The organism is Polynucleobacter difficilis, assembly GCF_003065365.1.
Lineage (GTDB): Bacteria > Pseudomonadota > Gammaproteobacteria > Burkholderiales > Burkholderiaceae > Polynucleobacter > Polynucleobacter difficilis.
Map to the genome: position 1 here is coordinate 340,491 of NZ_CP023276.1, position 57,060 is coordinate 397,550.

Consider the following 57,060-nt stretch of genomic DNA (forward strand, 5'->3'; position numbering starts at 1 on the left):
TTTCCAAATTCACCCAAATTACGCTGCGTACTGCATTGATCAAGGCGATAGCCTGCAGGATCGCTAAAGCCAGGGGCGTCGGCATGGCGCATGAAGAGAATGTGCCCGCCATCCGTCATTGGACTAGCTAAGTTAGCAAGCGCAGCGGTGCTGAGGCAAAGCGAGATGACTAGCATCGCCATCATGCGTTGGCAGAATTGGAATTGTGCTCGCATTACCATGGCAATTTTTCCCCTGAGTAACTGTAAAAGCTGCCCGATTCAGACAGCGGTAATTGATTGAGAACGGCCAGCATATCCCGCGCCGCATCGATGGCTGGTCGGCCAATTTGCTCGCCTTTAAAAGGCTTGGAGAGCCGTGAGTTGACGGTGCCGGGGTGAAGCGCAATTAATTTGGTATTAGGCTGTGTGCGTCGCAACTCAATCGCAGTCGTTTTGAGTAGCATGTTGAGTGCTGCTTTGGATGCGCGGTAGCTATACCAACCGCCCAAGCGATTGTCTTCAATACTGCCTACTTTGGCGGAGATCACGGCCATGATGGCATTCGCTTTAGCAAGCAGGCTGCTGAATTTGGAAAGTGTTACAGCGGGGCCAAAGGCATTGATCTTAAAGATGGCCTCCAACTGACCGAAACACAAATCAGCCCCCTTCTTTTCAGGGCTCCAAGTATCTGTGTGCAAGACGCCAATGGCATTGATGATCAGGTGAAATGGCCCGCTGGACGCCAAGGCCTCTGCAGCGATTGCAATTGATGCTTCGTCTGCGTAGTTAATGGCCGGACTGGATTGGCGATGAATGCCAATCGCGTGGCTGCAACGCGGATCAGACTGAAGTAGCTCTAAAAAAGCAGATCCAATCGTTCCGGATGAGCCGATGATCAGGGCGCGATACCCCTCGGGTAGTGATGGCATCATTTAGATCCAGCCCTGTTTCCAGATGGTAGCGTCTGTTAATTCACGCCAATCAATTTGCCGCACCTCTTTACTAAAGACGGCTTCAATTTCCACGTGCTGGATGGCTTCGTGCGGTAATTCCGGCAGAATAACTTTGCTTACCAAAAAATGCTTTTGCTTTTTTATGGGATGAACGGCAGTCCACTTCGTCAGTAATAACTTTTTGGGGCTGAGTGGATTTTTATTCGGCATGCTGGATCAAGAAACGCATCAAAGAACGGTGCACTGCATGGTTTGTGTGCCCAGACGGAGCGCTCCGGATCCGGGGGTAAACCGAACCACTGCCGCTTGCGTATTGGCCGGGCAGCGCACATCAAAATAACTGTCATGGCCTAAGCTACCGCAAAAACGCAAATCCGATTTACTTTTATTGGACGGATTGACCGCAAATCCCTGTGGTGGGTCCAAGGTCATCAGTGAGCGACTAAGCACCATACTTACTTTTGCTCCATCCGCCCCTGGAATGCAACTCCAGGTGGTGTAGTCGTTTTTATCGCAAGCCGCGAGGCCGCCCAGTAGGCAGGCTAGCAAACCAAGGCGAGCGATACGGAGGGCAGGGAGCTGCATGGCAGATTGAATGAAGTAGGGATCACACCATTCTAGTGAATAAGCTCTACACTTGCTTGATATGCCATTGCCAGATCATTTCTCCCCAACCCCAGCAGAGCTGAGCTCGGCCGACGTGTCGCGCATCATCGAAATGGCATGGGAGGACCGCACGCCTTTTGAGGCCATTTTGCGCACCTATGGCTTAGCAGAGCCTGCAGTCATTCGCCTCATGCGGACTAATTTAAAGTCTGGCTCTTTTCGTTTGTGGCGTGCTCGCGTGACGGGCCGCGCAACTAAACACAGCGCATTACGCAGCTCCGATGTTGATCGGGCCTATTGCCCTACGCAATACAAGCAGTCCCACGGACGATGAAACCCTTCACCCTTTTTTACGACGGTGCCTGCCCCTTATGCCAGGCAGAAATCCTTTTTTTGCAAAGCCGCAATCAAGCAGGCTTACTTCATTTTGTTGACATTAATTCCGCGCAATACGATCCGCAAACAGTGGGGGTATCGTGCGAAGAGGCTTTAGCAAGTATGTATGGACAGATCGAGGGCGAGCCACCCATCAACGGAGTGGCCGTGTTTGGTGAGGCCTATCGCCGTGCCAATTTACCGCGGATGGCTTGGATTTTTTCGCGCCGCTGGATGATGCCGATTCTAGGGCCCAGCTACCGTTTCTTTGCCAAGCACCGCCATGGCATTTCGGGGTTTTTTGGGCCACCTCTACTGCGCCTTGCAAAGGCCCGCTGCCCAAGCAAGCCCAATTCACACTAGTTTTATCGTAGTGCTCTCAGATTTGCTTGTATCGTAGTGGCATGAAAACCATTTTTCTTCGGCTGGCATGGGTTGCATTGGGGTCTGCTATTGCCATTACGGCCGCACTTTGGGTCACGGGCAATGCGACTACGCCACTGGTTTTGGCATCGCTGGGCGGATCCACTTTGTTTCTGTTTGGCTTAACCACATTACCTCCGGCACAGCCTCGCGCATTGTTTGGCGGCCACTTTATTGCAGCTGCTGTTGGTATTGCCGCATACCAGCTTGCCGGAGACGCGCTGTGGGTAATGGCACTTGCGGTAGTTGTTGCTATCGTGTTGATGTTGCTTACCAAAACCGTCCATCCACCTGCAGGTGCTAATCCGCTCATCATGATTCAGGCGCAAGCGGGACTCATGCATTTGGGCGCAGTAGTTATGCTGGGAGTACTCACCATTTTTATCGTGGCTTGCGTGTGGAGTCGCTTGGGAGTGGGGCAATCCAAATACCCTCTGCGCTGGAACCAACCATCCCCACCCAATAGCAATTGGGGCATTTGGACTGACTCGTAAATAGCAGACGTAACTGATTTACTATTCATAAGCCCATGACAGCCCACTCTACCGATCCCAAACACCACACAGCGCATTCACTCAAGGAGCGCATGTATGTAGTCATTTTTGAATCCGATACCAAGATGGGTTTGTTGTTTGATCGCGTTTTAATTTACGCCATCTTGCTCTCCGTATTGGTGGTCGTTCTCGATAGTGTGGCATCGATTTCAAAGCAGTTCCATGGTGAATTAGTCACGCTAGAGTGGATGTTCACCATACTCTTCAGTATTGAATACATTGCACGCCTCTATTGCGCGAAGTACCGCTGGCGTTACGCAACTAGCTTCTATGGCGTGATTGATTTTCTGGCGGTGGTCCCGACGTATCTCGCTCTTCTCTTCCCTGAGCTGCATGCACTCATTGATGTGCGCGTTTTGCGTTTGATTCGGATGTTCCGCATCTTTAAATTAACCGCATACATTTCGGAGTATCAGCATCTGGCCGAAGCCCTAACCGCCAGCAGGCGCAAGATCTTAGTTTTTTTATCGGTGGTCTTGATGGTGGTGACTGTGATGGGTTCCATCATGTACGTAGTGGAAGGGCCAAGCAATGGCTTTACGAGCATTCCGATTGCGGTGTATTGGGCAATCACGACGATGACAACTGTTGGATTTGGTGACATTACTCCGCACACCGATTTGGGCAAACTCATTTCTTCGGCGATGATGCTGATGGGTTGGGGTACATTGGCCGTGCCAACGGGGATTGTGACTGCGGAGTTTGCACATCGCCGTAATCAAGAATTTGTTGCCAAAAAAACCTGCGATGCCTGTTATACCGACGGTCACGAAACAACGAATCAATACTGCAGGCATTGCGGTACTCGTTTTCCGACCCCTGAAAACTAAAAAAGCCTTCTTATCTAAGAAGGCTTTTTCGTATTAAGTAGGCTCAGTACTTAGTTAACGCCAAGTAACTCCACATCAAATACCAATGTCGCGTTGGGCGGAATAACGCCTCCTGCACCGCGTGCACCGTAGCCCATCTCCGCAGGAATGATTAAGGTGCGCTTGCCGCCGACTTTCATGCCGGCAAAACCTTCATCCCAGCCTTTAATTACACGACCGCCACCCAAGGGAAATTCAAATACTTGGCCGCGATCGACTGAGCTATCAAATTTTTTGCCTTTTAAATCAGGGGCAGCTGGGTCATGCAGCCAGCCGGTGTAATGGACCGACACATCCGATCCGGCGGTTGCTTCAGCGCCGCTGCCGACAACAGTGTCAATTTTTTGGAATTCGCTCACAGTATTTGCCTTTGTAGAAGAGGGGTTAGAAGGGGGTGGCGATGAGTCACCCGAGTGCGGCATCAAGAATGCCACAGCCAGGCCTCCGGCCAGAATCAATAAGCCGAGTTTGAGAGGGGTATTCATGGAATGGGCAGCCTAGTTTGTGTGAGGGATGATCAAAATGCACTAATTTAGTGCATTAGTAGGGAAAATGGAGTTCATTCAGCAATATGCCATCTCAGTATATAAAACCAGCGTCTTTTCCGCAAAGGCGATGCTTTAAAATGGGTTGTTAGCATGTCGAATTTTTTATTGTGCGCTTGCAGCATTGATGGCGTGAGGCATGCATCGGGCGGGTCAAAAATCATGCTCATTTGCGTTATCCAATTTAAGGAATAGTCATGGCATCAGGAAATTCAAAGATCATTTATACCTTCACAGACGAAGCCCCTGCGCTTGCAACCTGTGCATTTTTGCCGGTCATTAGTGCGTTTGCAAAATCAGCTGGCATTGATATTGTTAAAAGTGACATCTCTGTAGCGGCTCGAATCTTGGCTGAGTTTCCAGAATGCCTAACCGAGGCACAGCGTGTGCCTAATAATTTGGCCGAGCTGGGAAAGATGACTCTGCAGCCCGATACCAACATCATTAAGTTACCCAACATTAGTGCGTCTGTACCGCAGTTGCAAGATGCCATTAAGGAGTTGCAAGGCAAGGGCTATGCCATTCCTGATTTTCCAGATGATCCTAAGAATGAGGAAGAAAAAGCCATTCGGGCGCGCTATTCCAAATGCCTGGGAAGTGCCGTGAACCCTGTATTGCGCGAGGGTAATTCCGATCGCCGCGCGCCTGCCGCAGTCAAGCGCTATGCACGTAACAATCCGCACTCCATGGGTGTCTGGAGCCAAGCTTCGCGTACCCACGTATCGCATATGCATGGTGGTGATTTTTATTCAAACGAAAAATCCATGACGATGGCGAAGGCCTGCGACGTCAAAATGGACCTCGTCACCAAGAGTGGCAAGGCCATTGTCCTGAAGCCAAAAATCAGTCTGCAAGAAGGCGAAGTGATCGATAGCATGTACATGAGTAAAAAGGCCTTGTGCGCTTTTTACGAAGCAGAGATGGAAGATGCTTATAAGACTGGGCTTATGTTTTCGCTGCACGTGAAGGCAACGATGATGAAGATTTCACACCCCATCGTTTTTGGCCATGCCGTCAAAATCTTCTACAAAGACGCTTTTGCAAAACATGAAAAACTCTTTGCAGAGCTAGGTGTGAATGCCAACAATGGCCTGAGCAGCGTTTACGACAAGATTGCTAGCTTACCTGCAACCAAGCGCGACGAAATTTTAAAAGATTTGCATGCATGCCATGAGCACCGTCCTGCTTTGGCAATGGTGGATTCGGCTAAGGGCATTTCGAATCTGCATTCACCAAGCGATGTGATTGTCGATGCATCCATGCCAGCCATGATTCGCATCGGCGGCAAGATGTGGGGGGCAGATGGCCGGCCGCAAGATACCAAAGCGGTAATTCCCGAAAGTACCTTTGCTCGCATCTACCAAGAAATTATTAATTTCTGCAAAACCCACGGCAACTTTGATCCAAAAACAATGGGTACAGTACCGAACGTTGGCTTAATGGCACAACAAGCAGAAGAGTACGGCTCGCACGATAAAACCTTTGAAATCGTGGAAGCCGGTACGGCCCGTATCGTCGCCGATGATGGCACTGTTTTGCTCGAGCAGAATGTAGAAGAGGGCGATATTTGGCGCATGTGCCAAGTAAAAGATGCGCCGATTCGGGATTGGGTCAAGTTGGCGGTGAATCGTGCCCGTTTGTCAAATACTCCGGCTGTATTCTGGCTGGATGAGTATCGCCCACATGAGGCCGAGTTAATTAAAAAAGTAAAGACCTACTTGAAGGATTACGACCTCAACGGTCTTGATATTCAGATCATGTCGCAAACACGGGCGATGCGTTACACCCTCGAGCGCGTGATCCGCGGCAAGGATACGATTTCCGTGACCGGCAATATCTTGCGTGACTACCTCACGGACTTGTTCCCTATTTTGGAATTAGGCACCAGCGCCAAGATGTTATCGATTGTTCCCTTGATGGCTGGCGGCGGGCTGTTTGAAACGGGTGCGGGCGGCTCGGCTCCAAAGCACGTCAAACAATTGGTTGAAGAAAATCATTTACGTTGGGATTCCTTAGGTGAGTTTATGGCTCTAGCCGTTTCGCTCGAAGACATCGGCGATAAAACCGGCAACCAAAAAGCTAAAATTTTGGCACGTACCTTGGATGAGGCAACTGGCGCTCTGCTCGAGAATCGCAAGTCGCCGTCCACCAAAACAGGTGAGCTTGATAACCGCGGCAGTCAGTTTTACTTATCGATGTATTGGGCTCAAGCATTGGCCCAGCAAACCGAAGATAAAGCGCTGCAGGCCCACTTTGCACCCATCGCAAAAGCACTTGAGGCGCAAGAAAAAACCATCGTGGATGAGCTTAATAGCGTTCAAGGTAAGTCGGTTGACATCGGCGGATATTATTTTGCAGAGCCGGCGAAGTGTGATGCAGTAATGCGTCCCAGCAAAACCTTCAACGCCATTATTGAGTCTGCATAGCCTCACTCTTTTTTCTATTTAGTCGAAGCGAATGGCAAATACCCAGTGGTTTGCCATTCGTTAAAACGCAATTGGCAGTGCAGTTAATCCCAGATTTTTTATGGGTATTGCGGTTTTTGGTGCAAAGCCGCAAATTGCCTAAGTTTATGTTTTAATTCTTATAACGAAGCACTGGGGAGTAGCTAGCTCAGCAATGAGTCCCGTTTTACCGTCATTTCGTTTGGACCTTTTTTGATGAGGCTCCAAGCCGGTATCGGGGTGGACATAGTCCAAGGCAAGACCATTTGTTTTTGAATGGTTAATGGTTTTTTATTTCTCAGGTACAGGATGCGTATTCGATATTTCCGAATTGGTAGATTGATGGCTTGCATGCCCCTAGCGGCATCACTTTTCATCGGCGCATCAAACGTAACTGCTCAGCCCAAATCAGATTTGCCGCCGCCAAGCCAAAAGGCAGTGGCCGCGGCTCCTGGCACCATCTATACCCTAGAGCAATTAATTCAGCTGGCATTGGAATCCAATCCCCGTATATTGGCTGCGCGCGACCAAGCAGCTGCTGCCACTGGGCAATTGCGCGCCGCCAAAGCCGTGCCAAACCCCCAATTTGAGTACAACACGGGACAACAGCGCTCGGCTACTGGACCATTGACTACCGGCAATGTCTCTTCTTGGTCGGTGACTCAGCCACTGGATATGCCTTATACCCGCTTCCCCCGTGTGGATGCGGCAGAGGCCAATGCTCGCGGTGCCCAAGCTACGCGCGTTGCCTTTGAGGTGGAAGCCATTGCGAATGTGCAAATGCGTTATTACGAGTTGCTCCGCAGAGAAGCTGAGGCACGGGCAGCAAATGAAGACTTAGACCTAACGAAACAAATTCGGGATCGCATGCAACTGCGCTATGACGTGGGTGAGACCGCACGCTTTGAATTGATCCGCGCGCAGACGGAATTTTTGAATGCGCAAATGAATGCCGAATCGAGTAAGCTGCGCATCGAGCAAGCACGTGGATTGCTGCGTCAAACGGTGGGGCATCAACTTACCGCTGATTTTGCATTGGCAGCGCACAGCCAAAAAGCGAACGAGTTACCACCACTCGAGACACTGCTGAACGAAGTACGCAATCAAAGTCCGGAACTACAAAAAGCGAAAGCGCAAGTAGAGTCAACCCAATCCCGGCTCAGCTTTGAAAAAAACGCACGCCTGCCGAACTTGGCTGTAAAAGCGCAGCAATACAATGACCCAAATTTCACCGATCGATTGTATGGATTGGTGGTGACTATTCCCATTTGGGATTTTAGGGGCGGTCAAATTGCCGAGGCGGAAGCCAATGCATCGAAAGCCAAAAATGAATTCAATGCCCAAACGCAAAGCCTAGAGCAGCAAATGCAATCGGCTTATAAGCTCTATCTGATTGCCAGCTACCAGGTGCAAATCTTAGATCAAGAGGTAGTGCAGTTAGCTGCCAGCGCTCGCCGCATTGCAGAAATTTCCTATCGTTTTGGAGAGCGTGGGATGCTCGAGTACCTCGATGCGCAGCGTACCTTTCGTGCGGCGCGTAATGACTTAATTAAAGCCCGTTTTGATCTGGCATCGATCACGACGGAGATTCAGCGTTTACGTGCGAGCCCAGAGTGGGTCGCCAAACTCGAAGGTGATAAATAATGAATCCCCAGTTACTGATTCTTCTCAAGCAAATTAGAGATCAGTTGATCGTCTTAAAAAATCGCCTCTTGCAATATGCTGAAGAAGCGTATGACAGCGTGCGGGCGACGCAAAAGCAGTTGTATGTCCAAGCATTTGATTGGATGGCGGTGCGCGTTCCAGCCTTGACGGATACCTATTTACAAGCACCACAATGGTTTAAAAAGGGACTGTTTGTATTGCCGTGGTTGATTATTGTCTTCTCAACGCTCAACTATTTCGATGTATTTGATCCTAAGCCAGCCGTCAAATCCGTTCAGGACCCCAATATTGTTTATGTGAATGACGATTTGCGCAGCATGATTAAAGACGGCAAGGCAGAGCTCGGGCAATTTACCGAAGAGGTGCGGGTCTCCGGGCGTATTGATTTTAATGAATCCTTTTTAGCGCGCATTGGTGCCAACGTAACCGGACGGGTCTCGGAAATCTTAGGTTTTCCAGGTCAAATGGTGAAGCAAGGTGATTTGCTGGCCAAGATTACATCGACTGAGTTAACGCAATCCCAATTAGCCTATTTGCAGGCCAGAAGCGGTAGTCAGCTTGCCGAACAGGCCGCCAATCGAGCACGTATTCTATATAAAGAAGACGTTATTGCACTCGCCGAGTTGCAGCGCCGCGAAGCCGAGGCGACCAGTGCCAAAGCTCAATTTGGCGCAGCCAACGATCAGTTACGAGTGCAAGGCATGGATCAAGCCAGCATTGATCGCTTGGCCAAAACCAGCGTAATTAAGTCCGTGAATAACGTGCTGGCTACCATCGACGGGGAGATCGTTGAGCGCAAGATCACCAAAGGCCAGGTGGTACAGCCTGCTGAGGCCTTGTTTACGGTTGCAGACCTGGACGCCTTGTGGGCGATTGCGGAAGTGCCGGAGAGTGCTGCGTACTTAATCCGTAAGGGCCAAAAATCATCCATCATCGTTCCTGCTTTACGCAACCAAACCATTGAGGGCGTTATCTCGCACGTTGATTCCATCGTGAATCCAACAACCCGAACCGTTTTAGTGCGCATGGATGTTCCCAATCAAAGCGGCCAAGTTAAACCTGGGATGTTGGCGACCATGTTGATTGATAGTCAGCCCCGTGAACGTTTACTTGTTCCTTTAGAGGCGATTGTTCGCGAAGACAACTCTGACTATGTCTATGTACGCGAAGACGATGATCGCTATCGCATGGTTCAAGTTAAGCTTGGTCCAGAGGGCAAGGGCTTTAGGCCTGTGCAGTCGGGGCTTAAAGAAGGTGCTGAGATCGTGATTCAAGGGGCTTATCACCTCAATACTGAGCGCAAGAAGCAGCTTTCTGGTGGTTAATGTACCCAATTTCCTTGCCACTTCTATTTAGGTAAATAAACCCACGCCATGATTGAAAAAATAGTCCGCCTTGCACTACAGCAGCGTCTATTGATCCTGATTATTTCGGTGGTGCTGCTGATTGCCGGTTTGATTGCAACTAAGCGCTTGTCCGTTGACGCCTTCCCGGATGTGACCAACGTGCAGGTGCAGATTGCAAGTGAGGCCCCAGGCCGATCGCCAGAAGAGGTGGAGCGTTTTGTCACGATTCCGATTGAGCTCAGCATGACCGGTTTACCGGGTTTGGTGGAGATGCGCTCCCTTAATCGCAATGGCATCTCCATTGTGACCCTCGTGTTTACCGAAAAAACCGATGTCTATTTTGCAAGGCAATTAGTTTTAGAGCGTTTGATCGAGGCTGCTTCGCGCATGCCGATCGGTGTCGTTCCGGTTTTGGCGCCCCTATCCACTGGTTTGGGCGAGGTCTATCAATACACCATCAATCACCCCACCGATGGCAATAAAGAAATTGGCGCGGATGAACTGGCTGACCGCAGGACAATTCAGGATTGGATCGTTCGGCCGATGTTGCGTTCCATTCCAGGGGTTGCGGAAATTAATACCCAAGGGGGCTATGCCAAGGAATACCAAGTATTGGTTAATCCCGAACGCTTGCGCCATTATCAAATTAGCCTGCAGGATGTCTACGAGGCTTTAGCTCGTAACAATGCCAATTCTGGTGGTGGACAGTTGCCGACTTATTCAGAGCGCTATCTAATTCGAGGGGTAGGTTTAATTGCTAAGCCCGAAGACATTGGCAAGATCATTCTGAAAGAGGTTAGGGGTACACCGGTTTATGTTCGCAATGTGGCGGATGTAACCATCGGCAGCGAGGTCAGACAAGGGGCTGCAATCCTCAATGGCACGACCGAAAGTGTTGCTGGAATTATGCAAATGATTCGTGGGGGCAATGCGCGTGAAGTGGTGAGCCGAATTAAGTTAAAGGTCCGTGAAATTAATGAGGGAAAACTGTTGCCAGACGGTTTGCAGATCATCCCTTTTTATGACCGCACCGATCTGATTGATGCTGCGATGTTTAACGTAGCCAAGGTATTGATTGAGGGCATCATCCTGGTGATTGTCTTGCTCTTTTTGTTCTTGGGTGATGTGCGCTCGTCGATCATCGTAGTCGCGACTTTAATTCTCACTCCGCTCCTGACTTTTCTAGTCATGAATCGCTATGGCATTTCGGCAAACTTGATGTCGCTTGGAGGCCTTGCCATTGCGGTGGGCATTATGGTGGATGGCTCGGTGGTGGTGGTTGAAAACACCTTTGCCAAATTAGGCGCCCGCCTGAAGTCAGGTGAATCCAAAAACCGTATCATCTTAGAAGCGGCAACTGAAGTGGGCAAGCCCGTCCTGTTCGGTGTTGGCATCATCATTTTGGTATTTATGCCATTGCTCTCTTTAGAGGGAATGGAGGGCAAGATGTTTGCGCCGATGGCCATCACGATTGCGATTGCCTTAACCATTTCTTTGATTCTGTCTTTTACGCTTTCGCCGGTCTTATGCTCCTACATCTTGAAGGGCGGCGGCGAAGAAGATACCCGTATTGTTAGAACCCTCAGAACACCGTATACCAAGTGGCTTCATTGGTGCTTGGATAATCCGAAATTAGTCGTGAAGCGCGCTATTATTTTGCTGCTGACGAGTTTTGTTGCATTTACGATGCTCGGTAAATCCTTTATTCCAGTGATGCAAGAGGGCTCGATTACGCCTTTAATCGCTAAGTCGCCGAATATTTCCTTGGATGAGTCCATTAAGCTGGAATTTGAAGCGATGAAGCGCATCATGACCGTCCCCGGTGTTGAGCGCGTTGTGTCGCGCTTGGGCCGCGGTGAGTCACCCGCCGATCCTGGTCAGCCGTTTGAGTCCGATCCGATTGTCACGCTCAAACCATTAGGCGATCGGGACTTGAGTCAGGAAGAGATTGCGAACCAAATTCGGGAGAAGTTAAAAACCTTGCCCGGTGTTGAGCTATCGATTTCCCAGCCCATTGCCGCGCGGGTTGATGAGATGGTTTCGGGCGTGCGCTCTCAGGTTGCGATCAAGATCTTCGGCCAAGACCTTGCGGAGCTTAAAAAGCTCGGCGATCAAATCAGCCAAGTGCTCAGTAATATGAAGGGCAGTACCGACTTGCGGATAGAGAAGACGTCAGGCCAGAACTACCTCAATATTAAGATCGATCGGGATGCAATTGCGCGCTACGGTATTAATGTTTCAGATGTCAATGAAGTCATCGAAACCGCGATTGGCGGTAAGCAAGCCTCTATTGTGTATGAGGGTGAGCGCCGCTTCCCCTTGATGCTGCGCTACCCTGCGCCCTACCGCGACAACGTGGAAGCAATTTCTGGAATCATTTTGCATTCACCCAATGGTGCACAAGTGCTGCTACGTGATTTGGCAGAGATCAGTTTGATTGATGGCCCTGCGCAAATTTCGCGGGAGAGCGGTAAACGTCGCCTCGTGATTGGTGTGAACGTAGAAGGCCGAGATCTCGGCGGTTTTGTGCAAGAGGCCCAAGAGGAAATCGCCAAGAAAGTATCGCTACCAGAGGGATATAGCTTGCAATGGGGTGGTCAATTTGAAAATATGGAACGGGCGATGGCGCGTTTAATGATCATTATCCCAATTACGATTGCGGCGATTTTCTTCCTTCTTTTCATGTTGTTTAATTCGATCCGCTTGGCTGGCTTGATTATTTTGGTTCTCCCCTTTGCATCGATCGGCGGAATTTTTGGCTTGCTCATTAGTGGCGAGTATTTATCGGTACCAGCAGCGGTTGGATTTATCAATTTGTGGGGTATCGCCGTATTAAATGGTGTGGTTCTGATCTCCTTTATTAAGCAGCTGCGAGAAGAGGGACGTTCGATGCAAGATGCCTTAATTGAGGGGTGTGAGCATCGCTTCCGGCCGGTGATGATGACAGCATCCGTTGCGATGCTGGCGTTGGTGCCGATGCTATTCTCGGGCGGCCCGGGTTCAGAGGTGACTCGGCCCTTGGCAGTGGTGGTTATTTCAGGTTTAATTACCTCAACTGCCCTAACATTATTGGTATTACCGGTCTTGTACCGCACATTTGAAGAAAAAGAGATAGAAGCATGATCGAAATTAAAGCCGTCTTTCGCCCTGGTCGATTGCCTGCCTTGCGCAATGCCTTGATGGATACACCAGGCTTTCCTGGGATGACCGTAACCCGAGTGGAAGGCTGCAGTGCACCAGGAAGTACTGCTAAATCATCGATCAAAGAAGAGTTAACCGACTATTCGGCAAAAGTGCGGATTGAAATTGTCTGTAGCGATGACGTAGCTGATCGCCTGATGGATCGCATTGTCGAGGTTTGCCAAACCGGACAAATTGGTGATGGGGTTGTATGGAAAACCGATGTGGATAAGGTTTTCTTTATTGCCAAGAACTACGGTACAACGTAATCCATTTTCGCTGTACTGAAATAAAAAAAGCCTCGCAATTAGCGAGGCTTTTTACTGCCCTGCAGGGGCATTCGAGTGCGGCTGTTATTTGATTAAGACCACTGGCTGTTTTGCACCAGAAACAATCTTTTGGGCAATCGAGCCCATGATCATGTCGATAAAGCCGCTACGGCCTTTGGAGCCCATCACAATCATATCCATTTTCTCTTTATTCGCTAGAGCAAGAATTTCATCAGAAATATTGCCACGCTTAATCACAATCGTGTATTTGATGCCAGCTGCATCCAATGCTTTTTGTGCCGGCTTGAGCTCTTTTTCACTGATTTCACGCAGGTAATCATCGACCACGCTCTTGGCCACAAATTGCTTGACGTGGTTAAGACCAACATCGTCATGCACATTGATCAGGGTAACAACGCACTTGCTTTTCAGATCGGCTGATAACTTAGCAACATATTTGCAAGCATTGATGGCAGATTTTGAGCCGTCTACGGGTAATAGGATTTTCATGATTCCTCCTTGTGGATGATTGCGCGCTCTTGTTTTAGTAACAATTGCTACCAATTAAGTTTAGCACTCACATCACCAAAATTCTTACTTAAAAAGTCCTTGTGACTTGATGCAAATCAAATCCGGTTGGGATTTTTAATCGTTTGTTTGGCGCAGGATCTTTGCTTACTTAATTAGGGCCAAGGTATTTTTAAAGTTAGGGTGCTTGCAGGTCTTTAGCCACTCAAATGCCAACATTTCAACGGTCTTGAGTGTGGCGCCCGATTCTTTTAGGCGCATAGTGGCTATGGTTTTATCGAGGGACTGGCGTGAGCCGATGGCATCAACCGCAATCGAGACTGCAAAACCCTGTTCAAGTAGTCCAAGTGCAGTTTGCATGAGGCAAACGTGGGCCTCGCAGCCAACCAATACCAATTGCTTACGATCTGTGGGGATATGGCTGATGAGTCCATCGCTGCAGCCATCAAAGTGAAATTTCGTCACTGTTGTTTGGCAGAGTGCCTTTAATTGAGGGTGGTTTTCCCCAAGGCCTGTTGGGTTTTCTTCGGTGCCAATGATGGGTATACCCAGTTGCTGGGCAATTTTGGCCAGCCGGATACATTGGCTGAGTACGTGTGCATGGTCCTCAATCGCCGGCATGAGCTTGGACTGCATATCGATGATGAGTAATACACTTTGATCGGGAGAGGCAAGCATAGCGGTTGTACCTGATTGTGGTAATTTAATGTGTACATTTTCATTCTATCCCCACTTCTATAAGGAGTACACCTGCATGCACTCACTCATTCAATACACGCGTCCCGATGGCCAATCCGTGAATGCCTATCTTGCTGAGCCAGAACAGGGGTCGAATAGACCTGGGGTAGTTGTGATTCAGGAGTGGTGGGGCCTGGATGATCAGATTAAAGCCGTAGCCGATCAATTGGCTGCAGCCGGATACCGCGCCTTAGTGCCTGATTTGTATCGCGGTAAGTTGGCCTTAGAGGCGAAAGAGGCGGAGCACTTGATGGGGGACCTGAACTTTGGTGATGTTGCCTCGCAAGATATTCGAGGGGCAGTGCAGTTCCTCAAGAAAACCGGCAGCCCCAAAGTTGCCGTCACCGGCTTTTGCATGGGTGGGGCGCTAACCCTATTATCCGCAGTCCACGTACCTGAATTGGATGCAAGTGTGGTTTGGTATGGCTATCCTCCACTCGAATACATTGATGCCAGCAAAATTCAGAAACCACTTCAGGGCCACTGGGCTTTGCACGATGAATTTTTCCCGATCACTGGCGTTGATCAACTGGAAGTTAATCTCAAAGCAGCGAATACACCGTACACCTTCTATCGCTATGACGCAAAGCATGCCTTCACAAATCCGGAAGCGGATGCGCGGCATCTACCCCCTTTGCAATACAACGCTGCAGCCACTAAAGAAGCATGGCAACGTACCCATGCGTTTTTAAAGGCGCATCTAGGGTAATGATTAAGCTCTTAGCGATTCATGAGGTGAAAAATCCACGGTATCGCAATCGCGCCCAAGATGCCGTGCATGCCCATCGCTAGACTGGCATAGGCACCTGCTTCAGGGCTCACACTAAAAGCCCGCGAGGCGCCAATGCCGTGGGATGCAACTCCAATGGCAAAGCCGCGCTGCCACCACGATTTCATTCCTAGTCCATCCAGTATGAAGCGTGCCAATACCGCACCCAGAATGCCAGTCACCACCGCAAATACGGCAGTGAGCGTCGGTGAAATACCTATTTGCTCAGCGATACCCATAGCGATTGGCGCGGTGACCGATTTCGAATAGAGTCCACCAACCAGTGTATGATCGGCGCCTAACGCAGTTGCAATCCCAACTGCACTCAAAATGGAAACAAGGCCACCGCAGACCAATGAAATGATCAGCGGCAGTGCGCGGCTTTGCAAATGCTGGATGCCACGGTAAATCGGAATGGCCAACGAGACCGTGGCTGAGCCAAGTAAGAAGTGGACAAACTGCGCACCCTCAAAATAAGTCCGATACGGCATTTGCAGTAACTCGATGGCAACTGAAACTAGTATCACGGCGATGGCTACCGGATTCGCAATGGGATTTTGAGCGCTGCGCTGATATAGCCACAAACCAATTTGATAGGCGGCCAATGTAATAAATAGAGCGATTAAGGGACTGCCGGAGAGGTAGACCCAGATCTCGACAATCGAAGCAGACTCACGCATCGTTTTTAGGCTCGCGGTGCATCAGCTTGAGGATGAGTGCGCTAGTGGTAATCGTAAGGACAACACTGACCACTAAAGCGCTGATCAGTGCCCAGGCATGTTATTTAAGTTGCGGCAAAAACAGAACCACCCCAACGGCTGCAGGAACAAACAGCAGGCCTAAGTACTGACTAAAGCCATCGGCGACCAAAGCCAAGGATGGATCCAGCTTGCCGCGTAGCATGAGCCACGCCAACAGCAAGACAAGGCCAATCACAGGGCCCGGCAGGGTGGTCAAGACAAACTTGGAAATCAGCTCACCTAAACCTTGAAATAAAAGAATTTGTACTAAACCAGCAATCATGTCAGTAGTGTATGTGAAGTGGATCTCTTCTGAGTAGAATTAGTGGCTGAATGCAATAAAAGATACGCTGCAATTTATTTTTACGTTCAATCCGTTTACTGTAAGGGTGTTATGAAGAAAACAATTCATGCCAATGGCATCACGATGGCCTATCAAATCGATGGGCCCGAGGCTGCTCCGGTCGTAGTCATGAGCAATAGCTTGATGTCGAGCTTAGAGATGTGGGATGACACAATCGTGGCGTTAACCGCTAATTACCGCGTTGTGCGGTATGACACCCGTGGGCATGGCCAATCGGAAGTGACTCCTGGACCCTACAGCATCGAGTTATTGGCGAATGATCTCGTCGGCCTGATGGATGCTTTGCAGATTAAGAAAGCCCATTTGGTTGGTCTATCGATGGGCGGAATGATTTGCCAGTTTGTTGGCGCTCATTTTCCTGAACGGGTTGCTTCACTCAGTTTGTGTGATACCGCCAGCGAGATGCCGCCGCGTTCGCTGTGGGAGGAGCGTTTTGCAATTGCACGGCAGCAGGGTTTAGCTGGCTTGGTCGATGGCACCATCAAGCGCTGGTTTGTAGGGGGATTTATTGCTAGCGAGCCGGCAAAAATTGAGCGGATCCGCACCATGATTTTGGGCACACCAGTCGATGGCTATATTGCCTGCGCCAGCGCCGTTCGGGATATGGCGCAGTCAACCATGCTGCTCAAAATCACAGCACCCACTATGGTGTTGGTGGGCAGACAAGATCCGGCATGCACCGTTGCTCAGGCAACCGTACTGCATCGTTTAATTCAGCACTCGAGTATGCACATCATTGACGATGCAGCCCATTTATCCAATATTGAGAAGCCAGCCCAATTCAATCTGGCCCTTAAACAATTTTTGGACTCGGTTCAATAAACTGGCTTAGTATTTCATGGCAGCACAAAAAAATAAAAGGAGACTTACTGTGACGCAATTCAAAAGAATACAAAAAAAATGGCAAGTAGGACTTATTGGCTTAGCCTTATTGGGCGCAGGCATCCATGTCCAGGCGCAGCCAGCGGCCGATAAATATCCATCCAAGACCGTCAAGATGGTTGTTCCGCTCACGCCTGGATCAGGCGCGGACATTGCCGGTCGATTGGTAGCAAAAAGTTTGTCTGAGATGTGGAAGCAGCCTGTGATTATTGAAAACCGTCCAGGTGCTGGCGGCCTGGTTGGCACTGGCGTGGTGGTCAATGCGGCGCCGGATGGTTACAGCTTATTAGTGCAATCTGCTTCGTATGCAGCCAATCCAGCAATTTATAAAAAGTTGCCCTATGACTTAAAAAGCCTGACGGATCTGAATATTCTCGGCACAACACCCTATTTATTAATTGTCGGTGCTGATAGCCCATATAAATCAATCAAAGATCTGGTGGCTGCTGCAAAAGCTAAACCAGGTGATCTGCCTTACGCTTCTGCAGGTATTGGCAGCTCTACGCACTTGGCTGCTGAGTACTTTAATCAGACTATGGGAATCAAGATGCTGCATGTGCCTTATAAGGGATCCCCAGAAGCAATTACAGAAACCATTGCAGGCAGAACAGCGTTTTACATGGCTCCATTTGAAACAGCCATGGCGCAAGTTCGTGGTGGCAAAGCGCGTGCACTGGGTATAACTAGCATGACGCGAGCATCGGTTGCACCAGAGATTCCAACCATTGCTGAGCAGGGCTATCCGAACTTTGATATTGGACTTTGGTTTGGCGTTTGGGCACCATCTGCAACGCCAGAGAAGATCAAAGTGAAGATCAACGAAGACATTAATCGCGCACTGCAAGACGTGGATATCAAAATTGCTTACGCAAAAGCAGGTATTACATCTAAGTCGATGAATTTGGAACAAACAGCCCAGTTTGTTAAGAATGAAATCGCCAAGTACACCAAGATTGCAAAAGACGCCGGTATTGAACCTCAATAAGGCGCCACTATGCCAGGCTCCAGATCGGGTGTTGCGCAGGCCCGATCTGCTTTTGCCGCCTGGGGCAACGGATTGCCATGCCCATATTTGTGGGCCGGAAAGTAGTTTTCCGTATTTCAGTGGGCGTATTTACACTCCGCCAGATGCGTTGCTCCCGGATTACTTCAATCTATTAACGCACTTGGGAGTTGAGCGCGCCGTCTTAGTCCAGCCCAGTATCTATGGCACGGATAACCGTGCCATGCTGGCCGCACTCAAGACTTTCCCAAAAAAATTGCGTGGCGTTGCAGTGGTGGACAGCACCATTGCCGATGCTGAAATTGAGGCGCTGCATCAGGCAGGTGTTCGCGGACTGCGCTGCAATATTGTTGATTTAGCCGATGCAACGGGGCAATTGCCAATGGCCATGCTCCGTTCGCTTGCACAGCGCATTGCTCCCTTTGGCTGGCATCTGGAATTCTTAATGCATGTAGATGCGTTTCCGCAGTTGCAAAAAGACTTTCATGACTTTCCGGTTGAGATTGTGATTGGTCATTTTGGTTATGTGAAGGCGGGCCTTGGTATTGCTAATGCAGGCTTTCAGAACCTGTGTGCAATGATGCGGGAGGGGCGTGCCTGGGTTAAATTCACGGGTACTTACCGTATTTCGGAGCAAGCTGCTCCGCCTTATTCGGATGTCAATCCATTTGCGGAGGCGCTAATAAAAGCAAATCCACAGCAGATTGTTTGGGGCACGGACTGGCCACATGTTATGGTGAAAGGGTTGATGCCCAATGATGCTGACCTGTGTGATCTACTAGGCAATTGGATTCAAGAGCCTGCACTGTTAAAGCAGATACTCGTAAGTAACCCAGAGCGACTCTATGACTTTAAGTAATCCTTGCTTTAGTGGTGGTTGGAATCCTTTTCGTGTAATGCAGATTTGGCTTCAGACTGGCATTGCACTCTCTCTTTTTCTGATTGGAGCACCCCTTGCCATGGCAACAGAAGAGCCCAGTTATCAGGTTGCCCTGCAAGCTGAGCCATTTGAAATTCGGCAATATGCGCCATTGATTGTGGCGCAGGTTGAGGTACCAGGCGATCTCAGTGAGGCTTCGAGTGCCGGCTTTCGTCTGATTGCCAATTACATCTTTGGTAACAACATTGCAGTACGGGAGGGTGGAGTCAATATGGCTGAGCCTGTTCCAGAAAAGATTGCCATGACGATCCCAGTGATTGCTGAAGGCAAGGGCGATAAAAAAACCTGGCTCATCCAGTTTGTGATGCCAAAGCAGTACACCTTAGATACCCTACCTAAGCCAAATAATCCCCAAGTGAAGCTGCTGGCCGTAGGACCTCAAAAACTTGCGGTGATTCGGTTTACGGGATTTGTCAGTGACGATAAAGTCCAAGAAAAAATAGCTGAACTCATGGCCTGGATTAAATCAAGGAATGAACTGCCGTTGGGCAACCCCCGTCTGGCGCGTTACAACCCGCCCTGGAGTATTCCGTGGATGCGGCGTAATGAGATTTTGATTCCAATCCAGTAGCCAAGGGGATTAGGTTCCGCCAAAGAGGGGCTAAGGCCTATTCGTAGTATGCTTTCAGTGTCTATGTCCTAAATTGAATTGAGATGGCTCTTAATTTCCCGTTTACTGCAATCGTTGCTCAAGATGAGATGAAGTTGGCAATTGCCCTCTCCACCATTGAGCCCAGTATTGGCGGTGTGCTGATCTTTGGTGACCGCGGCACTGGTAAATCAACCACGATTCGTTCATTGGCAGCACTCTTGCCACCCATGAAAGTAGTTACGGGCTGCCCCTATCACTGCGATCCCGGCGCCCCGACCTTGTGTTTTGCCTGTGAGGCTCGTAAGGCTGCTGGCGATAAATTGAAGGCCAATTTAGTGCCTGTGCCTGTAGTGGATATGCCGCTGGGCGCGACGGAAGATCGGGTTGTAGGCGCACTTGATATTGAAAAAGCCCTCTCCCAAGGCGTTAAAGTATTCGAACCCGGTTTGCTGGCCAAGGCCAATCGCGGCTATTTATACATTGACGAAGTGAATTTACTCGAAGACCACTTAGTCGATTTGCTGATTGATGTATCCGCCTCCGGAGAAAACGTGGTGGAGCGTGAGGGCTTAAGCATTCGTCACCCGGCGCGTTTTGTCTTGATTGGTAGCGGTAATCCAGAAGAGGGTGAGCTGCGTCCGCAAATGCTGGATCGATTTGGTTTATCGGTTGAGGTTAGAACACCACAAGACCTAGCGCACCGCATCGATATCATTAAGCGCCGCGATGCATTTGAGCGCGATCCCGTTGCCTTTTTAGCGCAATATGAGGATAGCGAAAACGAGTTTAAAGAGAAGATCCTCAGCTCGCGTAAGCGCTTAGCTAGAGTGACCATTGGTGATGATGTGCTAACGCTTGCAACCAAGCTATGCGCTCAGCTCGGAACGGACGGCCTGCGCGGTGAATTAACCTTGATGCGCGGTATGCGCGCGCTTGCCGCTTTTGATGGCGCACGCAAAGCGACTGCAGAGCATCTAAAACGATTGGCACCGCTGGCACTGCGCCACCGTTTACGCCGCAATCCATTGGACGATAGCAGCTCTACAACGCGAGTCGAGCGCGTATTGGCTGATTTTTTCTAAAGTCCTATGACCACACAGCGCGGTCAATCTACTTGGTTTGATGCACAGACGACTGCAGCATTGTTGGCAATTGATCCCCATGGTTTAGGCGGCATTTGCGTTAAGAGTCAGTTTGGTCCCATTCGGGATGGATGGTTTGCATTTATGCAAACGCAGATTGCCCCCGGTATTCAGTTCCAAAAAATCCCCCTCCAAATACAAGATGAGCAATTGCTTGGCGGCCTCGACCTAGAGGCAACCCTGAGCTACGGTAAGCCGATCTACAGCTCGGGATTGTTAGCAAAAAGTCATGGCGGTTTTATTGTGCTTCCCATGGCCGAACGCATATCGCCACATACGATTGCGCACATTCTCCAAGTAGTTGACCGCGGTGAGGTGCGGCATCCGCAGCAAACGGCCGAACTGACCCCATGTGAATTTGGCATGATTGCGTTTGACGAGGGTATTGCGCCAGATGAATCAATGCACCCACGCCTAGCAGAACACATGGCATTTGAAGTGCGCCTTGATCAGCTCAGCCAGAATGACTGTACAGATTCCCTTGAAATCAACCCAACAGTCATAGCGGAAGCAAAAAAGCGATTGCCTGAGATTGAATGCGACACTCGCTTTATTGAGTCTTTAACGCAATCAGCGGCTGCATTTGGAGTGGACTCCATACGGGCCGGTCTATTTGCAGTTCGAGCGGCGAAAGCCTTGGCGGCATTGCGAAACCAAGACGCCGTCACGGAGGATGAGGTAGTCGATGCAGCGCGTTTGGTGTTAACCCACCGCGCTACCCGCATGCCCAGTAGCCGAGAAGAGCAGGGGCTAGATGAGCCAGATGCTGAACCTGATTCAGCTGAAGATGAAGAGCGGCCGAATGAAGATCAAAGCACATCAGAGCAAGAACAGCCCGAGCAGGATGATTCCAATCAAGGTAAAGACAGCGATACGGATGCAAATCAGCCCAAAGAAAACATGGAGCAGCCAAGTACAGATGATTTGGAGGAATTGCTCATCGAGGCGATACGGGCTGGTATTCCGCCGAACGCATTAGCACAACTCACTGCTGGACTGGGGCGCGCGAATAGCAAGCAAGGTTCTAAAGGCCAATTTGGTCAATTGCAAAAGAATGCGAATTCAGGGCGTCCAGCAGAGTCATGGCGTGGATTGCCAAAAGGCGGGAAGCGCTTGGATTTATTGAAAACCATTCGTGCAGCCGTTCCATGGCAAACGATGCGCCAAGCAGAATCAAAGGTAAAACAGTCTGCTGTGAACAATCAACGCAGCCGTATTCAGATACGTGCGGATGACTTGCACATTAAGCGGTATCAGCAACGCCAAGGCGTAGTAACCATCTTTTTGGTAGATGCGTCAGGCTCTTCCGCCACTCAGCGTTTGGCTGAAGCGAAAGGCGCGGTGGAGCAATTGCTTGCGGATTGCTATATACGGCGTGATGAGGTTGCGATGATTGCGCTGCGTGGCCGCACTGCAGACGTAGTATTGCCACCAACGCGATCCTTAGTGCGTGCCAAGCGCAATTTAGCCGCTTTACCTGGTGGCGGCGGAACACCATTGGCAACCGGTTTTGCCGCGGTGAATGAAATGGCTTTATCAATACGTCGCAAAGGCATGACACCCTTGATTGTGGTGATGACCGATGGCGTTGCGAATGTCACATTAGAAGGGGTTGGTGGTCGTGAGCGTGCACACCAAGATGCTTTGCAAACCGCACGGCAGCTCCGTGCAGCAGGACATGCGATTTTATTTATTGATACTGCGAGTGCGCCACAAGCATTAGCGGAGGCACTAGCCAACGAAATGGCTGCGCAGTATTTGCCGCTGCCTTACATCAATTCAGGTAAAGCCATTTCACAGCGCGCCGCACATTTAGCGCGGCAGTAAATCAATATCATTCTTCTGGCTTACCAGCTCGTTTTCTTTTTCTTTGCAGAGAGCTTCTTAAGGGTTTGATTGCCTTTGATGTAAGCATTCAAGAAAAGGCCTAAGCCAGCCAAAATAATGATTCCGGCAATCGCATAGAGCGTGATCGAGTTCATGGCGTTTCTTCCTCCTTAATCAGTTGATCAATTGCGGCCTTACTGCGCCAAGTCAAGTGCGGATTGAATAATAGCCATCGCCGCCTCGGGGTTTGCTTCATGAAATAAATGGCCACCGTCTTTTTGTATCACGATAGACCGTGGAAAGTAGCGATGGATGACAGCAAGCAATTCTTCTTTTCGTACCCAGCTATCTTGATTGGCCACCAAAAAAGTGAGCTCTGAAGTGATTTCATGCGCATGCGCAAGCAAGTTGGGAATATCGGTTGCCGCCATGAAATTGAGCGAGCCATTGATGTGATTCTTTTGCTTGAATAGCAATTTGTAGCGCTCACGCTGAATGCCATTCAGTTTGGAGTTGGTGGAGTCCAGCAATTTATCAATCATCGAGGTAAACGGTAAAAGATCCGCGATCATCGATGAAACAAAAGACGATGTTGCAATCGGATTAATCAGCGGCGCCAAAAATGAATGGTAGAAGCTTGGTAGGCTTACTAGGGATGGATTAAGGCCAAGGATGCGTTTGGGCGCGGGATAGAGCAGGCTGTATTGCAAGCCAAGAGTGGCGCCAGCAGAGTGGCCGATGATGCTATCGATCTGCTCCACCCCCAATGCACGCAATAACTCGGCTAGCTTGTGCGTGATGAGAGTTAAGGAAAGTTGCTCTGATTGGTGGCTGATTGTAAAACCATGGCCCGGCAGGTCAGGCGCAATCACCCAATGTGATTTGGCGAGCATAGGAACCAATTCTGCCCAGGAGTGGGCAGAGGAGCCTGTGCCGTGGAGCAATAGGGCAACTGGCTTTTTTGTGCCGTTTTCATCGGTTTCGGCACTCGCCATTTGGACGTGCCATTCCATTTGACCGACAGAAACGGAGCTGCTGAGCTCACGCAGGGGCCAATTTTGAGGAATTCGGTCGATGGAAGGGCGGTTCATTCGTTTAAATTGGGCTGAAATCAGTAAATCTGCCTATTTTTTAAGCAATATGGCCAAAATAGGGGCAAATTGAGCCTGTTCATCACGGCACTAAGGGTTTCATAGGTTGACAGTAAGGATAAGAGTGTCTATATTTTTTTACATATTAGCAAGTAATTAAATATTTACACCACAAATCGTCCACGCATTTAGACGATTCACCCTCGGGAGTGTGCCTTATGTCACCCATAAAACATATCAATCGCGCATTGGAAACGGCATTGACTCGCCATGAATCCGATTCCGGCCCCAAATTATTGAGCGCGGCAATGCGTCATGCGGTATTTCCAGGGGGCGCACGTATTCGCCCGCAATTGACCTTAGCGGTTGCCCATGCCTGCGGTGATGATGATCCTGCGTTGTCGATGGCGGCTGCGATTGCAATCGAGTTGCTCCATTGCGCATCGTTGGTTCACGATGATTTGCCGTGTTTTGATAATGCTGAGTTACGCCGTGGCGTACCCTCGGTTCATCGCCAATATGGTGAACGCTTGGCGGTGCTGTCGGGTGATGCCTTAATCGTGATGGCATATCAAGTGGTTGCATTAGCTGCACGTCAATCTGCAAATCGCATTGCACCTCTCATTAAAACCATTTCAGCCGGTGTTGGAGCTCCCCACGGGATCATTGCAGGACAAGCTTGGGAGTGTGAACCACAGGCCATACTCGGCGACTATCAACGCGCAAAAACAGGTGCGTTATTTGCAGCAGCAACAGCATGTGGCGCGCAAGCGGCTGGCTCCGATGCCGATACATGGCGCGCTCTGGGTGAGTGGCTTGGTGAAGCCTATCAAGTGGCCGATGATATTCGTGATGTCTTAGGTGATGCCGAGTTATTAGGTAAACCTGCTGGGCAAGATATTGAACACAATCGACCCAGCTCAGCACGGGAACTGGGACTCACTGGCGCCGTTCAATACTTTGATGAACTGGTTTCAAAAGCGATTGGCTCGATCCCCAATTGCAAAGGCGATGCTGCATTAAAGATGCTGGTCGCACATGAGGCTGAGCGCTTATTGCCAGCAGCGTGGTTTGAAAAAGATGCGCGCCTGATTACGGCTGGCATTAGTCGTATGGCTGCTTAGGCTCCGCCAAGGCATACATGTCCTCTGTCGCAGACAAGTCCGTTACTCCGCAAACGCCATTGGCGTTGACGCCAGAGTATGGACTTTGGGATCGAATATTGATATTGCGTGATCAGTTGATTGCCACAAAACGCTTTCAACGTCTTGCTGCAAGCCTGCCAATTTTTCGCTCCATCTCACGATCACGTGCGAGCAATTTATTCGATGTGATGTCTGGATTTGTGTATTCACAAATCTTATTAGCTTGTGTGCGACTCAACGTGTTCAATCATTTAAAAAATGGTCCGCTGAATCTAGAAGAGCTAAGTCGTGTTACGCATTTTCCAATGAGGGGATTGCAAACATTAGTCGATGCTGCGGTAGCAATTCAATTGCTCGAGCGCCGTTCTGAAGCGCGTTATGGTTTGGGTGCGCTGGGCTCTCCTTTGGTTGGGAACGATGCGATAGCAGCGATGGTAGAGCACCACACCGCTTTCTATGCCGACATGCGTGATCCGCTTGCACTGTTATCAGGCTCTATGAGTGAGCGCAACTTAGGAAAATATTGGCCTTACGTTTCGGATAAGGATGAAGATCAAGATTCGCTCAAACATCAAGAGAGCGTTGCTGAGTACTCCGCACTGATGTCAGCATCGTTACCCTTAGTTGCTGACGAGATCGTCGATGCCTATAACTTCAGTAAGCACCAGTGCATGCTCGATGTTGGTGGCGGTCAAGGAACCTTTCTTAAGCGAGTACACGCAGTCAGCCCACAGCTTAAAAAAATGCTCTTTGATTTGCCTGGAGTAGCGCAGTTAGCGGCCCAACAATTGGCAGCCAACCCAGCAACACGGGAAATCCAAACGCACGGCGGTAATTTTTTTACTGACGCATTGCCAACGGGCGCGGATTTAATCACGCTCGTGCGCGTGATCTTTGATCACGACGATGAACGTGTCTTGACTTTACTTGCATCCATTTATGCCGCATTGCCTAGCGGCGGGACCCTCTTAATCGCGGAGCCCATGGCGGATGCGCCAGACGCCCAAGCGATGGGCCATGCCTATTTTGGCTTTTACTTGTTGGCCATGGGCCGAGGAAGACCAAGAACAGTCAATGAAATCAGCGACTTACTGAAAAAAGTCGGGTTTAAGTCGACCCAAACCGTGGCAACCAAGATGCCTATTAACACGCAAATCCTGCTGGCTAGCCGGTAAATTAAGGGTAAATACTGATGCTGAACCTAGATATAATGTATAAATTAGTTTACATCTAGCAAAGTAAAGTAAATATTACATATGAGCGCCATCCATTCCACCGCCGTTGTCATTGAGTCTCCGAAAGAGCTCAAGCTGAGTCGGCTTGTGCTTGATGCTCCTAAGCCCGATGACATTGTGGTCGAAATTGAATGGAGCGGTATCAGTACCGGTACTGAAAAATTACTTTGGAACGGCACGATGCCAAACTTTCCAGGCATGGGTTACCCCCTTGTTCCTGGATATGAATCCGTCGGTAGAGTAATTGAGGCGGGCCCTAAAGCCACCATTCCAGTAGGGCAGCGTGTATTTGTACCCGGAGCGAAATGCTTTGGCGATGTCAAAGGATTATTTGGTGGGGCCGCATCCCATGTGGTTGTTCCATCGGCACGCGTTACAGCACTATCAGAGCAGATTGGTAGAGAAGGTGTGCTGCTTGCACTCGCTGCTACGGCGTATCACGTTACTCAGGGCAATGTACATAAGCAGCCCGACTTAATTATTGGACACGGCGTAGTAGGGCGCTTAATTGCGCGCATTGCCGTCATGCTCGGACATCAGCCAGTAGTGTGGGAAGTAAATGCGGACCGCATGAGTGGCGCCAAAGGATATCAAGTCATTCATCCGGATGGCGATGCCAGGAAAGACTATGCACGCATATGTGATGCCAGTGGTCAAGCGCAGGTCTTAAACCAATTAATTTCAAGACTCAAGCATGGCGGTGAAATTATTCTCGCCGGCTTCTACGACAACGACATTGCTTTTCAATTTGCACCTGCATTTATGCGGGAAGCCAAATTACGCATCGCATCCCAATGGGATCCGAGTGACCTAAATGCCGTAAAGAATTGCATTGATGCAGGTCTCCTGAGTTTGGATGACTTGATTACTCACCATCGTTCGTCAACCCAAATAGATGATGCTTACCGTACAGCGTTTGAAGATGCGCGCTGCTTAAAAATGATTGTGGATTGGAGAAATGCAATATGAATGCCCCAGTAAACCCAAAAGAAATAACCATTCAATTTACGAACTTAAAAAAAGAAGCCGCGGTTGATCCTGATCCAGTACACACGGGTGAGGTGACCAAGAAAACGCAGATTATTGCGATCTACGGCAAAGGCGGAATCGGTAAAAGTTTTACCTTAGCCAATTTGTCGTACATGATGGCCCAGCAAGGTAAAAAAGTATTGCTCATCGGTTGCGATCCTAAGAGTGATACGACCTCCTTACTCTTTGGCGGTAAAGCCTGCCCCACCATTATTGAAACCTCATCGAAGAAAAAATTAGCCGGCGAAGAAGTCAAAATCGGCGATGTCTGCTTTAAGCGCGATGGTGTATTTGCCATGGAGTTGGGCGGCCCCGAAGTGGGTCGTGGCTGCGGTGGGCGCGGAATCATCCATGGTTTTGAAACTCTCGAAAAATTGGGCTTCCATGACTGGGGTTTTGATTACGTCTTACTCGACTTTTTGGGTGACGTCGTTTGCGGCGGATTTGGTTTACCGATTGCCCGCGACATGTGTCAAAAAGTGATTGTGGTTGCAAGTAATGATTTGCAGTCACTCTACGTTGCTAACAATGTGTGCTCGGCAGTGGAATACTTCCGCAAGCTCGGCGGCAATGTCGGTGTAGCCGGCATGGTGATCAACAAGGATGACGGCACAGGTGAGGCCAGTGCCTTTGCAGAAAAAGTAGGGATTCCAGTTCTGTCTGCCATTCCTGCAAACGAAGACATTCGTCGCAAGAGCGCCAGTTACGAAATCATTGGTAAGCCAGATAGTCAGTGGGCATCCGTATTTGAGGCGTTAGCACTTAATGTTGCTGAGGCGCCGCCGGTCAGACCAAAACCAATGTCTTCCGATGATTTATTGGGGCTGTTCTCGGCGGATCAAGTGGGTCGTAACGTGGTACTAGAGCCCGCAACAATTTTTGACATGGTTGGTAAAGATGAGGTCATCAAGCCAACGCTTGAAGTGATCTACGACAAAGTCTAAAGATCAATACCATGAGCCAATCCAAAATAATCCCAATTAAAGCTGAGGCGGTTGCTCAGGATGGTCTTGGCTGCCATTCCGGCGCTGAAAAACTATTAGCAGCTGCGCAGGCATCCAATAAAAGCGAGATTTTGGGGCAGTACGCACAAGATTATCCAAAGGGCCCGCACGATCAGCCGCAAAGCATGTGCCCAGCATTTGGATCATTGCGAGTGGGCTTGCGTATGCGCCGGACTGCCACCATCCTTTCTGGATCGGCATGCTGCGTCTATGGCTTAACCTTCACGTCCCACTTTTATGGAGCACGGCGCAGTGTCGGTTATGTTCCATTTAATTCGGAGAGTTTAGTCACAGGCAAGCTGTTTGAAGACATTCGGGATGCCGTTTACAAAGAAGCAAATCCCGAGTTGTACGACGCGATTGTGATTATTAATCTTTGCGTGCCAACGGCTAGCGGAGTACCTCTACAGCTCCTGCCTAAAGAAATCAATGGTGTTCGCATCATTGGTATCGATGTGCCTGGATTTGGTGTGCCAACCCATGCAGAAGCGAAAGACGTATTGGCCAGCGCCATGCTCCGTTACGCTCGGGGCGAAGCAGAATCAGGTCCTGTATCGGCACCACGCAATGGCGTATCCGATAAGCCAACCATCACCTTACTGGGTGAAATGTTCCCGGTTGATCCTGTTGGAATTGGCATGATGCTGGACCCCATGGGCTTAGCGGTAGGGCCGGTTGTGCCAACCCGCGAATGGCGTGAACTGTATCAAGCGCTGGATTCAAAAGTGGTTGCAGCGATCCATCCGTTTTATACCGCGAGTATTCGGGAGTTTGAGGCCGCCGGCAGAACGATTGTCGGCTCAGCTCCCATCGGCTACGAGGGTACAGCAGCCTGGCTGGATTCGATTGGCGAGGCCTGCGGTATTCCACAATCTAAAGTCGGCATCTCAAAAGATAAATTCCTACCATTGATTAAGGCGGCATTGGCAGCTAAGCCAATTAAAGGCCGGATTACGATGAGCGGTTACGAGGGTTCGGAGCTTTTAGTAGCACGCTTGTTAATTGAAAGCGGCGCCGAAGTGAAATACGTTGGCACAGCCTGTCCTAAGACGATCTGGAGTAGTGCCGATCAAGACTGGCTGGAATCACGTGGCGTACATGTGCAGTACCGTGCTTCGCTCGAGCAAGATGTGGCAGCGATGCATGAGTTCAAGCCAGACTTGGTAATTGGCACCACACCGATTGTGCAGAAAGCAAAAGAAGCAGCAATACCATCGCTGTATTTCACCAACCTAATTTCAGCTCGGCCGCTCATGGGCGCTGCTGGAGCGGGTTCTCTAGCGCAAGTCATTAATTCGGCCCTTGGTAATCAAGCCCGTTTTGATGTCATGAAAGATTTCTTTGAGGGTGTTGGTACAGGCTATGCCGCTGGTGTTTGGGATGCGGTGCCAGTTGATCATCCTGATTTCCGCGCAGAGACTCGCCGCCGCAATGAAAAAGCCCAGAAGAAGCGCAAAGCAGAGGAGATGGGCTAATGCTAGTTCTCGACCACGATCGCGCTGGCGGCTATTGGGGCGCCATATATGTGTTTACTGCCATCAAGGGTTTGCAGGTGGTGATTGACGGCCCGGTTGGTTGTGAAAACCTTCCAGTGACATCGGTATTGCATTACACCGATGCCCTACCACCTCATGAGCTGCCAATCGTTGTGACGGGGCTTGCTGAAGAACAATTGGGTCGCGAAGGTACAGAAGAATCAATGAAGCGCGCGCACAAAGTGCTTGATCCTGATTTGCCTGCAGTAGTGGTAACAGGTTCAATCGCCGAAATGATTGGTGGCGGTGTTACTCCAGAAGGAACAGGGATTAAACGCTTCTTGCCTCGAACCATTGATGAGGATCAGTGGCAGTGTGCTAACCGGGCGATGAACTGGTTATGGACGGAATACGGTTTAAAGAAAATACCAGCACGACCAGAGCGCAAAGCGGGCGAAAAGCCAATGGTGAATATCATTGGACCAGCCTACGGCACATTCAATTTATACAGCGACCTGGCAGAAATCAAGCGCCTGGTTGAGGGCATTGGCGCGCAAATCAATATGGTGTTTCCGCTCAGCAGCCATTTAGCCGATGTGGAGAAATTGGCTGATTCCGATGTGAACATTTGCATGTACCGCGAGTTTGGCCGCTTGCTCTGCGAGACCTTAGAGCGCCCTTACTTACAAGCCCCAATTGGGATGCATTCAACCACCGCATTTTTGCGTAAGTTAGGTGAGTTAACAGGGCTCGACCCAGAACCCTTTATCGCGCAAGAAAAAAACACTACCCTCAAGCCGGTTTGGGATCTCTGGCGCTCGGTTACCCAGGACTTTTTTGGTACCGCGAGCTTTGGAATTGTCGCAAATGAAACCTACACCCGCGGCGTTAGCCATTTCTTAGAAACCGAAATGGGCCTGCCTTGTAACTTTGCCGTATCCAGAATGCCGGGTCAAAAAACGGATAACAGTGCAATCCGTGACTCAGTGCAAAAGAAAACACCACTCGTTTTGTTTGGAAGTTACAACGAGCGCATGTATGCAAGTGAAGTCAATGCACGTTGCTCCTACATTCCTGCATCGTTCCCAGGCGCCATTATTCGTCGACATACCGGAACCCCGTATATGGGGTATTCAGGCGCAGCTTACTTAATTCAAGAAGTATGCAATGCGCTGTTTGATGCACTCTTTCACATTCTGCCTTTGGGCTCTGAAATGGACAAGGTCGATCCTACCCCGGCCCGTTTGCAAACCGCCATCCATGCCATGCCCTGGGATGTTGAGGCGCAGTTGTTATTGAATCGCTTAATTAGCGGTCAGCCCGTATTAACCCAGATCTCCGTAGCAAAGCGCCTGCGCGACATGTCCGAGCGTGAAGCTCGCAGCGGAAATCTAGAGCGAGTCACCGTAGATTGTGTGAATAAATCCAAAACGTCACTTGGCGTAATGGAGACAGCATGATGAAGTCGCAACCCATTTGCCTGATGTTAGGGCAGTCTAAATATGGCACCACCATGCCGTATCCCCAAATCTACAGGGGTGATGTAGAAAAGACCGCAAGGTCAGTCTTAAGGAGTATTCATCATGAGTGAAAACAGATCTATATCTGGGCTTACCGATGCAGAGGCTCAAGAATTCCATGCATTTTATGTGCAAGGTCTTCTGGGATTTGCTGCTATCGCAGTCGTTGCGCACATCCTCGTATGGGCGTGGCGTCCATGGTTTTTTTAAGTAGCAGTAATTAAGTTTTAGAAAATAAAGTGAAGAGGTGAATCATGAAGATAAATACAGAAGTTGTTAATAAAAATTTGGTGAATGACAGACTGTCATTCAAGCTTATTTTTTTGATTAGTTATGTAGTGATCTTTGGAGTTGCCTTGTTAACGATCGTTTTACCGGCATCTCAAAAAAGCTGGCTGTTTGGAAGCTCAGACGGCACATCATTTTTTAAGACTGTTGAAAGCGGCGTTTATAGCTTTATGTCTTACTTAAATTAGGAGAAACATTATGTGGAGAATTTGGAAACTATACGACCCACTACGCGCGATGGTTGCGCAGGGCGTTTTTCTCTTTGCTTTGGCCGCAATGATTCATTTGATTCTATTGAGCACCACTCAGTACAAATGGCTCGATGGCTTGAGTCAAGCGGAGTACAAAGCTGCGGTTGCAGCTTCCAAGAAGTAATTGTTGTACCGGCGTAAGTGGGTACCTAGCGATAGTTACCTACTTACGGCAGATTAATTAAGAACGAGCGATGTCTCGTTTTGTAAGGAGTGCATAAATGGCTATGCTCAATTTTGAAAAGAAATACCGCGTACGCGGTGGCACGTTAATCGGCGGAGATCTCTTTGATTTCTGGGTTGGGCCATTCTATGTTGGATTTTTTGGCGTCACTACTATCTTTTTTGCTTTCCTCGGAACAGCTCTCATACTGTGGGGCGCAGCGCAATCTGGGGTTTGGAATATCTGGCAAATAAACATTGCCCCTCCTGATCTCAAGTATGGCTTAGGGCCGGCGCCGATGATGGAGGGCGGTTTGTGGCAAATCATCACCATCTGTGCTCTCGGTGCTTTTATATCCTGGGCGCTCCGGGAAGTTGAAATTTGCCGTAAGCTCGGCATGGGACTCCATGTTCCGGCCGCCTTTAGTATGGCGATCTTTGCGTACTTCACCTTGGTGGTGATTCGTCCAGTCTTGATGGGTGCTTGGGGCCATGGTTTCCCGTATGGCATCTTGAGTCATTTAGATTGGGTATCGAATACTGGATATCAATACCTCCATTTCCATTACAACCCAGCACATATGCTGGCGGTTACCTTCTTCTTTACTACAACGCTGGCGTTGTCTTTGCATGGCGCGTTGATTTTGTCATCGACTAATCCACAGCCTGGTCACACTGTAAGAACGCCAGAGCATGAAGATACTTTCTTCCGAGATATTGTTGGTTACTCCGTTGGTACCTTGGGCATCCATCGTGTCGGCTTATTTTTGGCCTTAGCAGCGGGCTTTTGGAGTGCTGTTTGTATTGTGATTAGCGGCCCATTCTGGACTAAAGGATGGCCTGAATGGTGGACATGGTGGCTTAACTTGCCCATCTGGAGCTAATAGCGGAGAACATGATGGAATATCAAAATTTATTTACCCAAACACAAGTCACTGGACCCGTTAGTCATGGGGTGCCAATCAATGCATACGATATGCGCGAGCGTACTAAGGTATTTGGCTTTAGTTACCTCATGGGCCTCATCGGCAATGCACAACTCGGGCCCATCTACTTAGGTCGACTCGGTCTGGCATCGCTGATGTTTGGCTTGGCTGCATTCGTGATGATTGGTTTTAATATGCTGGCCCAAGTGGACTGGAACCCCATTCAGTTTGTGCGCCAATTGTTTTGGTTATCACTGGATCCGCCTGCGCCTAAATATGGCCTGACCTTCCCGCCAATGAATGAGGGCGGTTGGTGGTTAATCGCTGGCCTCTTCACTACCATTTCAATTATGTTGTGGTGGTATCGAACCTATCGCCGCGCGATTGCGCTTGGTATGGGAACGCACGTACCTTGGGCATTTGCTGCTGCCATTTGGTTATTCCTAGTGCTGGGCTTGATTCGCCCTGTGCTGATGGGTAGCTGGAGTGAGGCAGTTCCATTTGGCATCTTCTCGCACCTGGATTGGACTGCAGCCTTCTCCATTCGCTATGGCAATTTGTTCTATAACCCCTTCCACATGCTGTCGATTGTGTTCTTGTATGGCTCAGTACTGCTATTTGCAATGCACGGCGCAACCATTTTGGCGGTCAGTCGCTTTGGCGGCGAGCGTGAGATTGAGCAAATCGTTGATCGTGGAACAGCCTCTGAGCGTGCCGGCCTCTTCTGGCGGTGGACGATGGGCTTTAATGCGACGATGGAATCGATTCACCGTTGGGCTTGGTGGTTTGCGGTATTGACACCAATCACAGGTGGCATTGGCATCCTCTTAACAGGCACGGTAGTTGATAACTGGTATCTGTGGGGTGTTAAACACGGCATTGCTCCGGCATACCCCGCCTATTTTGAGGTCGTTGCTGATCCTGCACTGAGTGCGCCGATGGCACCTGCCGCTATTCAGGGAGCAAAATAATGAAAGCCGGAATCAATAAATTACTAATTATTTTAGGTCTCGCCTCAGCAGCCCTATTAACGGGTTGTGAGCGTCCACCGATTGATGCTAAGCAAACCGGTTTTCGCGGCACGGCGATGGTGGAAATCAATAATCCCCGCACCCAAGAAAAGCTAGCGGCTGAAAATGTTGCGCCTCCAGGCGTGCCCGTTCCTGCGGATGGCCCCAAGGCAAGTGCGGTGTACAAGAACGTAAAAGTGCTGGGTAATCTCAGTGAGGCACAGTTCACTACCTTTATGGTCGCAATGACTTCCTGGATTGCGCCAAAAGAAGGTTGTGGTTACTGCCATAACGTGCAGAACTTTGCGGACGATTCGGTCTACACCAAAAACGTCGCTAGAAAAATGATCCAAATGACGCAGGCGATTAATTCCAATTGGAACGCCCACGTCAAAGAGACGGGCGTGACCTGCTACACCTGCCATCGTGGCAATCCAGTACCAAAAGAAGTTTGGTTTGATACTGCCGAAAAGAAAAAGGGCGGCATGCTGGGTAATCGCAATGGACAGAACGCGCCTTCGCCAAATGTTGGCTATGCCTCTTTACCAAACCAACCTTTTTCTAGCTATTTCTTAGCAGGAAAAGGCGCGGCGCGGATTACGGGGCCTACTGCATTACCAACAGGCCATGTGAAGACAATTCAGGAAACGGAATCGGTCTTTGGGGTAATGACTCACTTATCGAATGCATTGGGCGTTAATTGCACCTACTGCCATAACTCCAGAGCCTTTGCGGACTGGACTGAAAGTCCTCCACAACGTGCTCAGGCATGGCATGGTATTCAGATGATCAAGGACGTCAACAGCAATTACATTGTGCCTATTACCGGGTTGTTCCCACCGCACCGCTTGGGGCCCGATGGGGATGTAGCGAAGGCCAATTGCGCGACTTGCCATCAAGGTGTGAATAAGCCGCTGTTAGGTAAAAGTATGTTGAAAGACTACCCATACTTGGTTGGACCGCCGGCTGGAAAGCCCTTCACAGTAGCGCAACAGAAGTAAGTAGTAGGTGGGCTTGGGTTTTCAAGCGCCGCCAATCATGAAGGAGTAGGGATGGACCAAAAGGTCGATCGTTTTAAGATACCCGAGCTGGCTGTTTTAGGCGGTGCCAAAAAGACAGGGGCTCGGGCCATCGTGATTGGTAGTGGCTTTGGCGGCTTGGCTGCCGCTATACGTCTCGCAGTCAAAGGGTATGAGGTAACGGTTCTCGAGCGCCTTGATTCACCCGGAGGCCGTGCCTATGTGCATCGCCGCAATGGCTATACCTTTGATGCAGGCCCTACCATCATTACTGCCCCATTTTTGCTAGAAGAGTTGTGGGCCCTATGTGGCCGCGACATGAAGGACGACATCGATCTGCGTTTAATGGATCCGTTTTATCAAGTTCGCTTTGCCGATGGGCGGATTTTTCATTACACCGGTGACCCAGAAAAAATGCGGGCTGAGGTGGCTAAATTTGAGCCATCCGATCTGCCCGGATATGAGCGTTTTCTAAAAGAAGCAGAAAAATGCTACAAGTTGGGTTTTGAAGAGCTGGGTGATTTTTGCTTTCAGAGTTTAGGGGATCTGGCCAAAGCCTTTCCGAGCCTAGTCAAGATGCGCGCTTGGAACAATTTGTACTCCTTAGTCGCAAAACACATTAAGAATCCACAGCTGCGTGAAGTGATGAGCTTTCATCCTTTGCTGATTGGCGGTAATCCCTTCTCAGTAACGGCAGTCTATTCCCTCATTAATGCTCTAGAGCGTAAATGGGGTGTGCATTCAGTCATGGGCGGTACAGGTAAGTTAATACAGGGACTCGTGAAGTTGCTGAACGAGCAGGGCGTTGAAGTTCGCTATAACTCGACTGTCCGTAAAATCAATATCGAAAACAATCACGTCACCGGCGTTACCTTAGAAAATGGCCAGGTACTCTATTCTGATTTAGTCGTGTCCAATGCCGATACTGCTTGGACCTATAAGAATTTAATCGACGCTAAATACCGTAAGGTATGGACAGATAGAAAGGTCGATAACGGCAAGTACTCTATGAGCTTGTTTGTCTGGTACTTTGGAACCAAGAAACAATACCCCGAAATACCACACCACATGATGCTTCTGGGTGAGCGCTATAAAACGCTGCTGGATGATATTTTCAAAAAGCATCACCTAGCAAAAGACTTTAGTTTGTATTTGCATAGGCCAACAGCAACCGATCCATCCATGGCACCCGAGGGCTGCGATACGTTTTATGTCCTCTCTCCAGTGCCCCATTTAGATAGCGGAACGGATTGGCCAACGGTAGCAGAGTCCTACCGCAAGGCCATCGCCAACATGCTGGAAAGTACCGTGATGCCAGATTTGCAAGCCAATTTCACGGAGTCATTCATGATGACGCCGCAAGACTTTAAAGACCGTTTGCTCTCACATAAAGGTGCTGCATTTGGTCTTGAGCCCTTACTCACACAGAGCGCTTGGTTTAGACCGCATAACCGCAGCGAAGACATTCCTGGCCTTTACATGGTTGGCGCCAGCACCCATCCAGGCGCTGGCATTCCAGGTGTTTTGTCTTCGGCTAAGGCATTGGATTCAGTCATTGAGCCTGTAGTCAATACCTACTTAAATCAGACCAGACATGCAGCAACTTAATACTGTCCGCGCCATTACCGCTGAATTTGGGTTTCAGTTGGATTTGCGTACCTGCACGGAGCTTATGAAAGATGGCTCTAAGTCCTTCTTTGCCGCCTCCAAAATTCTGCCCAGCAATATTCGGAGTTCGGCAACCGCTTTGTATGCCTTTTGCCGTTTATTGGATGACTTGGTCGATGATCAGAATGCAAGCCCTGATGTAATTCCCCAAATCCAAGAGCGGCTCGCTCGAATTTACAAGCAAGATCCAGTTGATGTGCCTGCAGATCGTGCCCTGGCATTGGTAGTAGAGCGATTTGGTATCCCGAAGATTTTGCTGGAGGCCCTCATTGAAGGGTTCGAGTGGGATCGGGATGGCCGTCGTTATGAGACCATCGAAGATCTGCAGGCCTATGGCGCACGCGTTGCTTCTACGGTTGGGGTCATGATGACCCTCATCATGGGTGTGCGCGATCCAGTCGTTCTGCAGCGAGCTTGTGAGTTGGGTTTGGCCATGCAGTTGACTAATATTGCGCGCGATGTGGGTGAGGATGCCCGCAATAGCCGGCTGTATTTGCCCCGCAGCTGGATGCGTGAAGCCGGAATTGATCCTGATGCTTGGCTGAAGCATCCGGTATTTAGTGAGGCGCTTGGCAGCGTTGTATCACGTTTATTAAAGACTGCGGATGCCATGTATCAGCGGTCCATTGCTGGAGTTGCCGGGCTGCCTCGCAATTGCCGTGCAGCAATTTCAGCAGCGCGTTTGATTTATTGCGAGATTGGCCGCGAAGTCGAGCGCCGGGGCATGAATTCAATTAATCACCGTGCAGTGGTGCCATTCTCCAAAAAATTGCTATTGATGGGTCAGGCTCTGATGGCCGGTATTTACAGTCCTAAATTAAACGCAATACACGAGCCCATTGCAGAACTGCAGTTTTTAGTAGAAGCCGTTTTACCCAATGATCCGCATGCCCATTACGAGGGTTCGATTGAGGATCGTATGATTTGGGTGATTAACTTAATGGAGCGTGTAGAGCGCCGCCGCATTCAAAACTACGATGCCTTTATGCAGCCAGAAAAGGCTGCCGCTTAAATCTCTTAGATAGCCTAAGTAGCGCGTTTTAGGAAAAGACCTTAGGTATGCGTGGCATCCGCCATGGCAACATCAACTGGGTACTGGTGGCTACAAGGCGAGGTACGTTTAACGTTTCATGCATCGACGTCACCTTTTCTCCAAGCAAGGTCGACTCCAAAATGGAACGCGCATAAAAGGGCGTATCTTCTAGCAGTTTGCTTGTGCTTGCTACGGTATTGGAATCGGTACGCATGTGGCGCTGAATCCGCCAGCCGGTTTTCTTGAGGGCTTGGCGTGCTGGAGCCTCAAATGGCTCGATACTGCCATCGGGCTTAAAGCGCATTGCAATCAGCCGCTCAACCCCAGACTTCTGACGCACATCGTAAATGACAGCAGTACTGCCGTCTTTTAAAGAGGCGCGTGACCAATCCCATTCCGTAAACGGCACACTGATTGCCTCGTCTCCTTCGTTTGAATCAAAGTAGGCGTGGCCTTGCCAACGCAATGCGGGGTGTTGCATGCTGACCTCGACGCGGGCAGATGGAGCAAGCGGACCCCAGCGGTGTTTTTGTGCGTCATCTAAGGGCGTCGTGAACTGAAATAACTGATCTGGATAGACTTTGATCGTGCCAGCGACTTTTTGGCCAAATGGAATGGCGCGCTCAGCAATACTAATAGTGAGGCAGTTGCCATCCCAATGCAGCCCGCTGGGCCCAATTTGGAAGGTGTGCTGATCGCGGTGAATCCATTTGCCACCACGCTCGGTCATGGCCCAGCGCTTATTGCCTGGACTATAGATTGCTACGTTGAGTGCGCAGTAGTCATTGGCATCGGCTGGCTGAGAACGATTAGCCCATGCATAGTAGGGTGAGAAGACGCTGCCTACAAACGCAATGATGCTGAACCCATGCTGGCCATCGTCGCTAAGCCCATCGATGTACCACCAAAGGTAATTGCCAGGATCTACCGCTTGATTGAATTGCGGCGTGCCATCAGCGCTGCGACCGCCTGTCGACCGGACAAAGCCGCCATTGGAACCCCCGGCCCCGGATGAACGCTGCCGCCCGCTAGAAAGAGATTCTCGATTTGCGTCAGCGCATTGGAGCGCTGGAATGAGCTCATCCAGCCATGGGTTGCTTGACCGTACAGCGCTCCCCCGCGACCCGGAAACAATCGATTGAATTCCGTTGGCGATGTTCGGATGGTTGAATGGCTGGACTCCTGTAGTTCCAGACCACATTGCTTGAGTAGGGTAAATGCGGTTTGCTCGCATCGGTCGATTTCCTTCTGGTTAACTTGATGATCGCCAATGGCCGGTGCATTGACAAGGCACAGTAGTCGCTCCTTCTGCTCTAAGGCAGCGCCGCTATCGCTTCTATCTTGGGCGCAGACATAGACGGTGGGCTCATTGGGGTAACTCTTGTGCTCGAAAATATCACTGAATTCACGGGAATAATGGCGATTGAAAAAAACGTTATGGCGAACCAGTGGGAAGCCGCTGGTTTTGACTTTCATTGACCAGGTTATCGCCGAAAGCGATCTGCTGGCTGGGATCGAATTAGAAACAGCCGACCGCATGGATGCGCCTATTAAGCCTTGTCGCAAGACATTAATATCGCCATTAAAGACAACGTAGTCTGCCGGTATACGCTCACCATCAGTTAACTCAATAGATTCAACCCGGTTGTGCTGCTGGTGAATCGCATGCACTGATGCATTGGTTCGAATGCGAGCCCCTTTGCTTTGTGCCAGGCGGGCAATGGCTTTTGGGATTTCTGCCATGCCGCCACGCACGGACCAAACGCCATCCATTTCAACTTGAGCAATCAGCATTAAGGTTGCCGGAGCCAGAAAGGGTGAGGAACCACAATAGGTGGCATAGCGACCAAAGAGTTGGTGGAGGCGAGGATCCTTAAAGTATTTCCCGAGCGAGGACCAGAGATCACTAAAGGGTCCGATTGCCATTAGCGGCATCGATTTTGTAATGCCAAGCGAACCCATCATGCCAGCCATCGATGGTCTGGCGGATTGAATGAAGGGTTTCTCGAGTACCTCATACACCTTCTTGGCCATCGTGCAAAACTCTAAAAACGCTTTTGCTTCTGCTGGACTAGAAAATGCGGCAATGGCATCCGCACTTTGCTGGCGATCGGCAAATAAATCCAAATACTGTTCACCCCAAGTATGCCTGGCTAAGATCGTCAATGGATCGGTTTGTACTTGCGATGAGAATGATTCGCCGCAGGCCTCAAACAGCTGCTCAAATACCCAGCGCATCGTAAACACAGTCGGACCCGAATCAACCAATCCGAGATCGTCGGGAGCGCCAACAGCGACTTGTCGAATCTTTCCGCCAACAGCCTGCTCTTTTTCAAGCAGAGTCACGTCAAATCCGAGGTGGGCAAGCTCAAGGCAGGCGCACAAACCACCAATGCCGCCCCCAATAACCACGACGCGTTCGCTGCTCATATCCTAGCCATAGTGTTTGCCCCGCCAAGTGCCTTCCATTTCAGATGGCGTGAAACGCGTAAACATCGACTCTGAAAAGTACTGCTGCCCATAGGCTGCTTTGATCGCAGCGAGGTGCGCACCTTGCTGCGCATAGGCATTGAGGGCAGTCTCATCTTCCCAGATCGTAAAAGTAGCTTGCCGAAGGTAAGGAGCCTCACCAAGACCGGCGCTCAAAATCACTCCCTCAGACTGATTAATTGAAACCTCGGCGGGCTGCGCATTTTTCCAAAACGCATTTGCTTTAAGGGGTTTAATGGATGCGCGCGTTAATGAAGCAATCGGTCCGGATACTGGGGCATTGGCTGTTACGTCTAATTGAGTATTAGCCCAGGAGCCCCGTGTGCTGAATGCATTGAGGCTTACTGCAAAGAACTCGCGCGAATGCTTCAGGTATGACTGAACGAGGGCTGACTGCGTTCGGAATTGCTTAGCATGCTGTTCGCTATCGAATACGCAAAATAAACCTTGTTTGTGGAAACTGGGTTTGGTACTAAAGCCGCCCTCAAATCCAGAACCCAATACTTTAAAAAATTGCAGCCCAGGAATTTTGCGCAGAGAAAAACGACCAATCACATAGCGGGAGAGGCCCCAGAGGAATGAATCGGGCGCAATATCGACTAACACTAATACTGCGGTTTGATTGCGCATGGTGACGTAATCTAGGAGTCGTTGTCTTCGGAGGCGCTGTTCTCAATAATGCCAAAGCGACGCATCTTAATGTAGAGGCCTTGACGCGATAGGCCCAACAATTCTGCAGCGGAAGCGCGATTCGACATGGTGAGTTCTAAAGCCGAAATAATGCACAGCTTTTCAATGATGTCGGTGGTTTCGGTCACAATTTCCTTGAGGGGAACTTTACCAACCAGTTCAGTCAGGTGCCGTGCATTTTTCTCAATATTGCTGGGTGTGGGGCCGGCCTGTGCAACCCGCTTAGAAATGCTACGGATGCTAAAGGCAAACGCAGGGGGATTATGGGAGCGGACATCAACCCCTGAAATCTCCGCCTCTAATGGCGAGCTGCCATCGTCACTGGTAATGGTGGTGGCATAGTTCTTAATGACGCCGTGCTCACGCAAGGTATTCAAGATGATGCGTAAATCAATGGTTGAGCGTCCGAGCCACTGCTCTAATGATTTGCCGATGACATATTCTGCCTGCGCAGAATGGGTCATTTGGGTAAATGCTTTATTGGAGGACAGAATGAGGCCTTGCAAATTCGTCACCACAAACGCATCGCTTGACTCTTCAATGGCTTTTAAGACGAGGGCGCTTTGCTCGCCATAGTTAATGGTGGCGGCATTGACTGATAAGGGGTTTAGGCTAACGAGATACACGCTTTGCCGACCCTCGCGAAGCAATGCGCTGGAAATCTCAACCTCATCTGCCGAATTAAGTAGGTGCACCACCCGGTTTTGTTGCAAATTACCAATCTTAAAATCAGCAAAATAGTCCTGGATGACTTCTTGATCGGCCTTTGCAAACAAGTCGCCAATCGCCTTTCCTACTAATTTTTTGGAGTCGCCGAGTAAAGTACCAGATGCTTTATTGGCCTCAATAATGCGCAGTGTTTGGCTATCGATGAGTAAATAAGCTTGATCGGTAATATTGAACAACTGCGAGTAACGGTTTTCAATCGCATGCAAGCGGGTATAGTCACGCTCGATTTCTTGCTGCGCTTCTACTAAGCGTTGTTGTAAGGCGGAGATATTACGCAGGTCGCGGCCAATCGCTAGTACCGCTTTTTGTTTGGGGAGATGAACGGTACTAAATAAAATGGGTAATGATTTTCCATCGGGCAGCAGTTGATTAATTTGCCGCCATTTCTGCGTGCCCTCACTGGTATTGGTATCCATTAGGGCATGCACTTTTGGATGGCTATCGATTGCAATCGTATCCATCCATTTTTTATTGATTAGGCTACTGCTGTCTTCGATACCAATTTTGTCCGCATTCACAACATCGCGAATAGTTCCATCGGTGTCGAGTACAAAAACAACATCGGCAGAGTATGCAACTAACGATACAGCGGTCTTAATATCTACCGTATTGAGACTGTCATTGGGGTGTGCGGTGAGCGCCATTTACTTTTATTTTAATTATTAAGGGCTGAAACTGAGCTGCTGACTTCGGTTGTAATATTTAAAATTCGGTTCAGTTGATGCAATGCTTCTTCGGGCGTATTGGATTTTATATCGGCTTTAATATGCCCAAATGACATCGCATCGGCATTATATAGCGATCCCCCTGTGAGCACGATGATTGCTGGGTTTAGCGACTTATTGCGGATCGATTGAATGAGCGCAGGCAGCTGATCCAGTTGATCGTAATCGGCAATGCTAATTGCAACCGCGGTCAGGGATTTGCTGGCAACGGTCTTCTCAATGTACTGCTGGGTCGGCGCACTTTCGCTCAGCACATCCCATCCGGCCCAGGTAAAGTAATTCGATAAAATGAGCGGCCCCAGTGTGTGGTGTGAGCCTGGTGCGGCCGTGACTAAAATACTATGTGCAGTAGAAGAGCTTGTTCGAGTTTCCTGATATAGATGATCTAAGCTGTAGATTAATTTCTGTAAACGACCAGTTGCAATGGTGACCTCAGTGAAACTAAGGCTATCGCTAAGCCACTGATCACCCAGCTTGCGTGCTATGCGTGGTATTAACTCCAGCACTATTAAATCAATACCCATTCCCAAATTTAATAACTCAGCAATATATTGTTCGGTTTTTTGTGGGCCATCGCGCGTAATGATTGCGACAAAACCATCCGCATGATCTTCAATAATTTGCCAGGTGAGGTGCGCTGACGAATGTGGTTTTAATTCCAGTGCGCCGGTTTCCAAAATGGTATTGAGTAGGCGATCTTCAATCCAATCCCGATTGCCCGTTTGATTCACGCGGCCAATCCCTTTGACCATAGCCAGAACCTTGCCAGTATCTAAGGCGGGCGCTTCAGTGGATGCTTGCTGGTTCTCTTTTTTTGCCAACATAAGGGGTTCGCTAAGGATAGGTAAAAAAATAAACTTGTTTACAATGTAAAACAAATATTACACTTTTGATAGAATAAGCTGTAGATAAAGATGATATTTAGGGGTAAACCCTGATTAACTTAGGGTAAATACGGTATTTTGTAAATTAAATTAGTCGTAAAGTTTTGTTTACACATTCAATGGAATTGGAAAAGCAAAAACGTGAGTAATTTGACTAAACCCCTCTACACAGCAGATCAGCGCAAACGGCGCAATGAATCTGTGTGGACCTTGGTTCAGGGCATTTTGGCTCCAGTCCAATTTCTCATTTTCATTATCAGTTTTTGTTTAGTCATTCGCTACCTCTTTACTGGCGATGGCTATGAAATAGCGACGGTATCGATCGTTGTCAAGACGATTGCTTTGTATTTGATCATGATTACTGGGTCGATTTGGGAAAAAGTCGTGTTTGGTAAGTACCTCTTTGCGGACGGTTTTTTCTGGGAAGATGTTTTTAGCATGTTGGTTCTGGCACTTCATACTGCGTACCTTTATTTCTTATGGAACGGCACACTCAGCGCCAACGAGTTAATTTATTTGGCATTGGCTGCATACGTTGCTTACTTAATCAATGCGGCGCAGTTTGTATGGAAGCTAAGGGTGGCTCGATATGAAGGCGTTGAGGAAGAGTCCCTAAGCTCCGATAAGCCTAATATCCACGGGGGGATGGCAACATGAACGCCATTACTACGCCGAATCTAAGCCCAGCGCGTGACGCCAGTCGCGACATTCCAATCATGAAAGAAAAGGGCCAGCGCGAGGTTTTTTGTGGCCTCACGGGCATTATCTGGCTGCATCGCAAGATACAAGATGCATTTTTCTTGGTGGTGGGTTCACGTACCTGCGCGCATTTAATTCAGTCGGCTGCGGGCGTGATGATTTTTGCAGAACCTCGTTTTGCAACGGCCATTATTGATGACCGTGATTTAGCTGGTATTGCCGATGCCAATGATGAGCTCGATAAGGTCGTTACTAAATTGCTAAGCCGTCGGCCCGATATCAAACTGCTTTTTCTAGTTGGGTCATGCCCATCCGAAGTGATTAAGTTGGACTTATCCCGCGCCTCAGAGCGCCTTGGCAAACAGTTTATTCAGCAATGCCGGATCTTAAGTTACTCCGGCAGCGGTATCGAGACAACCTTTACGCAGGGCGAAGATGCCTGTTTAGCTGCCTTAGTAAAGGAATTGCCTAAGTCTGGTGAGAGTAATGCAAGTTCAGTAGATTCAAGTGCTAAGAACCTCGTGGTTGTGGGCTGCTTACCAGACGTTGTAGAAGATCAATTTCGACGCGTCTTTAATGAGCTTGGCATCGATGCAGTGTCATTCTTCCCGCCTCGCCATAGTAATGACACGGTCACAGTCAATGCCAATACACGCTATTTATTAGCCCAGCCCTTCCTTGCTGAAACAGGGCGCTTATTTGATGAGCGCGGAGCTCAGCGCCTGGATGCGCCGTTCCCCTTTGGTGTTGAGGGAACAAGCCATTGGTTGGCCGCTGCTGCTAAAGAATGGGGCATCTCCGATGCTGACTTTGAGCGTGTAACAGCACCCAGAAAAGCCCGTGCAATATCGGCTTTAGAGCGTTACAAAGCGATTCTGAATCAAAAAACCATTTCCTTCTTTCCGGACTCGCAGCTGGAAATTCCCTTGGCCCGTTTCTTGCACAACGAGATGGGTATGACCTTGCTCGAAGTCGGCACGCCATACTTGCATCGCCAGCATTTGGCACAAGAACTCGCGCTCTTACCAAGCGATGTTCGCCTGGTTGAAGGACAAGATGTTGAAAAGCAACTCGATCGTTGCCGAACCGACAATCCGGATATCGTGGTCTGTGGTTTGGGTTTAGCCAATCCATTGGAAGCCGAAGGCATCACCACCAAGTGGTCGATTGAGTTGGTATTTAGTCCAGTCCACGGTTACGAGCAAGCAGCTGACTTAGCTGAATTGTTTGCCCGTCCATTGCAACGTCGTATGAAGCTGGCGGCCTAATATGCAACTGACACTCTGGACCTACGAAGGACCGCCACATGTGGGCGCAATGCGCATTGCTACTGCATTGAAGGATGTGCATTACGTGCTGCATGCACCCCAAGGTGATACCTACGCTGACTTGCTCTTCACGATGATTGAGCGTTCAAAAAAACGCCCACCCGTGACCTATACGACCTTTCAGGCGCGCGACTTGGGCGGCGATACCGCAGAGCTCTTTAAAAATGCAACCCGTGAGGCGTACGCACGTTTTCAGCCAAATGCAATGATGGTTGGTGCTTCTTGTACAGCAGAACTCATTCAAGACGATCCTGCTGGCTTAGCGAAGGCCCTCAATTTACCGATTCCGGTCATTCCACTGGAGTTGCCCTCGTATCAGAAAAAAGAAAATTGGGGCGCAGCCGAAACCTTTTATCAAATGGTGCGCACCTTAGCAGCGCCTGCGGTGAAAACCCCCGCTGCCACTTTAGTGGCCGAGCGCGCCGCTGCACGTGCTGCCGGTAAGGCACCGAGCTGCAATATCTTGGGCGCTACGGCGCTTGGATTTCGGCATCGCGATGATGTGCATGAAATTCAGAAACTATTGGGTGAGTTGGGCATTGAAGTCAATGTCACGGCGCCGCTCAATGCGAGTGTTGCCGACCTCCAGCGTTTAGGTGAAGCCGACTTTAACGTGGTTCTGTATCCTGAAATCGCCGGTGTAGCCACATCCTGGCTAACGCGGACCTTTGGTCAGCCTGCAACCAAAGTCATTCCAATTGGCGTCAATGCCACTACAGAATTTATTGCTGAAGTCGCAGCCCTTGCAGGACTTGATGCCAGCATTGTGGACCGCTACCAAAATAGTCGTGCACAGTGGTATTCCAAATCGGTTGACTCAACCTACTTAACCGGTAAGCGGGTATTTATTTTTGGTGATGCGACTCACGTGATTGCCGCCGCCCGCGTTGCCAGCCAAGAAATTGGCTTTGAGGTGGTTGGTCTTGGTACCTATAGCCGTGAGTTTGCCCGCGATGTACGTGAAGCCGCCGCGCTTTACGGCGTAGAGGCACTCATTACAGATGATTATTTGGAAGTAGAGCAAAAGGCCAGTGAACTTGCTCCCGATTTAATGCTGGGTACGCAAATGGAGCGCCACATTGCCAAGCGCCTCGGCATTCCATGCGCAGTGATTTCAGCGCCGATTCATGTGCAGGACTTTCCAGCGCGCTACTCCCCACAAATGGGTTTTGAAGGTGCAAACGTTTTATTTGATACCTGGATTCATCCTCTGATGATGGGCTTAGAAGAGCACCTCATCATGATGTTCCGTGAAGATTTTGAGTTTGATGCCAGCGCCGCAGGATCGCATTTAGGCCACCGTGCGGTCAATCATGCTCCAGCAGCTCCGGCCAAAACAGAAATACCAGCAGAACAAATCAGCGTGACCGCCAGTGCAGTAGTTGATGCTGTTGTAGGTGAAGCAACATGGGCACCCGATGCCATGAAAGAGCTTGGAAAAATTCCTTTCTTTGTGCGTGGAAAGGCCCGTCGTAATACAGAGCGTTTTGCTATAGAGCAGGGGCTGTCGATGATCACGATTGAGACCTTATACGATGCAAAGGCACACTATGGCCGCTAATCACACACCAATTCGGGTAGTGATTGTGACCATGGATACCCATTTGGTCAGCGCCACCGAGCGTGCTCGTTTTGCTTTGCAAAAGAAAATGCCCGGCTTGGTTTTAACCATTCATGCGGCATCGAGCTGGACTGTAGATGCAAAAGCTTTAAAAGCGTGCGTGGATGATATTACTCGGGCGGACATTGTGGTGGCCATGATGCTCTTTATGGAAGACCATTTCCTGCCGGTGATTGATGCCTTGAAAGCACGTCGCCTGGAGTGCGACGCCATGGTCTGCGCAATGTCGGCAGCGGAGATTGTCACGCTTACCCACATGGGTAGCTTTAATATGAGTAAGCCTGCTACTGGTTTGATGGCTTTACTCAAGCGTTTGCGTGGCAATAAAGAAAAAGCCCAAACCGGCGGCGCTGCCCAAATGCGCATGTTGCGCCGTTTACCTAAGATCCTGAAATTCATTCCCGGTAGTGCTCAGGATGTCCGTGCTTATTTCCTAACATTGCAATATTGGCTGGGCGGCTCCGAAGAAAATATGTACCACATGGTGCGCAGCCTCATTAACCGCTATGCCCAAGGCGAGCGGGCAGTATTGCGTAGCCAAGAGAAAAGCGTTGCGCCACTGATTTACCCCGAGACCGGTATTTATCATCCGCGCCTCAAGGGCCGTATGAGTGAAGAGCTGCGTGATTTACCCAAATTAGTATCCGACCAAAAATCGCGCGGCCGTGTTGGATTGTTATTACTACGTTCCTATATCTTGGCTGGCAATACCCTGCATTACGATTCTGTGATTGCAGCGATGGAAGCCCAAGGCTTACAAGTAGTACCTATTTTTGCGGTAGGCCTTGATGCCAGACCCGCGATTGACGCCTTCTTAATGGATGGGGACGACTGTGCAGTTGATGCCGTGGTTTCCTTAACGGGATTCTCTTTGGTGGGTGGCCCTGCTTATAACGATGCCAAAGCAGCCGAAGAAGTTTTATCCAAAATGGATGTTCCTTATTTGGCGGCGCATCCCCTTGAGTTTCAAACTCTGAGCGATTGGGGCAAGTCAGACCAAGGCCTAATGCCGGTTGAGAATACCTTGATGGTTGCCATTCCGGAGCTCGACGGTGCTACCAATCCCATGATCTTTGGTGGACGTGCTGGCGCCGCTGGTGTTGCCTGTACCGGTTGCCATAAAGCCTGCACTTTTGAAGTCAATACCAATGCGCATGACATGTTTACCTGCGTTGAGCGTACCGCCATGCTGGCAGCGCGTGTCACCAAGTTAATTGCGATGCGTAAAACCGTGAAACACGACCGCAAAGTAGCCTTGGTTATTTTTAATTTCCCACCCAATGCCGGTCGCATTGGCACAGCAGCGCACTTAAGCGTATTTGAGTCGGTTTTCAATACGCTTAAGGGTTTGCGCGATGAGGGATATACCGTCGATGTTCCGGCTTCAGTAGATGATTTGCGCGAGCAAATGCTCACGGGCAATGCGCAGCAATTCAGCATGGATGCCAATGTGCATACGCAAATTGGTTTGGATGATTACGTTAAGCGTGAGCCTTGGTTAAAAGAGATCGAGGCGCAGTGGGGCCCAGCTCCAGGACGCATGCTCACAAACGGTAGCGCATTATTTGTGTTGGGTAAGCAATTTGGCAATGTGCTGGTGGCGATTCAGCCTGGATTTGGTTATGAGGGCGATCCGATGCGCCTCTTGTACGAAAAAGGCTTTGCACCAACCCATGCCTTCTCCGCTTTCTATCGCTACATTCGCGAAGACTTTAATGCCAATGCGGTATTGCATTTTGGTACCCATGGCGCACTCGAATTTATGCCAGGCAAGCAATCGGGCATGTCGGGCGCTTGCTGGCCAGATCGCTTAATTAGCGATTTGCCTAATATTTATATTTACGCCTCCAATAATCCCTCGGAAGGCGCGATTGCAAAACGCCGTGCTGGTGCCACCTTAGTTAGCTATCTAACGCCCCCAGTTGCGCAAGCCGGTTTATATCGCGGTTTGGTTGACCTCAAAGCATCCCTCGATCGGTGGCGTACTCTAGCGCCAGCAGCCCAAACGGATGATGCTACGGTCAGCATGGATAGCAATGAGCAGTTGGAATTGATCGAGATGATTCAGGTTCAGGCGGCTGAACTTAATTTAGCCCCGCTGGAGCCAAGCTGGAAAACCATGGATCGCCAGATCGTTATGGCTTGTCTAAATAAGCTGAATGAGCAAATTCTGGAAATGGAATACGCTTTGATTCCGCATGGGCTCCATGTTCTTGGTAATTCACTCAGCCAAGAAGAGCGGATTGATATGCTGATGAGCTCAGCTCAAGCTGGTGATGGCCCAGCAAAGACACTTGATCGCGCCATTATTGCCGGATTGGTAGAAGGCACTACCGTTGATCGTTCCATTAGCGAAAATCACTTAGAACTCTCCAACGAAATGCGCGAGCAGTTGGATGGCCTTGTGAAGATGGATCGGCTGATGCAAGAGGATAGCGAGCTGCAAGGCATCTACCGTGCATTGGATGGCCGTTATATAAAGCCAGCACCGGGCGGTGACGTGCTGCGCAATCCCGATGTATTGCCAACTGGTCGCAATGTCCATGGCTTTGATCCCTTCCGCATCCCCAGCAAATTTGCGGTACGCGATGGACAAATGCAGGCTAATAAATTACTCGAGCGCTATCAGGCAGATGGCAATCCACTACCAGAATCGATTGCCTTAGTACTCTGGGGTACGGATAACCTTAAAACCGAAGGCGGTCCGATTGCCCAAATTTTGGCCTTGATGGGAACCTTACCGCGCTTTGATAGCTTTGGCCGAGTCGCAGGCGCAAGCTTGATTCCATTGGCAGAGCTGGGACGTCCCCGGATTGATGTGATGGTTTCGATCTCCGGAATTTTCAGGGACTTAATGCCGCTTCAAGTCAAAGTATTGGCCGAAGCAGCTTACCTTGCTGCCGCTGCAGATGAGCCGATTACCGAAAACTTTGTACGTAAGCATGCGCTCGATTACCAAGCCAAAACCGGCTGCGATCTAGAGACAGCCGCTTTGCGTGTGTATGGCAATGCAGAGAGTGCTTACGGCGCCAACGTCAACATGATGGTGGATAACGGCTTATGGCAGGATGAAGATGAGTTGGCCGAGACCTATACCAGCCGTAAGAGTTTTGCCTATGGCCGCAATGGCCGCCCCCAAGCGCAAAAAGAATTGCTCCAGCGTATTTTGGCCGACGTCGAATTGACCTACCAAAACCTGGATTCGATTGAGCTCGGCGTGACCACCATTGATACCTACTTTGATACCTTGGGAGGAATTAGCCGCGCTGTGAAGCGTGCCAAAGGCGGCAAAGCGCCACCGGTTTACATTGGCGATCAAACCAAGGGCGAGAGCGTTGTCCGTACCTTAAACGAACAAGTGGCATTGGAAACCCGCTCACGCATGCTCAATCCAAAGTGGTACGAGGGCATGCTCAAGCATGGATATGAAGGAGTGCGTCAGATTGAGTCGCACCTCACGAACACCATCGGCTGGTCCGCCACTACTGGCCAAGTCGAGCCTTGGGTATACCAGCAGCTTACCCAAACATTTATTTTGGATGCGGATATGCGCGAGCGTCTTATGCGTCTTAATCCAGCCGCCTCAGTAAAAGTAGCAAACCGCCTTTTAGAAGCCTCTGAAAGGCAATATTGGAAACCCGAACCATCTGTTCTAGAAACCTTGCGCCGTGTTGCACAAGATTTCGAAGATAGATTAGAAGGTGTTTACGAAGGAGTAGCAATTTAATGAATACCGTCAGCGTACCCATCTCTGAAATTACAACCCGCAAACCACCCGATGGTGAGGGCAGCGTCCAGGTCCATCTGGATCCCTCGGAGAAAATTGGCAACGCCAAAGTCTTTGCCATTTATGGCAAAGGCGGCATTGGTAAAAGCACAACCTCCTCAAACTTATCGGCAGCGTTCTCGATGCTGGGTAAAAAAGTCATTCAAATTGGCTGCGATCCCAAGCATGACTCGACTTTCACCTTGACCGGTAAGTTAGTGCCAACCGTGATTGATATTTTGGAGACTGTTGATTTCCATTCGGAAGAGTTACGGGTTGAAGACTTTGTGTACGAAGGCTTTAATGGCGTGATGTGCGTTGAGGCAGGTGGCCCTCCCGCCGGAACGGGTTGCGGCGGCTATGTGGTTGGTCAAACCGTCAAATTACTCAAAGAGCATCACCTCTTAGAAGATACCGATGTGGTGATCTTTGACGTTTTAGGTGACGTGGTTTGCGGCGGATTTGCTGCACCCTTACAGCACGCAGACCGGGCCCTGATTGTGGCAGCGAATGATTTTGACTCGATCTTTGCAATGAATCGCATCGTTCAAGCAATTAGCGCAAAAGCAAAAAACTACAACGTCCGTTTAGGTGGCGTGATTGCGAACCGCAGTAAGGACACCGATCAAATTGATAAGTTCAATAACCGGGTTGGCCTGAAGACCATGGCGCACTTTCCGGATCTGGATGCCATTCGTCGCAGTCGCCTCAAGAAGTGCACCATTTTTGAAATGGAATCGACCCCTGAAATTGAAGCAGTCAAAGCAGAATATCTGCGCTTAGCTGCCAGCTTGTTGCTAGATGATGATCCGATTTTGAGCGAATCATTAAAAGACCGTGAAATTTTTGACTTATTGGGATTTGATTAACCATGGCTGAAATGTCCTACCAAGATCGCCGAAGCAAGCTGAAGAACTACTTCGACCGGACCGCAGTCGATGCGTGGGCTAAGCTCACCTCCGATGCGCCGGTGAGTGGTATTCGGGCGACGGTCCGCGCAGGTAGAGACCAAACCCGTCAACGTATTTTGAACCGCCTGCCCGAAGACTTAACCGGTAAGCGGATTCTGGATGCCGGTTGCGGTACAGGCGCATTGGCATTAGAAATGGCTAAGCGCGGAGCAAATGTGGTTGCAGTCGATTTATCACCCAAGTTAGTCGAGTTAGCACAAGAGCGCATTCCTGCAGAAGAGCGGCAGAACATTGCCTTTCACTCGGGGGATATGCTGGATGAGGCCTTCGGGGAATTTGACTACGTTGTGGGTATGGATTCGATGATTCATTACCAGTCAGAAGATATGCTGAATGTGCTGGAGCGTTTGGCTGAGCGCACCCACCAAAAGATCATTTTTACCTTCGCACCCAGCTCTGCTTTGCTAGAAATCATGATTCGAGTAGGGCGCCTTTTTCCCCGCAGAGATCGTGCGCCCTTTATTGAGCCGGTGAGCGAGCAAAAATTACGCGATCTAGTTGGTCGGTCCAAGCTGCTGCACAGTTGGCGCGTGAGCTTTACCTTGCGTATTTCCAGTGGCTTTTACCAATCGCAAATCATGGAGCTACGTCGTTTCTCATGATGCAATTTTTTAAAACGGCTAAAGCATGGACGCGGATTAATCCGCGCTTCTTGCCATTTGCGGACGTCGCTACAGCCGACTTGCCGCTGAGCCGTTTATTGCGTTTGTCCCTATTCCAAGTCACCGTGGGTATGGCAGCAACCTTACTCATTGGCACCCTCAATCGCGTGATGATTGTGGAGATGGGCATGAGCGCATGGATGGTGGCTTTGATGGTTGCCTTGCCTCTCATCTTTGCGCCGTTTCGGGCCCTGATTGGTTATCGCTCGGATACCCACCGCTCGATATTAGGTTGGAAACGCGTACCGTATATTTGGATTGGGACTTGGTTGCAATTTGGTGGCTTGGCCATCATGCCCTTTGCACTAATCTTGCTCTCAGGTGATTCCAATTGGCCAGCTTGGTTTAGTTACATTGCCAGCGCAGTAGCCTTCCTGCTCGTTGGTGCTGGAATGCAGACAACCCAAACTGCAGGATTGGCTTTGGCAACCGACTTAGCAGAGCCAAAAAATCGCCCACGCGTGGTAGCCATGATGTATGTGATGCTGCTGGTTGGTATGGTGGTGAGCGGCATCGTATTTAGTTTGTTACTGAAGCCATTTACGCAAGTGCAATTGGTGCAAGTGATTCAAGGGGCGGCCTCGGTCACCTTACTGCTGAACCTAATTGCTTTGTGGAAGCAAGAGGTGCGCCAGCCCCACAAAACTCACCCCAGCATTGAGCGGCCTCCATTTTCAGAGTCGTGGAAAACCTTTATGGCGATGCCACAGGTCAAGCGTTTCCTCATCATGTTGGGCTTGGGGACGATTGCATTTAGCATGCAAGACGTCATTTTAGAGCCCTATGGCGGCGAGATTTTAGGCTTAAGTGTGTCAGCAACGAGTTTGTTGACCGCATTAATTTCAGGTGGTTCGCTGCTCGCCTTTGTTTTGTCGGCACGCTGGCTAGTCAAAGGTATCAACGCGTACCGAATCGCATCGATTGGCTTATTGATCGGTTTACTTGCATTTACATCCGTGATTTTTTCAGAACCCCTCAACTCCGCTACTTTATTTCGGGTCGGCGCTTTTTTAATTGGATTTAGTGGCGGATTATTTGCGGTGAGTACGCTCACAATTGCCATGAGCATCGAACAAGAAAACATGACCGGCATGGTGATTGGTGCTTGGGGCGCGGTAACTGCCACCTGTTCCGGTATTGGCATGTCGATTGGCGGCGTGATTCGCGATGGCGTTTCTACCTTGGCTACCAGCGGTGCGATTGGGCCGGTATTAAATGGCGCAGGTACGGGTTATAGCGTGGTGTATCACATTGAGATTTATTTGTTGTTTGCAACATTAGTGGCATTAGGGCCTTTGGTGGCAAGTCGCCATCAGCGCTCTGTTTCAGGCATCAAAAAGTTTGGTTTAGCTGATTTTCCAGGCTAGTTAATTTTGTAAAGGAGTAGAAAATGGGAACCGGAGCAATAACGCAGTACATCGATGTAGCGCAAATCGCTTTTTATATCTTTTTGCTTTTTTTCATTGGCCTTGTAATTTACTTGACCCTCGAAAGCAAGCGGGAAGGCTTTCCGCTGGAGACTGAGCGTTTTGGTCAAGTGCGCCGTGAAGAGGGCATCTTAGGTATGCCGCGGCCAGTGACGTATAAAACCGAATTCGGCAAAACGTACACTGCTCCATTGCCGACACCGCCTGAGGTGGAGCGTATTGCCGCCGAACCATCGCATCCCTGGAATGGCGCTCCCATGCAGCCAACGGGTAATCCTATGCTGGCGGGAGTAGGGCCAGGCTCGTATGCACAGCGCGCCGATCATGTCGACTATGACTTGGAGGGCCATGCCCGCATTCGTCCACTGCGTTTATTGCCAGCATTTGCTTTATCAGCCAAAGACCGCAATCCCATTGGCATGGAAGTGGTTGGTGCTGATGGGAACGTCGCTGGTGTCGTTGCGGATGCCTGGATCGATCACATGGAAGTGACCATTCGTTACTTGGAAGTGAAGTTGGGCAGTGGCAATACCGTATTGTTGCCAATCAACTTCTGCCGCATTGGCAAGCACGATATTGCTGTGAAGTCGATTCTATCGACGCAGTTTGCCCATGTACCAACCACCAAGCACCCCGAGCAAATTACCTTGCTTGAAGAAGAGAAGGTCATGGCCTATTACGGCGGCGGCACTTTGTACGCAACACCTGAGCGTCAGGAGCCCCTTGTATGAACCCCAATCTGCATTCAAGTCCGGAGCATGAGTTTGAGGCTCAGCTGGGTTTACCCGAGAAATTGCCAAAAGGAGAATCGATCCTTTGGCAAGGCGCCCCTGACTTTAAGGCAGTTGCATTACGGGTTTTTCATATGCGGGCGCTGTTCATTTACTTTGGCATTTTGCTGGCCTACCGCTTGTTCTCGGGTATCTACGATGGCGACTCCATTGCCAGCTTAGGGATGTCGATGCTGTGGATGACGCTCTTATCGGCAACGTGTTTGGGGTTGGTTGCTTATTTTGCCCATTTAATCTGCTCAACCACCCTATATACGCTGACGGATCGCCGCATTGTGATGCGCATTGGCATTGTGCTTAATATGACCTTCAATCTGCCCCTGAAGAAAATTCAGAGTGCGGGTTTAAATGTAGGTCAGCATGGCGTCGGCGATATTCCATTGAAGCTGGATGAACATAACAAGATTGCAGTATTTCACTTATGGCCGCACGCCAAACCCGGTGCTTGGGCTAATCCAGAGCCCATGTTGCGTTGCATCCCAGATAGCCAGAAGGTAGCTAGCTTATTATCCGATGCATGGGCTAAAGCCAATCAAGTGGATTTGGCCGAGCAGACTGTGCGCGCAGCAAAGACCGATGCCCCCGTGTATGCTGATGTTCAGAGCGGTCATTCGGGGCTAAACGGAGAAATTAAAGCAGCATGAATACAGCACAGCCCTCCCATCGCGGTATGCGCATCCCCAAATCACTGGCACTCATTGCAGTGGGTGGTTTAGCAGCCTTGATTTTGTTTGTGGCCGATTTCGTCGACTCCGGTAAGTTGACCCGCGAGACCGATGCGCAAGCGGTGATTACCAAGCAATTGCGCTTTGAAGATCGCAGCGATGGCTCGATTGCGGTAATTTCAGCAACCGATGGCCGCGTAGTAAAGGTCATTGAGGGCGAGGCTGGGTTTGTGCGGGGAATCTTGCGGGCCATGGCACGCGAGCGGCGCATTAAAGAAGTCAATCAAGCCATTCCATTTGAGTTAATTGCGCGGGCCGATGGCCGGCTAACGCTACTAGACCCTGCAACCGGTAATCGCATTGATTTAGAGTCATTTGGCAAAGACAATGTGATTGAGTTTGCAGTATTACTTAAGCCACAAGGGGTGCAGTAATGGACAAAGAGATTGTCGATTGTCAAATTCAGCTATCGAATACCGCTGAATTTTTGTACGCCCATGCGGAACTGAAAGGGGTTGAGATTGGTCCTGGCGATCAGGTCTTGATTCATGACCCGCTTACGCACATTGAATTCGGTCAGCAAATGGAATTTACGCGTAAAGCCACGATTTCGAGAGCGGGTTTATTCAGTCGTTTGTGGACCTATTGCACGGCACGCCTGGAGCTCACTATGTTGTATGAAGTGAGTTTTTCCACAACGCGCTTTTCGCATACCAAAAAGTACCCTAGGCAAAAGCCAGCGCAGCAGCAGGTAGACAACACAACCGCAATGAATCTGAATTTAGGAAAGAGGGTAGAAGTATGACCACCGCAACCATGCACGCCAACACAATTAGTGAGTCAACCGATCGTGCTTTAGAGAACACGATGTTAAGTCCGCGTTTTTATACGACCGACTTTAAAGAAATGGATAGCTTTGATATCGACTCGGTGCGTCCTGAGTGGAATCGCCTTATGAATGAGTTTGATCGGGACATTAATCAAACGCACTTTCAGCGTCCAGATGACATGGTGAAGGACTATTCGCAATTGCCAGAGGGCTTGTACCAAGAGTTTCTGGATTTTCTAATTAGCTCGATTACCTCCGAGTTCTCCGGCTGCGTGCTGTATGCCGAAATCAAAAAGCGCATCAAGAATCCCGATTTAAAAGATCTGTTTTCGTATATGGCTAGAGATGAAAGCCGCCATGCCGGCTTTATTAACCAGTGGCTAAAAGATTTTGGTATCGGTGTCGATTTGGGATTCTTGGCGCGTGAGAAAAAATACACCTTCTTTAAGCCTAAATTTATTTTTTACGCAACCTACTTGTCAGAGAAGATTGGTTACGCACGCTACATCACCATCTTCCGCATCATTGAAAAACATCCAGAGCTGCGATTCCATCCGATCTTTACCTGGTTTGAGAAGTGGTGCAATGACGAGTTCCGCCATGGCGAAGCATTTGCGCTCATGATGCGCGCCAATCCCTATTTGCTCGAAGGTCGGAATAAGTTGTGGATTCGGTTCTTCTTGATTGCGGTCTATGCGACCATGTATGTGCGCGATCACTCGAGGCCTGAGTTCCACGCTGCCTTAGGTGTATCGGTGGCTGAATATGATCGTAAAGTGCTGCAGATCACTTCGGATATTTCAAAGCAGGTATTTCCATTTACGATTAATTTAGACGATGATCGCTTGTGGGCTGGCTTTAATCGCTTGCGGGAAATCTCCGATGAAGTTGAAGCAGCCAAAGTACAGGGCGGTCTGTTCTCTTACGTGAAGCGCGGCTACTTAGCAGCCAATGCTGCATTGGTATTTGCGCGCATCTATATGCTCCCCGTCGTGCCAAACGAATTGCCTGCCGACATTCGCATGGCTCCAGCATGGTAATTCTGGATTAGAGGTTCTTAGCGTAATGTCAGCATGGATCGTTCCACTCGCGTTTGCCATTTTAGTTTGGTGGTTTAGCACGGGCGTGATTCTGTGGCTCGATGGTTTTTCTAAAAAATTCTTCCGGCCCATCTTCTTTGCATCGTGCGTAC

59 protein-coding genes (2 of these 59 running past the window's edge) are annotated in these 57,060 nt (G+C 49.6%); 43 read left to right on the top strand and 16 right to left on the bottom strand.

Annotation, left to right across the window (positions count from 1 at the left end; genetic code table 11):
• The 4 genes in view from AOC34_RS01815 to AOC34_RS01830 are tightly spaced (at most 18 nt apart) and all read right to left on the bottom strand, a layout consistent with a single transcriptional unit that may run on beyond the window.
• A protein-coding gene (locus AOC34_RS01815) for a histidine phosphatase family protein (RefSeq protein ID WP_234408128.1) crosses the window boundary here: on the bottom strand, positions 1–215 show its beginning. The gene continues 370 nt to the left of window position 1, outside the view; only the first 215 of its 585 coding nucleotides appear in the window; its start codon is at positions 213–215; the stop codon falls past the left edge of the window.
• Entirely contained in the window at positions 215–913 is a 699-nt protein-coding gene (locus tag AOC34_RS01820; RefSeq protein ID WP_325051258.1) for an SDR family NAD(P)-dependent oxidoreductase, read from the bottom strand. Before AOC34_RS01820 ends, AOC34_RS01815 begins: the two co-directional genes overlap by 1 nt.
• The gene (locus tag AOC34_RS01825) at positions 914–1,144 is read right to left on the bottom strand and encodes a TIGR02450 family Trp-rich protein (protein WP_108468502.1); all 231 of its coding nucleotides are present in this window, start codon (positions 1,142–1,144) and stop codon (positions 914–916) included.
• A gap of 18 nt (positions 1,145–1,162) precedes the next feature.
• Entirely contained in the window at positions 1,163–1,519 is a 357-nt protein-coding gene (locus AOC34_RS01830) for a hypothetical protein (protein ID WP_108468503.1), read from the bottom strand.
• A gap of 61 nt (positions 1,520–1,580) precedes the next feature.
• On the opposite strand from AOC34_RS01830, the gene AOC34_RS01835 reads away from it, so the two are divergent.
• The 4 genes from AOC34_RS01835 to AOC34_RS01850 are packed head-to-tail and all read left to right on the top strand — an operon-like array spanning position 1,581 to position 3,722.
• A complete protein-coding gene (locus AOC34_RS01835) occupies positions 1,581–1,874 on the top strand; it encodes a TIGR03643 family protein (protein ID WP_108468504.1) in 294 nt (97 codons plus the stop codon).
• Entirely contained in the window at positions 1,871–2,278 is a 408-nt protein-coding gene (locus AOC34_RS01840) for a thiol-disulfide oxidoreductase DCC family protein (RefSeq protein ID WP_108468505.1), read from the top strand. The genes AOC34_RS01835 and AOC34_RS01840 overlap by 4 nt, the downstream gene beginning before the upstream one ends.
• Positions 2,279–2,319: 41 nt before the next feature.
• Positions 2,320–2,832 (top strand): HPP family protein, encoded by a 513-nt coding sequence (locus AOC34_RS01845; RefSeq protein ID WP_108468506.1) that lies wholly within the window; start codon positions 2,320–2,322, stop codon positions 2,830–2,832.
• A gap of 35 nt (positions 2,833–2,867) precedes the next feature.
• Positions 2,868–3,722 carry an ion transporter gene (locus tag AOC34_RS01850; protein WP_108468507.1) on the top strand — a complete coding sequence of 285 codons (855 nt, stop codon included), beginning with the start codon at positions 2,868–2,870 and terminating at the stop codon, positions 3,720–3,722.
• Positions 3,723–3,772: 50 nt separating this feature from the next.
• Here AOC34_RS01850 and AOC34_RS01855 read toward each other — a convergent pair whose 3' ends face one another.
• Positions 3,773–4,183 (bottom strand): FKBP-type peptidyl-prolyl cis-trans isomerase, encoded by a 411-nt coding sequence (locus AOC34_RS01855; RefSeq protein ID WP_108469993.1) that lies wholly within the window; start codon positions 4,181–4,183, stop codon positions 3,773–3,775.
• Positions 4,184–4,503: 320 nt separating this feature from the next.
• On the opposite strand from AOC34_RS01855, the gene AOC34_RS01860 reads away from it, so the two are divergent.
• From AOC34_RS01860 to AOC34_RS01880, 5 genes are all read left to right on the top strand, one after another.
• Positions 4,504–6,732, top strand: coding sequence for an NADP-dependent isocitrate dehydrogenase (locus AOC34_RS01860; protein WP_108468508.1), 2,229 nt, complete (start codon positions 4,504–4,506; stop codon positions 6,730–6,732).
• Positions 6,733–7,092: 360 nt separating this feature from the next.
• Entirely contained in the window at positions 7,093–8,394 is a 1,302-nt protein-coding gene (locus AOC34_RS01865; RefSeq protein ID WP_159074778.1) for a TolC family protein, read from the top strand.
• Positions 8,394–9,740: an efflux RND transporter periplasmic adaptor subunit gene (locus AOC34_RS01870; RefSeq protein ID WP_108468510.1), complete on the top strand. Its 1,347-nt coding sequence runs from the start codon at positions 8,394–8,396 to the stop codon at positions 9,738–9,740. Before AOC34_RS01865 ends, AOC34_RS01870 begins: the two co-directional genes overlap by 1 nt.
• A 48-nt stretch (positions 9,741–9,788) precedes the next feature.
• Complete coding sequence (locus tag AOC34_RS01875) at positions 9,789–12,884, top strand: efflux RND transporter permease subunit (RefSeq protein WP_108468511.1); 3,096 nt, start codon at positions 9,789–9,791, stop codon at positions 12,882–12,884.
• The gene (locus tag AOC34_RS01880; protein WP_108468512.1) at positions 12,881–13,210 is read left to right on the top strand and encodes a P-II family nitrogen regulator; all 330 of its coding nucleotides are present in this window, start codon (positions 12,881–12,883) and stop codon (positions 13,208–13,210) included. Before AOC34_RS01875 ends, AOC34_RS01880 begins: the two co-directional genes overlap by 4 nt.
• An 84-nt stretch (positions 13,211–13,294) precedes the next feature.
• Here the strand turns inward: AOC34_RS01880 and AOC34_RS01885 are convergent, their stop codons facing one another.
• Together AOC34_RS01885 and AOC34_RS01890 are read right to left on the bottom strand one after the other, a co-directional pair.
• The gene (locus tag AOC34_RS01885; protein WP_108468513.1) at positions 13,295–13,720 is read right to left on the bottom strand and encodes a universal stress protein; all 426 of its coding nucleotides are present in this window, start codon (positions 13,718–13,720) and stop codon (positions 13,295–13,297) included.
• Positions 13,721–13,885: 165 nt separating this feature from the next.
• Positions 13,886–14,416, bottom strand: a complete 531-nt coding sequence (locus AOC34_RS01890) for an isochorismatase family protein (RefSeq protein ID WP_108468514.1) — start codon at positions 14,414–14,416, stop codon at positions 13,886–13,888.
• A 76-nt stretch (positions 14,417–14,492) separates the two neighbouring features.
• On the opposite strand from AOC34_RS01890, the gene AOC34_RS01895 reads away from it, so the two are divergent.
• Positions 14,493–15,185: a dienelactone hydrolase family protein gene (locus AOC34_RS01895; protein WP_108468515.1), complete on the top strand. Its 693-nt coding sequence runs from the start codon at positions 14,493–14,495 to the stop codon at positions 15,183–15,185.
• An 11-nt stretch (positions 15,186–15,196) separates the two neighbouring features.
• On the opposite strand, the gene AOC34_RS01900 is transcribed toward AOC34_RS01895, so the two are convergent.
• Both AOC34_RS01900 and AOC34_RS01905 read right to left on the bottom strand, forming a co-directional pair.
• The gene (locus AOC34_RS01900; protein ID WP_108468516.1) at positions 15,197–15,925 is read right to left on the bottom strand and encodes an LrgB family protein; all 729 of its coding nucleotides are present in this window, start codon (positions 15,923–15,925) and stop codon (positions 15,197–15,199) included.
• A gap of 100 nt (positions 15,926–16,025) precedes the next feature.
• Positions 16,026–16,268: a CidA/LrgA family protein gene (locus AOC34_RS01905; RefSeq protein ID WP_234408129.1), complete on the bottom strand. Its 243-nt coding sequence runs from the start codon at positions 16,266–16,268 to the stop codon at positions 16,026–16,028.
• Positions 16,269–16,379: 111 nt separating this feature from the next.
• Here AOC34_RS01905 and pcaD point away from each other — a divergent pair, with 111 nt between their 5' ends.
• The 6 genes from pcaD (at position 16,380) to AOC34_RS01935 (ending at position 22,735) form a co-directional block, all read left to right on the top strand.
• The gene (gene pcaD, locus AOC34_RS01910) at positions 16,380–17,171 is read left to right on the top strand and encodes a 3-oxoadipate enol-lactonase (protein WP_108468517.1); all 792 of its coding nucleotides are present in this window, start codon (positions 16,380–16,382) and stop codon (positions 17,169–17,171) included.
• A gap of 49 nt (positions 17,172–17,220) precedes the next feature.
• Positions 17,221–18,216: a tripartite tricarboxylate transporter substrate binding protein gene (locus AOC34_RS01915; RefSeq protein ID WP_159074779.1), complete on the top strand. Its 996-nt coding sequence runs from the start codon at positions 17,221–17,223 to the stop codon at positions 18,214–18,216.
• Positions 18,203–19,093, top strand: a complete 891-nt coding sequence (locus tag AOC34_RS01920; protein ID WP_159074780.1) for an amidohydrolase family protein — start codon at positions 18,203–18,205, stop codon at positions 19,091–19,093. Before AOC34_RS01915 ends, AOC34_RS01920 begins: the two co-directional genes overlap by 14 nt.
• Positions 19,080–19,745: an SOUL family heme-binding protein gene (locus AOC34_RS01925; protein WP_199908309.1), complete on the top strand. Its 666-nt coding sequence runs from the start codon at positions 19,080–19,082 to the stop codon at positions 19,743–19,745. The genes AOC34_RS01920 and AOC34_RS01925 overlap by 14 nt, the downstream gene beginning before the upstream one ends.
• Before the next feature lie 83 nt (positions 19,746–19,828).
• Positions 19,829–20,848: a magnesium chelatase ATPase subunit I gene (bchI, locus tag AOC34_RS01930; protein ID WP_108468520.1), complete on the top strand. Its 1,020-nt coding sequence runs from the start codon at positions 19,829–19,831 to the stop codon at positions 20,846–20,848.
• Between the two features lie 6 nt (positions 20,849–20,854).
• Complete coding sequence (locus AOC34_RS01935) at positions 20,855–22,735, top strand: magnesium chelatase subunit D (RefSeq protein ID WP_108468521.1); 1,881 nt, start codon at positions 20,855–20,857, stop codon at positions 22,733–22,735.
• A gap of 20 nt (positions 22,736–22,755) precedes the next feature.
• Here AOC34_RS01935 and AOC34_RS10370 read toward each other — a convergent pair whose 3' ends face one another.
• Positions 22,756–22,890, bottom strand: coding sequence for a hypothetical protein (locus tag AOC34_RS10370; protein ID WP_267895149.1), 135 nt, complete (start codon positions 22,888–22,890; stop codon positions 22,756–22,758).
• 39 nt (positions 22,891–22,929) lie between these two features.
• Positions 22,930–23,826 (bottom strand): alpha/beta fold hydrolase BchO, encoded by an 897-nt coding sequence (bchO, locus tag AOC34_RS01940; protein ID WP_108468522.1) that lies wholly within the window; start codon positions 23,824–23,826, stop codon positions 22,930–22,932.
• Between the two features lie 218 nt (positions 23,827–24,044).
• Here bchO and AOC34_RS01945 point away from each other — a divergent pair, with 218 nt between their 5' ends.
• The 14 genes from AOC34_RS01945 (at position 24,045) to AOC34_RS02010 (ending at position 37,570) form a co-directional block, all read left to right on the top strand.
• Entirely contained in the window at positions 24,045–24,950 is a 906-nt protein-coding gene (locus AOC34_RS01945) for a polyprenyl synthetase family protein (protein ID WP_108468523.1), read from the top strand.
• Between the two features lie 17 nt (positions 24,951–24,967).
• The gene (locus AOC34_RS01950) at positions 24,968–26,146 is read left to right on the top strand and encodes a methyltransferase (RefSeq protein WP_108468524.1); all 1,179 of its coding nucleotides are present in this window, start codon (positions 24,968–24,970) and stop codon (positions 26,144–26,146) included.
• Positions 26,147–26,227: 81 nt separating this feature from the next.
• Positions 26,228–27,175, top strand: coding sequence for a chlorophyll synthesis pathway protein BchC (bchC, locus tag AOC34_RS01955; protein ID WP_234408130.1), 948 nt, complete (start codon positions 26,228–26,230; stop codon positions 27,173–27,175).
• The gene (locus tag AOC34_RS01960) at positions 27,172–28,179 is read left to right on the top strand and encodes a chlorophyllide a reductase iron protein subunit X (RefSeq protein ID WP_108468525.1); all 1,008 of its coding nucleotides are present in this window, start codon (positions 27,172–27,174) and stop codon (positions 28,177–28,179) included. Before bchC ends, AOC34_RS01960 begins: the two co-directional genes overlap by 4 nt.
• A gap of 11 nt (positions 28,180–28,190) precedes the next feature.
• On the top strand, positions 28,191–29,714 hold the full coding sequence (gene bchY, locus AOC34_RS01965; RefSeq protein WP_108468526.1) for a chlorophyllide a reductase subunit Y: 1,524 nt from the start codon (positions 28,191–28,193) through the stop codon (positions 29,712–29,714).
• A complete protein-coding gene (bchZ, locus tag AOC34_RS01970) occupies positions 29,714–31,174 on the top strand; it encodes a chlorophyllide a reductase subunit Z (protein ID WP_108468527.1) in 1,461 nt (486 codons plus the stop codon). Before bchY ends, bchZ begins: the two co-directional genes overlap by 1 nt.
• Before the next feature lie 123 nt (positions 31,175–31,297).
• A complete protein-coding gene (pufB, locus tag AOC34_RS01975; RefSeq protein ID WP_108468528.1) occupies positions 31,298–31,444 on the top strand; it encodes a light-harvesting antenna LH1, beta subunit in 147 nt (48 codons plus the stop codon).
• Between the two features lie 44 nt (positions 31,445–31,488).
• Positions 31,489–31,710, top strand: a complete 222-nt coding sequence (locus AOC34_RS01980; protein ID WP_108468529.1) for a hypothetical protein — start codon at positions 31,489–31,491, stop codon at positions 31,708–31,710.
• Positions 31,711–31,720: 10 nt separating this feature from the next.
• Positions 31,721–31,897, top strand: a complete 177-nt coding sequence (gene pufA / locus AOC34_RS01985) for a light-harvesting antenna LH1, alpha subunit (protein ID WP_108468530.1) — start codon at positions 31,721–31,723, stop codon at positions 31,895–31,897.
• 97 nt (positions 31,898–31,994) lie between these two features.
• The gene (gene pufL / locus AOC34_RS01990) at positions 31,995–32,819 is read left to right on the top strand and encodes a photosynthetic reaction center subunit L (protein WP_108468531.1); all 825 of its coding nucleotides are present in this window, start codon (positions 31,995–31,997) and stop codon (positions 32,817–32,819) included.
• An 11-nt stretch (positions 32,820–32,830) separates the two neighbouring features.
• Positions 32,831–33,832 carry a photosynthetic reaction center subunit M gene (gene pufM, locus AOC34_RS01995; RefSeq protein ID WP_108468532.1) on the top strand — a complete coding sequence of 334 codons (1,002 nt, stop codon included), beginning with the start codon at positions 32,831–32,833 and terminating at the stop codon, positions 33,830–33,832.
• Positions 33,832–34,872, top strand: coding sequence for a photosynthetic reaction center cytochrome PufC (gene pufC / locus AOC34_RS02000; RefSeq protein ID WP_108468533.1), 1,041 nt, complete (start codon positions 33,832–33,834; stop codon positions 34,870–34,872). The genes pufM and pufC overlap by 1 nt, the downstream gene beginning before the upstream one ends.
• A gap of 51 nt (positions 34,873–34,923) precedes the next feature.
• Entirely contained in the window at positions 34,924–36,498 is a 1,575-nt protein-coding gene (locus tag AOC34_RS02005) for a phytoene desaturase (RefSeq protein WP_108468534.1), read from the top strand.
• Positions 36,485–37,570 carry a phytoene/squalene synthase family protein gene (locus tag AOC34_RS02010; protein WP_108468535.1) on the top strand — a complete coding sequence of 362 codons (1,086 nt, stop codon included), beginning with the start codon at positions 36,485–36,487 and terminating at the stop codon, positions 37,568–37,570. Before AOC34_RS02005 ends, AOC34_RS02010 begins: the two co-directional genes overlap by 14 nt.
• Before the next feature lie 28 nt (positions 37,571–37,598).
• Here the strand turns inward: AOC34_RS02010 and AOC34_RS02015 are convergent, their stop codons facing one another.
• The 5 genes from AOC34_RS02015 to AOC34_RS02035 all read right to left on the bottom strand — a co-directional run bounded on the left by AOC34_RS02015 (position 37,599) and on the right by AOC34_RS02035 (position 43,049).
• Positions 37,599–38,321 (bottom strand): carotenoid 1,2-hydratase, encoded by a 723-nt coding sequence (locus AOC34_RS02015; protein WP_234408131.1) that lies wholly within the window; start codon positions 38,319–38,321, stop codon positions 37,599–37,601.
• 194 nt (positions 38,322–38,515) lie between these two features.
• Positions 38,516–40,021, bottom strand: coding sequence for a 1-hydroxycarotenoid 3,4-desaturase CrtD (crtD, locus tag AOC34_RS02020; protein WP_108468536.1), 1,506 nt, complete (start codon positions 40,019–40,021; stop codon positions 38,516–38,518).
• A gap of 3 nt (positions 40,022–40,024) precedes the next feature.
• A complete protein-coding gene (locus tag AOC34_RS02025; protein ID WP_108468537.1) occupies positions 40,025–40,711 on the bottom strand; it encodes a spheroidene monooxygenase in 687 nt (228 codons plus the stop codon).
• Positions 40,712–40,722: 11 nt separating this feature from the next.
• The gene (ppsR, locus tag AOC34_RS02030) at positions 40,723–42,144 is read right to left on the bottom strand and encodes a transcriptional regulator PpsR (RefSeq protein ID WP_108468538.1); all 1,422 of its coding nucleotides are present in this window, start codon (positions 42,142–42,144) and stop codon (positions 40,723–40,725) included.
• 11 nt (positions 42,145–42,155) lie between these two features.
• Entirely contained in the window at positions 42,156–43,049 is an 894-nt protein-coding gene (locus AOC34_RS02035; RefSeq protein WP_108468539.1) for a cobalamin B12-binding domain-containing protein, read from the bottom strand.
• A gap of 201 nt (positions 43,050–43,250) precedes the next feature.
• Here AOC34_RS02035 and bchF point away from each other — a divergent pair, with 201 nt between their 5' ends.
• The 13 genes in view from bchF to puhE are tightly spaced (at most 25 nt apart) and all read left to right on the top strand, a layout consistent with a single transcriptional unit that may run on beyond the window.
• Positions 43,251–43,766 (top strand): 2-vinyl bacteriochlorophyllide hydratase, encoded by a 516-nt coding sequence (gene bchF, locus AOC34_RS02040; protein WP_108468540.1) that lies wholly within the window; start codon positions 43,251–43,253, stop codon positions 43,764–43,766.
• A complete protein-coding gene (locus tag AOC34_RS02045; protein WP_108468541.1) occupies positions 43,763–45,076 on the top strand; it encodes a ferredoxin:protochlorophyllide reductase (ATP-dependent) subunit N in 1,314 nt (437 codons plus the stop codon). The genes bchF and AOC34_RS02045 overlap by 4 nt, the downstream gene beginning before the upstream one ends.
• A 1-nt stretch (position 45,077) precedes the next feature.
• Entirely contained in the window at positions 45,078–46,697 is a 1,620-nt protein-coding gene (bchB, locus tag AOC34_RS02050; protein ID WP_108468542.1) for a ferredoxin:protochlorophyllide reductase (ATP-dependent) subunit B, read from the top strand.
• Positions 46,687–50,484, top strand: coding sequence for a magnesium chelatase subunit H (locus AOC34_RS02055; RefSeq protein ID WP_199908310.1), 3,798 nt, complete (start codon positions 46,687–46,689; stop codon positions 50,482–50,484). Before bchB ends, AOC34_RS02055 begins: the two co-directional genes overlap by 11 nt.
• Positions 50,484–51,392, top strand: a complete 909-nt coding sequence (bchL, locus tag AOC34_RS02060) for a ferredoxin:protochlorophyllide reductase (ATP-dependent) iron-sulfur ATP-binding protein (protein WP_108468544.1) — start codon at positions 50,484–50,486, stop codon at positions 51,390–51,392. Before AOC34_RS02055 ends, bchL begins: the two co-directional genes overlap by 1 nt.
• Positions 51,393–51,394: 2 nt before the next feature.
• Positions 51,395–52,096, top strand: a complete 702-nt coding sequence (gene bchM, locus AOC34_RS02065; protein ID WP_108468545.1) for a magnesium protoporphyrin IX methyltransferase — start codon at positions 51,395–51,397, stop codon at positions 52,094–52,096.
• The gene (locus tag AOC34_RS02070) at positions 52,093–53,523 is read left to right on the top strand and encodes a BCD family MFS transporter (protein WP_108468546.1); all 1,431 of its coding nucleotides are present in this window, start codon (positions 52,093–52,095) and stop codon (positions 53,521–53,523) included. Before bchM ends, AOC34_RS02070 begins: the two co-directional genes overlap by 4 nt.
• 23 nt (positions 53,524–53,546) lie before the next feature.
• Positions 53,547–54,314, top strand: coding sequence for a photosynthetic reaction center subunit H (gene puhA, locus AOC34_RS02075; protein WP_108468547.1), 768 nt, complete (start codon positions 53,547–53,549; stop codon positions 54,312–54,314).
• Positions 54,311–55,018 carry a photosynthetic complex putative assembly protein PuhB gene (gene puhB / locus AOC34_RS02080; protein WP_108468548.1) on the top strand — a complete coding sequence of 236 codons (708 nt, stop codon included), beginning with the start codon at positions 54,311–54,313 and terminating at the stop codon, positions 55,016–55,018. The genes puhA and puhB overlap by 4 nt, the downstream gene beginning before the upstream one ends.
• A complete protein-coding gene (puhC, locus tag AOC34_RS02085; RefSeq protein WP_234408132.1) occupies positions 55,015–55,473 on the top strand; it encodes a photosynthetic complex assembly protein PuhC in 459 nt (152 codons plus the stop codon). The genes puhB and puhC overlap by 4 nt, the downstream gene beginning before the upstream one ends.
• Positions 55,473–55,844 (top strand): hypothetical protein, encoded by a 372-nt coding sequence (locus AOC34_RS02090; RefSeq protein WP_108468549.1) that lies wholly within the window; start codon positions 55,473–55,475, stop codon positions 55,842–55,844. The genes puhC and AOC34_RS02090 overlap by 1 nt, the downstream gene beginning before the upstream one ends.
• Entirely contained in the window at positions 55,841–56,908 is a 1,068-nt protein-coding gene (gene acsF / locus AOC34_RS02095) for a magnesium-protoporphyrin IX monomethyl ester (oxidative) cyclase (RefSeq protein ID WP_108468550.1), read from the top strand. The genes AOC34_RS02090 and acsF overlap by 4 nt, the downstream gene beginning before the upstream one ends.
• 25 nt (positions 56,909–56,933) lie before the next feature.
• Positions 56,934–57,060 carry the beginning of a putative photosynthetic complex assembly protein PuhE gene (gene puhE, locus AOC34_RS02100; protein ID WP_159074781.1) on the top strand. Its footprint extends 635 nt past the window's final position, so 127 of the gene's 762 nt are visible here — the first part of the coding sequence; its start codon is at positions 56,934–56,936; its stop codon lies beyond the right edge, outside the window.

Coding starts and splice junctions, on each gene's coding strand:
- AOC34_RS01820 (WP_325051258.1), bottom strand. CDS start 913: ATGATGCCATCACTACCCGAGGGGTATCGCGCCCTGATCATCGGCTCA.
- AOC34_RS01825 (WP_108468502.1), bottom strand. CDS start 1,144: ATGCCGAATAAAAATCCACTCAGCCCCAAAAAGTTATTACTGACGAAG.
- AOC34_RS01830 (WP_108468503.1), bottom strand. CDS start 1,519: ATGCAGCTCCCTGCCCTCCGTATCGCTCGCCTTGGTTTGCTAGCCTGC.
- AOC34_RS01835 (WP_108468504.1), top strand. CDS start 1,581: ATGCCATTGCCAGATCATTTCTCCCCAACCCCAGCAGAGCTGAGCTCG.
- AOC34_RS01840 (WP_108468505.1), top strand. CDS start 1,871: ATGAAACCCTTCACCCTTTTTTACGACGGTGCCTGCCCCTTATGCCAG.
- AOC34_RS01845 (WP_108468506.1), top strand. CDS start 2,320: ATGAAAACCATTTTTCTTCGGCTGGCATGGGTTGCATTGGGGTCTGCT.
- AOC34_RS01850 (WP_108468507.1), top strand. CDS start 2,868: ATGACAGCCCACTCTACCGATCCCAAACACCACACAGCGCATTCACTC.
- AOC34_RS01855 (WP_108469993.1), bottom strand. CDS start 4,183: ATGCCGCACTCGGGTGACTCATCGCCACCCCCTTCTAACCCCTCTTCT.
- AOC34_RS01860 (WP_108468508.1), top strand. CDS start 4,504: ATGGCATCAGGAAATTCAAAGATCATTTATACCTTCACAGACGAAGCC.
- AOC34_RS01865 (WP_159074778.1), top strand. CDS start 7,093: ATGGCTTGCATGCCCCTAGCGGCATCACTTTTCATCGGCGCATCAAAC.
- AOC34_RS01870 (WP_108468510.1), top strand. CDS start 8,394: ATGAATCCCCAGTTACTGATTCTTCTCAAGCAAATTAGAGATCAGTTG.
- AOC34_RS01875 (WP_108468511.1), top strand. CDS start 9,789: ATGATTGAAAAAATAGTCCGCCTTGCACTACAGCAGCGTCTATTGATC.
- AOC34_RS01880 (WP_108468512.1), top strand. CDS start 12,881: ATGATCGAAATTAAAGCCGTCTTTCGCCCTGGTCGATTGCCTGCCTTG.
- AOC34_RS01885 (WP_108468513.1), bottom strand. CDS start 13,720: ATGAAAATCCTATTACCCGTAGACGGCTCAAAATCTGCCATCAATGCT.
- AOC34_RS01890 (WP_108468514.1), bottom strand. CDS start 14,416: ATGCTTGCCTCTCCCGATCAAAGTGTATTACTCATCATCGATATGCAG.
- AOC34_RS01895 (WP_108468515.1), top strand. CDS start 14,493: ATGCACTCACTCATTCAATACACGCGTCCCGATGGCCAATCCGTGAAT.
- AOC34_RS01900 (WP_108468516.1), bottom strand. CDS start 15,925: ATGCGTGAGTCTGCTTCGATTGTCGAGATCTGGGTCTACCTCTCCGGC.
- AOC34_RS01905 (WP_234408129.1), bottom strand. CDS start 16,268: ATGATTGCTGGTTTAGTACAAATTCTTTTATTTCAAGGTTTAGGTGAG.
- pcaD (WP_108468517.1), top strand. CDS start 16,380: ATGAAGAAAACAATTCATGCCAATGGCATCACGATGGCCTATCAAATC.
- AOC34_RS01925 (WP_199908309.1), top strand. CDS start 19,080: ATGACTTTAAGTAATCCTTGCTTTAGTGGTGGTTGGAATCCTTTTCGT.
- bchI (WP_108468520.1), top strand. CDS start 19,829: ATGGCTCTTAATTTCCCGTTTACTGCAATCGTTGCTCAAGATGAGATG.
- AOC34_RS01935 (WP_108468521.1), top strand. CDS start 20,855: ATGACCACACAGCGCGGTCAATCTACTTGGTTTGATGCACAGACGACT.
- AOC34_RS10370 (WP_267895149.1), bottom strand. CDS start 22,890: ATGAACTCGATCACGCTCTATGCGATTGCCGGAATCATTATTTTGGCT.
- bchO (WP_108468522.1), bottom strand. CDS start 23,826: ATGAACCGCCCTTCCATCGACCGAATTCCTCAAAATTGGCCCCTGCGT.
- AOC34_RS01945 (WP_108468523.1), top strand. CDS start 24,045: ATGTCACCCATAAAACATATCAATCGCGCATTGGAAACGGCATTGACT.
- AOC34_RS01950 (WP_108468524.1), top strand. CDS start 24,968: ATGTCCTCTGTCGCAGACAAGTCCGTTACTCCGCAAACGCCATTGGCG.
- bchC (WP_234408130.1), top strand. CDS start 26,228: ATGAGCGCCATCCATTCCACCGCCGTTGTCATTGAGTCTCCGAAAGAG.
- AOC34_RS01960 (WP_108468525.1), top strand. CDS start 27,172: ATGAATGCCCCAGTAAACCCAAAAGAAATAACCATTCAATTTACGAAC.
- bchY (WP_108468526.1), top strand. CDS start 28,191: ATGAGCCAATCCAAAATAATCCCAATTAAAGCTGAGGCGGTTGCTCAG.
- bchZ (WP_108468527.1), top strand. CDS start 29,714: ATGCTAGTTCTCGACCACGATCGCGCTGGCGGCTATTGGGGCGCCATA.
- pufB (WP_108468528.1), top strand. CDS start 31,298: ATGAGTGAAAACAGATCTATATCTGGGCTTACCGATGCAGAGGCTCAA.
- AOC34_RS01980 (WP_108468529.1), top strand. CDS start 31,489: ATGAAGATAAATACAGAAGTTGTTAATAAAAATTTGGTGAATGACAGA.
- pufA (WP_108468530.1), top strand. CDS start 31,721: ATGTGGAGAATTTGGAAACTATACGACCCACTACGCGCGATGGTTGCG.
- pufL (WP_108468531.1), top strand. CDS start 31,995: ATGGCTATGCTCAATTTTGAAAAGAAATACCGCGTACGCGGTGGCACG.
- pufM (WP_108468532.1), top strand. CDS start 32,831: ATGATGGAATATCAAAATTTATTTACCCAAACACAAGTCACTGGACCC.
- pufC (WP_108468533.1), top strand. CDS start 33,832: ATGAAAGCCGGAATCAATAAATTACTAATTATTTTAGGTCTCGCCTCA.
- AOC34_RS02005 (WP_108468534.1), top strand. CDS start 34,924: ATGGACCAAAAGGTCGATCGTTTTAAGATACCCGAGCTGGCTGTTTTA.
- AOC34_RS02010 (WP_108468535.1), top strand. CDS start 36,485: ATGCAGCAACTTAATACTGTCCGCGCCATTACCGCTGAATTTGGGTTT.
- AOC34_RS02015 (WP_234408131.1), bottom strand. CDS start 38,321: ATGACCGAGCGTGGTGGCAAATGGATTCACCGCGATCAGCACACCTTC.
- crtD (WP_108468536.1), bottom strand. CDS start 40,021: ATGAGCAGCGAACGCGTCGTGGTTATTGGGGGCGGCATTGGTGGTTTG.
- AOC34_RS02025 (WP_108468537.1), bottom strand. CDS start 40,711: ATGCGCAATCAAACCGCAGTATTAGTGTTAGTCGATATTGCGCCCGAT.
- ppsR (WP_108468538.1), bottom strand. CDS start 42,144: ATGGCGCTCACCGCACACCCCAATGACAGTCTCAATACGGTAGATATT.
- AOC34_RS02035 (WP_108468539.1), bottom strand. CDS start 43,049: ATGTTGGCAAAAAAAGAGAACCAGCAAGCATCCACTGAAGCGCCCGCC.
- AOC34_RS02045 (WP_108468541.1), top strand. CDS start 43,763: ATGAACGCCATTACTACGCCGAATCTAAGCCCAGCGCGTGACGCCAGT.
- bchB (WP_108468542.1), top strand. CDS start 45,078: ATGCAACTGACACTCTGGACCTACGAAGGACCGCCACATGTGGGCGCA.
- AOC34_RS02055 (WP_199908310.1), top strand. CDS start 46,687: ATGGCCGCTAATCACACACCAATTCGGGTAGTGATTGTGACCATGGAT.
- bchL (WP_108468544.1), top strand. CDS start 50,484: ATGAATACCGTCAGCGTACCCATCTCTGAAATTACAACCCGCAAACCA.
- bchM (WP_108468545.1), top strand. CDS start 51,395: ATGGCTGAAATGTCCTACCAAGATCGCCGAAGCAAGCTGAAGAACTAC.
- AOC34_RS02070 (WP_108468546.1), top strand. CDS start 52,093: ATGATGCAATTTTTTAAAACGGCTAAAGCATGGACGCGGATTAATCCG.
- puhA (WP_108468547.1), top strand. CDS start 53,547: ATGGGAACCGGAGCAATAACGCAGTACATCGATGTAGCGCAAATCGCT.
- puhB (WP_108468548.1), top strand. CDS start 54,311: ATGAACCCCAATCTGCATTCAAGTCCGGAGCATGAGTTTGAGGCTCAG.
- puhC (WP_234408132.1), top strand. CDS start 55,015: ATGAATACAGCACAGCCCTCCCATCGCGGTATGCGCATCCCCAAATCA.
- AOC34_RS02090 (WP_108468549.1), top strand. CDS start 55,473: ATGGACAAAGAGATTGTCGATTGTCAAATTCAGCTATCGAATACCGCT.
- acsF (WP_108468550.1), top strand. CDS start 55,841: ATGACCACCGCAACCATGCACGCCAACACAATTAGTGAGTCAACCGAT.